Below are 57,671 nucleotides of genomic sequence, written 5' to 3'. Positions count from 1 at the left end.
GGCAACGCAGAGCGCCTTCGCCCCGGTAACCGGCTACTTCGCCAGCAATGCCAGCAGCGCGACCAAGAGCGACAAGCCGGTCCTGGAGACCGCGCAGAGCATCAGCGTGGTGACGGCCGAGCAGATCGCCGACCGCAAGGTCAATCGGATCGAGGACGCGGTCGCCTACACCGCCGGCGTGCGCGTCGGCGGCTCCGGGCTGGACCCGCGTTTCGACACCATCGCCGTGCGCGGCTTCGCCACCACCGAAAGCGCCGACTTCCTCGATGGCCTGCGCCAGGCGGGCAGCGGCTGGCTGGCGCTGCCGTCCCTCGAGGCCTACAGCCTGGAGCGCATCGAAGTGCTCAAGGGGCCGGCGTCGGTGCTGTACGGGCAGATCAGTCCGGGCGGCATGGTCAACCGGGTGAGCAAGCGCCCCAGCCTGCTGGCCAGGAACCAGGTGGAAATCCAGGCCGGCAATTACGATCATCGCCAGGGCCAGTTCGACGTGGGCGGCAAGCTGGACGAGGCCGGCGACGTGCTGTGGCGCACCGTCGGCATCTATCGCGATGCCCACTATTCCATCGAGCAGATGGATAACGACACGCGCCTGCTCGCGCCGTCGCTAAGCTGGCAGATCGACCCCGACACCAGCCTGACCCTGCTGGCCCAGTATCAGGAACGCCAGACCGCTGGTTCGCCGATGCTCTACCAGGACGGCGGACACCTCACCGACATCTGGCAGGGCGACGAGTACTTCGACAAACTGGAACAGCGCAAGTGGAGCTTCGGCTACGAGTTCGAGCACGCGTTCAACGACACCTTCAGCCTGCAGCAGAACCTGCGTTACGGCCAGTTGGACACCACCAACCAGTACCTGGACGTGGGGGCCGTCACCGATGGCATCCTGGCGCGCACGACCGCTGGCAGCTACGAAGACATGTCGTCACTGACCACCGATACCCGCCTGGTCAGTCGCTTCGCCACGGGAGCGCTGCAGCACACCCTGGTCAGCGGGGTGGACTACGCCTGGGTCGACACCGAGCTGCTGTACGCCACTGGAGAGGCGTCTTCCCTCGACCTCTCAGCGCCGGACTATCACCAGCGCATCCAGCGCCCCGGCAATGTCCTGGTCGACCGCGATGGCCTGGAACATCGTGCAGGCCTGTACCTGCAGGACCAGATCGAGCTCGACCGCTGGCGCCTGTCCGCCGGCCTGCGCCGCGACTGGGTGCACGTGCGCTACAACGGCAATCAGTGGGGCATCGACACCAATACCAAGACCAGCGACTCGGCCACCACCGGGCAGGTCGGCGCGCTGTACCTGTTCGACAATGGCCTGGCGCCCTATGCCAGCTACGCCACCTCGTTCCTGCCGCAGAGTGGCAACAGCTTCGGTGGCGGCCGCTTCGAGCCGACCGAGGGCGAGCAGTACGAAATCGGCCTCAAGTACCAGCCGCCAGGCAGCAGCACGATGCTCACCGCCTCGCTCTACCACCTGACGCAAACCCATGTGCAGACCCGCGATCCGGTCAACAGCGGGTTCTTCGTGCAGACCGGCGAGCAGGTTTCCCGTGGCCTGGAACTGGAAGCCGTGTCCGACCTGAGTGACAGCCTGCGCATGACCGCCAGCTACAGCTTCAACGACGCCGAGGTCAGCAAGGACAGCGACTACCAGGGCAAGGTGCCGAAGAACACGCCTCGCCACCTGGCGTCGCTGTGGCTGGACTACCGCCTGCCCTTCGGCCTGGGCTTGTCCGGCGGTGCGCGCTACACCGGCAGCAACTACCGCGACGGCGACAACACGCTGAAGAACCAGGGCTACACCTTGATCGACGCTGGTGTGCGCTATGACTTCGGTGGTGGTCTGGACGGCGTGCGCCTGGCCGTGAATGCACGCAACCTCACCGACAAGCGCTACGTCACCTGCCAGGACTCCTTCTGCTATCGCGGCGAGGCCCGCAGCCTGGTCACCAGCCTGAGCTACAACTGGTGATCGCCGTGGGCTGGCTACGCGCGCTGGGCATGCTGGGCGCCCTGCTGCTGGGCGACCTTTCGGTCGTCCAGGCCGAACCGGTGACGCTGGACGGTACCGAGCAGTGGACGGTGCACAGCGCCGAGGGCCGCGAGTACCGCATCATGGTCAGCCTGCCGGAGGGCGATGTGCCCTATACCGGCGGCTATCCGGTGATCTATCTGCTCGACGGCAACGCCTACTTCCCGGCCTTCCACGCGGCCAAGCGCGCGCAGAATCGCTGGCGCGGTTCGGTCCTGGTGGCCATCGGCTACCCGAGCGATACGCCGCTGGACTTCGAGCGCCGGGCGTTCGACCTGTCGCCGCCGCAGCCCGAGGAGCGCAACACGCCGCCGCAGGGTGGGCAGGATCTGTTCCTGGATTTCATCGAAAAGCGCCTGATGCCCAGGGTAACCGAGCGTTTCAAGGTCGATCAGGATCAGCGCAGCCTGGTCGGGCACTCCTTCGGCGGCATGTTCGGCATCTACGCGCTGTTCACCCGGCCGGCGCTGTTCCAGCATGTGGTGGCGATCAGCCCGAGCCTGTGGTGGCGCGACCGCTACCTGATGGAGCACGAGCGCGCCTTCACCAGGCAGGCCCATGCCGGGCAGCTCGACCTGACCCACCGCAGCCTGACGATGTGGGTCGGCGATCGTGAGATGCCGCAGGAAATCCAGGATGTGCGTTCCCTGCAGATTCGTCTGGAGAACCTGTCGCAATACGGGCTGCGCAGCGACTTCCAGATCCAGGCGGGCGAGGATCACATGTCGGTGCCGTTCCGGGTTGCCAACCCTGTGCTGGATGAATTGCTCAGTACCCGGCGGTTCTGAACGCCTGGGCCTGCCGCGAGCCTTGCTGCGATCGCTGGTCAAAAGTTGAACGGCACGTCCATGGCCTTATCTCGCAAGGGCTGTAGAGAGATATCCACAGGATTCGCGGTTTCTTATCCAGAGTGCCTGTGAATAAGCTCCTATGAGTCGGCGAATTTCTGAACAAATTCCGCCGAACCGCGCGATACGGGCGCTTCGGGCAGTGGTCACCAGGTTATCCACAGGATGCTGCACACTTATTGTGGAAAGTCGCCCGGCATCAGCCGGGCGATGGGTGGGTCAGCCCCGGTGATGGCTCGCGGCAAGGCCGTAGACCGGTGTCGGCAGGCCTTCGAAGCGGGCTTTCAACTGCAGCGCCAGGTACAGCGAGTAGTGCCGTGACTGGTGCAGGTTGCCGCCATGGAACCAGAGGTTGGCCTGTTGCGTCGGCTTCCACATGTTGCGCAGCTCGCCCTCGTAGGGGCCCGGGTCCTTGGTGGTGCCGGAGCCCAGGCCCCAGCAGCGCCCGACCTTGTCGGCGACTTCCTGGGAAATCAGCTTGGCCGCCCAGCCGTTCATCGAGCCGTAGCCGGTGGCATAGACGATCAGGTCGGCCGGCAGGCGGCTGCCGTCGTTGAGCAGCACGGCCTCTTCCTCGATGCGCTCGACGCCGAGCCCCGGTGCGCTCTTGAGCCTGATGGTGCCATTGGCGATCAGCTCCGAGGCGCCGACGTCGATGTAGTAGCCCGAGCCGCGGCGCACGTACTTCATGAACAGGCCGGACTCGTCGTCGCCGAAATCGAGCATGAAACCGGCTTTTTCCAGGCGCCCATAGAAGTCCTTGTCGCGCTCCTTGATCGCCTCGAATGCCGGTCTATGGAAGCTCGGCATGACCTTGTAGGGGATCGAGGCGAACAGCATGTCCGCCTTGTCCGTGGTCAGGCCGCTGTCCAGGGCATCCTCCGAATAGAGGCCGCCGAAGACCAGATCCATCAGGCTGTCGGAACGCACGATATGGGTGCTGGAGCGTTGCACCATGGTCACCTCGGCGCCGTTCTCGACCAGGTCGGCGCAGATGTCGTGGGCCGAGTTGTTGGCGCCGATCACCACCGCGCGTTTGCCGCGCCAGGCGTCGCCGCCGGGATGGCGACTGGAGTGGTGCTGCTGGCCCTTGAAGGTATCGGCGCCGGGATAGCGGGGCACATTGGGCACGCCGGACATGCCCGTGGCGAGGATCAGCTGGGTGGGCCGCAGCACCAGCCGTTCGCCGTCGCGCTGCACCTCGACCGTCCATTTGCCGGCCTGCTCGTCGAAGCGGGCGTTGATGCATTCGCTACGCGGCCAGTAGTTGAGCTCCATGACCCTGGTATACATCTCCAGCCAGTCGCCGATCTGATCCTTGGGGGTGAAGATCGGCCAGTGATCGGGGAAGGGCAGGTAGGGCATGTGGTCGTACCAGACCGGGTCGTGCAGGCACAGTGACTTGTAGCGCCCGCGCCACTGGTCGCCGGGACGCTCGGCCTTGTCGACGATCAGGGTGGGCACGCCGAGGCGCTTGAGCCGTGCGGCCAGGCCCAGGCCGCCCTGGCCGCCGCCGACGATCAGGCAGTAGGGCTGGGTGGTGATGCCGAGCGCGGCTTCTTCGTCGTGGCGGCGCTCCAGCCAGTTGCGTTTGTCGGCGTGGCCGTGGCCATGGGTGGCGCCCAGCGGACGCCGCCGCCCGCTGGGTTCTTCGAAGCCCTTGAGTTCGCGCATGGCGGTCAGCAAGGTCCAGCACAGGCCATCCTTCAGGCGCACGTAACCCTTGCCCCGCGCCGTCTGCGTTTCCAGGCTGATCCAGCCTTCGAGGACGCCGTTTTCCAGGCTCGCTTCACCTTCCAGTCGCCACTGCCCGGGACGGGTCTGGTCGAGGCGCGTTTCCAGCATGTCGCGGATGGCCGGCTTGCCTTCCAGGGTCACCAGGTTCCAACTGAGCAGCAGCAGATCACGCCAGTAGCATTCCTCGGCGAACAGCTCGAGGGTGCCGTTCAGGTCAGCCTGGGCGAGACGCTCGCCCAGACGTTCGACCCAGGCCGCGAGCTGGGCGGTCGGTGTTTGCAGCATGGCAGGGGGGCTTTCGAGGACGATGTTCATGGGGCTTCTCCCGATCTTGTTGTTTTGGTCGCGTCCTGCCCGGAGCAAGGGTCGGGCCACCTTGGCCTGAGCCGCGTCGCAGAGCGGTTGCGGCGGGAATCGGCAGGCGCTCGCCCGGCTCACTGTCACGAATCCGGTGGAGACGGCATGACAAAGTGTCACGCAGCGGGAAGATGAACTGGCGCCGGCATTTTCATCTAAGCTGCGGACAGACCCGCCCTTATTCGCAGCGGAGAACAACAACAATGACGTCCGCCTTGATCAGCGCCCATGCGCAACAGGTGTTGCAAGCCGTGCACGCCACATCGGGCTCGGCCGCCGACCCGGCCATCACGCGCTCATGGCGCCGTTGCCTGGATCAGCACCAGCTCGACCCGGCCAGCCGCCGTGCTCCCAATGTGGTCGAACAGCCACGCCTGCAGGATCACCGCGCGCCACTGGAACACATCATCGGCGTGGCGCGCTGGCAGATGAGCAGTCTGCACCGGCAGCTCGGCCGTGACGGCCATGTGGTGCTGCTGACCGATGCCTGCGGCGTGGTCATCGACAGTGTCTTCAACGAAGCCGAACGGGTGGCGTTCCAGCGCTCCGGACTCTGGCTCGGCGCGGTCTGGAGCGAGGACTGCGAAGGCACCAATGGTGTGGGCACCTGCCTGGTCGAACGCCAGCACGTGACCATCCGCCGCGACGAGCATTTCCGTGGCAAGCACGCCGGACTGACCTGTTCGGCCAGCCCGATCTTCGACCCGAGCGGCGAGCTGCTGGCCGTGCTCAATCTGTCCTCGGCGCGGGAACAACACAGCCTGCAGCAGCACTTCCAGGCCATGGCCCTGACCAACCTGTCGGCCAAGCTGATCGAGAACTGTTTTTTCCTGCAGCACGATCCGCACAGGTACTTGCTGCGCTTGCATCCCGAAGCGAGTTTCGTCGGCCTGCTGGGCGAAGGGCTGCTCAGTTTCGATGAGAGTGGCCGCGTCTGTTCGGCCAATCAGGCGGCGCTGGATCTGCTTGGCCTGGGCCGCGAGCAACTGGTCGGGCAATCCCTGGCGGCGCTGCTGGAGACGCCCCTCGAACAGGTCGTCTTGCAGGCGGGTCCGCAGTCAGGTCTCTGCTGGCCACTGCGCCTGGCGGACGGCCGGCTGTTCCATGGGCAGTTGAGGGCACCGGTGCGTAGCGCACCTCTGGCCATCCCGGAAGTAGCCAAGACCATCGATGAGCGCGTGTGCCTGGAAGACCCGCGCCTGCGACGTGGCTTCGCCCGCGCGCTGCGTGTGCTGGAGCGGGATGTGCCGGTATTTCTCCATGGCGAGACCGGAACCGGCAAGGAAGCCTTCGCCGCGGCGTTGCACCGCGCCAGTTCGCGGGCGAACCGGCCGTTCGTGGCGATCAACTGCGCGGCCATTCCCGAGGCGCTGATCGAAAGCGAACTGTTCGGCTACCGAGGCGGCAGCTTCACCGGCGCGCGCAAGGACGGCATGGTCGGCAAGCTGGAGCAGGCCCACGGCGGCATCCTTTTCCTCGACGAGATCGGCGACATGCCGCTGGCCTTGCAGACGCGCTTGCTGCGCGTGCTGGAAGAGCGCCAGGTGGTGCCGCTGGGCGCTGCGACGCCGCGTGCGCTGGACGTGCGCCTGATCAGTGCCAGCCACCAGGATTTGCTGGGTGGCGTGGCCGAAGGGCGCTTGCGCGAGGATCTGTACTACCGCCTCGGCGGCTTCACCGTGCAACTGCCGCCGCTGCGCGAGCGCGCCGACAAAGGCAGGTTGCTCGATCTGCTGCTGCACGAAGAGGCGAGACAAGCGCCCGTGCGCATGGAGCCTGGTGCGCGTGAAGCGCTGCTGGCGTATTCCTGGCCGGGCAACGTGCGGCAGTTGCGCACCTCGCTGCGTACGTTGCTCGCCTTGTGTGGCGACGATCCCGTCACCCTGAGTGATGTGGTGGAACTGCTGCCGGTCGATACCACGGCCATCGTGGCATCCGCCGACCCGCTCGGCCTGTGCGAACGCCAGGCGCTGCTGGCGCTGGTCGAAGCCGAGCACTGGCACATCGGCAGGGTGGCGCAGCGTCTGGGCATCAGCCGCAATACGCTGTACCGCAAGCTGCGTCATCACGGCATCGCACGGCACGGTTGAGCCGGACTTGCTGGTGCTGCGTGCCTCGGTGATAGCGGCTAAAAACTGCACGATTCCCTGAAAGGCTCGTCCTGTCTGCTTTCCGGGTATTTATCCACAGCATTGCCCTGAATTTATCCAGCGGCGCTGTGCATAACGACGTTGCCCCCAGTACGATTTCCGAACAACTATCTGTAACCCACTGATTCTGGGCGCTTCGCAATAAGGTCACCAGGATATCCACAGGATGATCCCCTGTGACTGTGGAAAATCCATCAGCCCTGTATGCAGGGGGATTTGCCCGCCTCGCACGCCCTGCCCAAGGGAACGGTCATCCAACCGTCACGAACATGCCCTAGCGTTCCTGCGCATCAGAAAAAGCAGGAATACCGTGATGCATGATGAACGACCGACCGACCTCGAACGCCTGAGCCTTTCCCGTCGCCGCTTTATCGGAGCTGGTGCCCTGACCGGCGCGGCGTTGTTTCTCGGCGGCGGATTGCTGGGACGCAGCGCCCTGGCCGACGCCGTGAGCGCCGCCAATGCCGGCCCCCTGATGGGCTTCGCCAATATCGCGGCGTCCGGCGCCGACACCATCAGCCTGCCGCCCGGCTATTCCTTCCGCACCCTGATCAGTTGGGGCCAACCGCTGCATGCGGGCGGCCCGGCGTTCAAGGGCGATGGCGGCAACAGCGCCGCCGAGCAACTGCAGCAGTTCGGCGACAACACCGATGGCATGAGTTTCTTCCCCTGGCCGGGCGATGACGATCGGGCGCTGATGGCGATCAACAACGAGTACGTCAACTACCGTTACCTGCTGGCCCACGGTGGCCTGCCGAAATCCCTCGAGGATGTGCGCAAGGCGCAGAACGCCGTAGGCGTGACGGTGCTCGAGGTACGCCGCGCGGACGGTGCCTGGCAGTTCGTCCAGGGCTCGCCGTACAACCGGCGCGTGCATGGCAACCTGCCGATCGAGGTGAGTGGGCCGGCCCGCGGCCACGACCTGCTGAAGACGGCGGCCGACCCGCTCGGGATCGAGGTGCTCGGCACCTTCCAGAACTGCTCCAGCGGGCAGACGCCGTGGGGCACCTACCTGACCTGCGAAGAGAATTTCAGCGACTGCTTCGGCAGCACGGATGCCGCGCTGCCGTTCAGCGCGGATCAGCGGCGCTTCAGCGTGGTCCATACCAGCGTCGACAACGACTGGCACCGTTTCGACCCGCGCTTCGATCTGGCCAGGACACCCAACGAACTGCATCGCCACGGCTGGATCGTCGAGATCGACCCCTTCGATCCCCAGTCCAAGCCGATCAAGCGCACCGCCCTGGGCCGTTTCAAGCACGAGAACGCGGCGCTGACCACCACCCGCGACGGCCGCGTGGTGGTCTACATGGGCGACGACGAGCGCGGCGAATTCATCTACAAGTTCATCACCCGAGAGCGCCTGAATCGCGAGGACGCCAGGGCCAATCGGCATATCCTCGATCACGGCACCCTGTACGTGGCGCGTTTCGATGAGGGTGACGGCGATGTCGACCATCCGAAAGGCCGTGGCCGCTGGATCGAATTGACTGCCGGCAAGAACGGCCTGACCGCCGAGCACGGTTTCGCCAGCCAGGCCGAGGTGGTGATCCGCGCCCGCCAGGCCGGTACTCGAGTGGGTGCCACGCGCATGGATCGCCCGGAATGGATCAGCGTCAGCCCCCAGGATGGCCAGGTCTACTGCACCCTGACCAACAACAGCAAACGCGGCGAGGACGGTCAGCCGGTGGGCGGTCCCAACCCCCGGGCCAACAACCTGTACGGGCAGATCCTGCGCTGGCGCGAGCACGCCGATGACGGCGCTGCCGAAACCTTCGAGTGGGATCTGTTCGTGGTCGCCGGCAACCCGGTGGCGCATGCCGGAACCCCGCAGGCGGGCAGTCACGCGATCAACCCCGACAACATGTTCAACAGCCCGGACGGCATCGGCTTCGACGGCGGCGGACGCCTGTGGATCCAGACCGACGGCAAGTACAGCAACACGGGCGACTATGCCGGCATGGGCAACAACCAGATGCTCTGCGCCGACCCGCGCAGCGGCGAGATCCGCCGCTTCATGGTCGGGCCGGTGGGTTGCGAGGTGACCGGCCTGGCCTTTTCGCCGGACTACACCACGATGTTCATCGGTATCCAGCATCCGGGCGAGGAGGGCGGTTCATCCTTCCCCGATCACCGAGCCGGGGTACATCCCCGGTCTTCGGTGATGGCGATCAGCCGTGACGACGGCGGGATCATCGGAGCCTGATCCGACCCAGGGGCGGGGCCACCCTGGGAGGCCACTGATCGAGGTTGCCAGGCACTGACGCCTCTTGCCGGGATCACAGGCTCAGGGTCGTTTCGCCACGGATGACGATATTGCCGTCGCGCTCGGGCAGGCTCGGGATACTGATGTTGAACAAGCGCAGGGTTGGCACTATGGCCCGCTGGTTGTTCGCGCCCTCGCGGTTGTACAGGCGCTGCAGGCACACGTGCAGCACATGGTACGGCGCCAGGGGATCACGATCATCGAGAGCGATATGGCCGTAGGAGGGATGGCCGCTCTGGGCCGGCAGCCTGACCCAGGCATAGCCTGCCTGGTTCTGATCCGGTGCCGGGCAATCGCCGCCGCGCCAGTTCGACGGCAGCCAGCTGCGTTCGACGGTGCGGGTGATCTCGCGGCTGAGCACCTGGGCATAACTGCTGCTGGCCGGGTCCACCTGCAGCGTGGCGCGGGCGGCATCGGCACTGACCTGCTTGAAGGTCAGCATCAGCAGCATGGGAATGCTGTAGGCGATGATTGCGTAGATCACGACGAAAAACACCCCGAACAACACGGCGAACTCGATGGCGACGGCGCCTTGCTGTCCGTTACGCGGGGAAGGGTTCATGTCATGCCTCACTGCACCAGCCGGGGGATGCCGCAACTGATGCTGTGCACGTTGATTTCACTTTTGCCGAGCTCCAGGCCCAGGCTGGCGAGCAGCGTGCTGACTGCGGAACCAACCGAATCGAGCAGGGGTTTCAGCAGCGAAAGAATCGGATCGAGGATCTTCATCAGCAGAGGCTGGCTGTCATCGCCCAGGCCCAGAAGCCCCAGGGTCAAGGTATTCACCAGGTTGCCCACCAGATCGAACACGCCGCCCACGATGCTGCCGACCAGCCCGCTCTGTGCCTTGCTCTGCAGGGAGCTGATCAGCGTATTGCGGCAGGCTGTCCGGTTGCTGGCGCAATTGGCCGGGGCGTTGCCGTACCACTCGTTGGGCATGGTGGTGTCCGCCAGGCAGACCAGTACGCAGGCACCCGGTCTTTTCCAGTTCAGGCCATCGTTCGTCATCTGCTCGCGAATGGCGCTCCTGCTGTAGTTCAGGGTCGTCAGGTAGCGGTCCGCGATCTGGGTCGCCTGGGCCTGGTTGAAGCCTGCCGAGCCATCCGATCTTTGCGGAATGCCGAGTTTGATGAGGTTGAGGACTTGCTGCAGCAGCTCCGTCAGCGAGCTGCCGAGCGCCAGGTTGTTGATGCCGGTTTCCTCGGATTCCTGCTCGGCCAGCGTCACCACATCGCGTACCGGGTTGGCGCCAGTGCCGAGAAGGGGAATGGCGGCCCTGCCTCTGACCAGGTCGATATTGAGCAGCCTGACCAGGCTTTCATCCTGCAGGCTTGCTTCCGTGCAGCTGGTTCGGGTCGACCACAAGGTGTCGCTGGGCATGGAGCCGATGCAGATGTTGCCGATGCGCGACTCCACGTCGATGGTGGCTTGCGGCGCTGCCCGGGAGCAGTCGATCTCGCTCAGCTCGCCCCTGGCGTTGACCAGATCGATGATGAGCGGAAGCTTTACCGACGTGCCGAGAAAATTCAGCAGGCTTCCCAGCACGGGCAGGTTGCTGGTGTCCGTATTCACCTGCAGTCGCACCTGCGCATTGTAGGCCGTGGTGCCTACCGGGCCGATGCCGATGGACGGGGGCTCCACGATACCCATGGCTAGGGTGAGGGTGCCGTTCAGCAGGTTCAGTTGATCGACCAGCAGGCCGCGCCCCTGGGCCGCTGTGAGTAACCCCGTGGACAGAACATCGCCCAGGTTGACCCTGGCATCCAGTGCCGAGCCCAGGGGTTGGTCCGGCCCGGTCACGAGCTGGAGTAGGCCGGGTCGATCGGCCGTGGCCAGCAGATTGACCCTGGCGCTCTCCAGTTGGGTACCGATCAGGCTGTTGCCCAGCGCGGCCACCTCGGCTGCCAGCGTCTGGTCGTGGCTGATCAGTTCGGCTGAAACCTCGATAAGGTCCTGCAGGCCAAGCAGGCCGATCCGGGTGTCTACCAGTTGCACCAGGCCTTCGGCTGACAGGGCCTTCAACTGATTGATGGACAGATCCACACCCAGCGCCTGTAGCAAGCCTGATGGCGTGATTTGAGCGTTGGCCAGACCCGACGAGTCAAGGAGGGTCAGTGTGTTGACGTTCACCCCTACGACCTCCAGCAGCTTTGGTACGAGGCCGTTCGCGTTGAGGCCGAGCAATTGCGCGCCCACCGAAAAAACCGCCAGCGGGTCGCTGTCCTTCTCTGCCACGGCCACAGCCTGCAGGCGCACCGTGGCATTGCCGGGAAAGCCGAACAGGCTGGCGGTGCGCACGATGATGCTGGCCGGTACCCGGTTGCTGGTGATCACTTCTACAGCCCGTCCGCTGCCGGCATCCGGGGTGTTGATGCGTAATCCGTCGAGAATGCTGATGCTGACGCAGGATGCGCTGAGGGACTGCAGATCGCTGGATGGAAAGCCATAGGAAGCGGCGTTTTCCTGAGCGTAGAGCCGGGCGTTGGCGGTATCCAGCGAGCAGTTGCCCTGCTCGAGGCGGGAAATGGCTTCCAGCGCGGCGGTATCGGCGATTCGCTGCAGGTTGCGCTGTTCCAGATACAGGCGGCCGCTATCCACCACCAGGGCGAGGAAGAGGATGGCCATCACCAGGGTGGCGGCGCTGATGATGCTGAACACGCCGCGTTGGCGATGCAGGACACCTGAATGGTTCATGCTCACGTCCCCGTGGGTGCCGCGTTGTACAGGCGGATTTTCGCTTCGCCCCTTATTTCGCTGGGTAACTGCGGGACTTCCCAGCCCAGGATCGAGAACGGCGGCATGATGGCGCGCGGATTGGCATGGCGGACGCAGACACTCCAGACGGCGCCGGTTTTCAGATAGCCGTCATACCCGGCACAGGTCTGTGTCCAGGCCTCCGGTAGCCAGGCATTGCGAACGCTCTGCTGCACCCGTTGCTGGTGCAGCACGAGCTGCTCGGGCGTGGGCGCGCGGGTATGCGGCGAGCGGACGGCATCCCGCAGGGCCTCGGTGGCGAGCTCCTGGTAGGTGGCGCTCAGCAGGAAGGGGATGCTGTAGCCCACCAGGCCATAGAAAATCATGAACAGAATGATGAAGGCGATCGAGAACTCGATTGCAACGGCACCGCGCTGTGTACGTCCTGAGCGCATTTCTGCAATGTGAGGCACTGGATATTCCCTGATCCCTGTCGTTGAACCTGCAACCGGACGCTGCCGGTGGCACATCGGACTTGTTCGCTCACCCTGCGTTGTACCTATCGAAGCGGCAGATACGCTGCCGATCAGCGTTTTCCCTTTTACTCAGCTCGCTCGAGGATGAACTTTCGCCGTGCTGGAACTTAGGCAGGGACGTCGTTTCAAAACATCACGCGATAATGGTTTGAACCGATGTAACGATCAAGCCAGCCATTATCTAATAGCAGGTCGATAGGAGGCTTTCCATAATACTTTGTAATTAATGCCTCTGTCGGTGGCGTACAGAAGGTTTCCGGTTGTTTCCATTCAGTGTGTCCCTTGATGTTCACGTCACGAGCACTGTGCCCGCGGCCTAGGCCGGGCCTTTGGCCGGCTGAGCACCAAGCCCAATCACTGATAGCGAATATTTTGTTATAGGCTTTTCATTCTACTGATCGTTAACAGCGGAAATCCAGGGCAGTAAACGCTGGGGTATGGATCAATAGGCTTTTGGCAGTGGAGTACGGTTGAATAAGTAACCATGGTCAAAGGCCAACTGCATGGCAGGGGTCCACTTGCGCTGTAATAGAATTAATTGTTTTGTTATATAAAACCTATACCGGCAGTAGTAGTAATAATTCGAGAATTGTTGTCGTGCCACCGTGCACCTTTAATGACCTCCACAGTCAAGGTTCCCCCTTTCAGGAACCCTGTTTCCACTGGGCCCCATCGGCTAGGACGGTCATATGAAAACGCATTCGATCTCGCACGCTTGCACGGCTTTGGCGCTGATTCTCTCTCTTACCCTTGTTGCCGGTTGCAGTGGTACCACCAAGAAGTACTACGTCAGCGACAGCAGCAGTAGCGCCCCCGGTACACCGGGTGAACCGGGCAATCCGGGAGAACCGGGTACGCCAGGAGAGCCAGGTACGCCAGGAGAGCCCGGTACGCCAGGAGAGCCGGGCAATCCGGGGGAACCCGGTACGCCAGGAGGGCCAGGGACCCCGGGAGAGCCCGGCACCCCGGGCGTATCCGGCGGTAACGGTGTCATCGAGAACGTTCAGGAAGTGGTTGATAATGTGGTCGATGGCTCGGTGCTCAATCCTGTGGCAGAGCTTGTGGATAACCTCGTCAGCCCCGATACCGGCCTGCTTTCGCCTGTTACCGGTATTGTCGACGACCTGACAGGCGAGGGTGGCGCCCTGTCGCCAGTGGGCAATCTGGTGGGCGGTCTGGTCGGGACCGATGGTGCGCTGAGTCCGGTGGTCGATGTGCTGAACAACACGCTGGTCGGCGGTACCGTGGGTACCGGCAGCGTGACCCATGTGCAGGGTAGCGTCGCTCAGTTGACGGGTACCGAAGGCGGTCTGGCCCCTGTCGGGGAGCTGGTCGATACCCTGGCCAATCCAGGTACCGGCCTGTTGTCGCCGGTCACCGGCGTGGTCGATGGATTGACCGGCGAGGGCGGTACGCTGCAGCCGGTTGGTGACCTCACCGGCGCCTTGCTGGGGCAGAACGGTGCCCTGAGCCCGGTTGTCGGTACGCTCAATTCGGCAGTGGACGGGCTGGGCCTGTCGCCGGTGACCGACGGTGTCGGTGGCCTGGTCGCAGGCGTGAACGGCACGCTTGACGGCCTCGGTGGCACACTGGCCTCCGGCACCACTGGCACGGGCACGGTGACCGATGTGCAGGGTGTGGTGGGTGGTCTGGTCAGCAACACGGCGCTGTCGCCGGTGAGCGACCTGACCAATGGTCTGATCGATCCGGCCAGCGGTGCCCTGACGCCGCTTACCACTCTGGTCGAAGGTGTGACCGGAAACGGCGGCGCTCTGCAGCCTGTCGGAGGACTGGTCAACGGCCTCGTCGGTGAACAGGGCGCCTTGACCCCCGTGGTCGGCACCGTCAATGGTTTGCTTGGCGGCCTGAGCGATCTCAGCGATGGCCTGGGTAATGTGACCGGTGGTCTGGCTGGCGGCGAAGGTGGTTTGACCGGAGGCAGCGCTGGCGGATTGCTCGGCGGTCTGACCGGTGGACTGAGTGGCGGCTCCGGCGAAGGCACAGGTGCCGTGACCGATGTGCAGGGTACGGTCGGTACGCTGGTAAACAATACCGCGCTGTCGCCGGTAGGCGGTCTGGTCAATGGGCTGGTCGATCCTGCGAGCGGGGCACTGTCGCCGATCACCGGGCAAGTGGAAAGCCTGACCTCGCCTTCGGGGGCGCTGGCGCCGGTTGGCGGGCTGGTCAACGGCCTGGCGGGCGAGAACGGTGCGCTGGCCCCGGTCGTCGGCACGGTGAATGGTCTGGTGGGCGGGCTTACCGGAGGGCTGAGCGGCGGTTCGGCCGATGGTTTGCTGGGTGGCGCCGTCGGTGGCGAGGGCGGTTTGCTCGGCGGGGGCTCGGGTGGTGGCCTGCTGGGCGGTCTGCTCGGTGGCGGTTCCAGCGCCTCCGGGCAGTAATGACTGGCTGCTGCTCTCGGCCCCTCTACGGCGCCGTTCCAGCGGCCAGGGAATTCTTTGACTACACTCTTTTTCGAGTGCACAAGCGTCGCCCTGCCCGGGCGACGCTTCATTATTGGAAGCTGTTCAATCGGTGCATCCGTGCATCGCGTCTTGAGGATCTCAGGGAGGGTACTCATGCGCTTTCGTGACCTGCTGTTGCCAGGGTTGGCCTGTTTGCCCTGGTCAAGTGCCATGGCTGACAGCCCACAGTTCCTCAATTCCAACGACATAGAAAACGCCCTGCCAACCCCCGATCTGCCGCCGGAAAGCTATAGACCCCAGGCGCCGGCCACCCAGTTGCCGCAGCCGCGCCAGCAGCAACTGCCGATCGACAGTCGCCTGCTCCTGAACAACGTGCTTATCGAGGGTGGCAGCGTATACCCCTTCGAGGAAGTCGCGGCGTTGTTCAGCCCGATGATCGGGCGAGAGGTGAGTCTGCGCGAGTTGCTGGCGGCCGCCGACAGCATCAGCCAGCGCTACAAGGCGGATGGCTACGCGCTTTCCTACGCCTTCCTGCCTGCTCAGGATCTGACCCAGGGCCAGGTGCGCGTCGTGCTGGTGGAGGGCTACGTGCAGAATCATGAAATGCGAGGCGATATCGGCAATGCCAAAGGCTATATCGACAAGCTCGCGGCGAAGCTTCTGCAGGAGCGACCGCTGACCAGCCGATCATTCCAGCGCTACACCACGTTGATGGCGCAGATTCCCGGGGTGAGTGTGCGTGCCAGTGTGCCGCCGCCGACCACGACCGATGGCGCCGTGACCCTGGTGACCGAAGCCACCCGCAAACCCTTCACGGCTTCCGTGGCGATGGACTATGACAGCAAGGACGAATTGCAGGCCGTGGTATCGGTTGCCAGTAATTCGCAGACCTCGCTGGGGGAGCAGGTGATCGTCAGTGCCCTGGTGCCGCCGGGCGAGGATCGCGAGCGCTATGTCAGGCTGGATTACAGCCAGTTCGTCAGCAATGAAGGCACCCGCCTGCAGGCATTCGTTTCACGCTACCAGAGCGACCCCAAGGACCTGCTCGAAATCGGCGGCGCCACGACCGAATCGCAGCGGGAGAACCAGCGCATGTCGCTGGGCGTGAGCCATCCGTTCATCGCTTCCCCCACGCAGATCCTGACCGGCGCCGCACGCCTGTATTCCGTGGACGACGAGCGTCAGTTCACCCGGCTTTCGCCACTGCCGGTACGCAAACGGGCCCTGGAGATCGACAGCAAGGTGCGGGCGCTGGCCCTGGAGGGCGAATGGAAAACCGCGGATGCCACTCGGCTGCGCATTCTCAGTGGCGGTCTGTACCGGGGCATAGATGCGCTTGGCGCCAAGAGCGAGGTACGGGTTCTGGGCCAATCCGGGGGCAGCTTCCATGATCTCGACTTCACGCGCCTGCGCTTGTCCGGTGTGCAGAGCGACATCTTCGCCGAGAACTGGCAAGGCGTGATCTCCGGGGCCTTTTTCTGGAGTGGCGATTCCTTGCCGGAAAGCGAGCAGGCGATCTTTGGTGACCGCAACTTCGGGCGTGGCTACCCCAGCGATCAGGCCTATGGCGACAAGGGCTGGGGTCTGGCCTACGAACTGAACCGCAGCTTTCGGCGTGACGGCCAATGGCTACGCCTGATCCAGCCGTATGCCGCAGTGGACGCAGCCCGTGCCTGGTTCAATCGTGGCGGCTCGTCATCCGAGCTGTCGTCGGTCGCCCTGGGCATTCGTCTGGGTGACCGCCGCTTCTACAGCCTTTCCCTGGAAGTGGCGCGCCCCTTGGGCGAACGGGCCCTGGACAGCGATGGGCGTGATTCGCGCTTTGGCATGAGTTTCAGCTACAAGCTCTAGTGTCGCGTCGACCCTGAAATGTCGGACTCCGTGGATACCGTCTTGCCCCTGGCCAGCAAGAGCGCGTTTGGAATCAGGGTTCGCCTGTAGGCGCGTCGACCCCGGCGCGAGGCGCTGGCGGCCATGCGGTAAAAACGCGCTATGGCCACGATTCGCCGCGAGGGCGCGGCTCCCACTAATGCGGCCATGCTGCACGCTGATTGCTGAATCCGGTGTAGATAGCGCGCGACCGACATTTGAGCTGTGTCGCGACACTGGAGCCCACTGCCATGTCGAGCCCCAGCAAGAGCATAGCGACAGTCTCTGACTGTGGGCGATCGCGATACTTTCGGCAATGTGCGAAAGCGATATGGCCGTCGTTTCGAGAGCGGATGCCCGTGCTCGTATGCAGCCATGACCAGGCAGACGGCGGCACGGCCAGGGCTGGTCTTCGGCTGTCAGGCCTTGGTTGTGACTGCCTGGGAGAGGGGAAAGCGCTGGTTGAGCACCTCGAGCAGGCGCTCCTGATAGATGGGTTTGGGCAGGAAGTCGATCACCTGCAACGGCAGCAGGCCGATGACGTCGTTCATGTCCGCATGGCCGGACATGACGATAATCGGTAATGACACGTGCGATGGGGCATTGCGCAGGTTCTGGATCAGGCGCAGCCCGCTTTCGTCCGGCATGCGCAGATCGGTGATGACCAGTGCAATGGCGGGCCACGTCGACAGGCAGAGCATCGCGGTCTCGACATTATTGGCGCAATGACACCGAAAACCTTCACCCTCGAGTAACTCACCGAGTTCTTCGAGGGATTCGGCTTCATCATCGACCAGTAAGATATGTTGGCGCATATATTACCTGCGGTGCATATGAAAGTTAGCCTTCGCCGCCACCACCGAGAGCGCCAGTCAATGAGTCCGAAATGGATTCGAAAACGGCACTGATATCATTTCCCAGGGCTGTCGCCGCGCCCACGATAACAACGCCAATCAGGGCGGCGATAATGGAATATTCAATGGCGGATGCGCCATCCTCGCGAGTCAGGAAATCACGGATTCGTTCGCGAAGCATAATGAGCTTGATCATGACGGTACTTCCTCTGTAGCCGGACAGGCAGGGCCTGTAGGTAGGGCTTGCCGTTGAAGTGTAGGTAAGGGTTGAGGAAGTTCGCAAATTTACCTTGGTATTATATAGAAAGTGTTAGTCAGTATTATAGGTGTCGCACTATATATAATGTGCAATACGTGAGTCGGGTATTGCCGTTGTTGCAGAGGGATGCTTTGTTTACTATGTGTCGACGAAGTGGTGCTATTTTATTGAATAGGGTGACTAAAGTCGTACGTGGTTTCAATGGGAATGAAGTTTTAATTAGAGTTCGGGTGATCGCTTCGTCAGGCCGGTGGGTGTTTTTACTGGCTTATCCACCTGCAATGCCTTTGCCGACGATTGCAGTTCTATGGCTACAAGGAGCGTGCTGTCATGAATAGCCGATTGACGTTGGTTCTGGCCGGGTTTCTTCTGGTTGGCGCCGTGGTCACCGGATACTGGGGCCTGACCTTGAGCCGCGACCCGGTCGCTCGTTCCACTGCGCCGGCGGACGTCGAGGCATCATCGCTGGCGAGGCTGCCCGCAGAAGCCAGGGAAAGGGTGCATCGAGAGGTCGACGAGCAGCGACGCACGGCCGTCGTCGTGCTGGCTCGCGACGTCAAACCCTTGGTGCCCATCACCAATGAGGATCTGGCCATAGAGCGGCTGCGCATCGCCCCTCCTGACAGCTTCGCCAGTCCCGATGCCTTGATCGGCCGCACCCTCTGGCGCGAGACGCCGGCGGGTACCGTGCTGAATCAGGCGGCCCTGGATATGGGCGGACCGCTGGCCAGAATGATCCGCTCGGAGGAGCGCGCCATCGCGGTGGCTGTGGATGAAGTCATTGGCGGCGGCGGTCACCTGCGGCCCGGTGATTACGTCGATGTACTGCTGCACCTGCGCCAGGACGAGCTCACTCGCGAGCATAACGCGCAGGTGCTGATTCCGGCCTTGCGTATCCTGAGCGTGGGCGATGAGCTGGGCGTGACCAATCAGGGCGAGGCGGCGCAGCCCCATGCGGCAGCGGATGAAGACAAGCGCCGCCGCCGTGTCGCCGCCACCACCGCCGTACTGGCCGTACCGGAGCCCCTGCTGACCCGCTTCATGCTGGCGACCCAGGTTGGCAACCTGCGTCTGGCCGTACGCAGCCTCGAGGAAAGGCTGCTGGCCGGCTATTACGCCGGCGACGCCGTGAAAATGGACATCGCCGAAGCCCAGCGGCAACTGTTCCGGTTCGAGAGGCTGGCATCGCGCGGCGCGGCTCGCCCGCAGCCTGGACTGGCACAACCCGTGCCGGCGGGTATTCAGGTGTACCGCGGTAACGATGTGACTCGGCAAACCCCCTGAACGGCAAGGATGCGCAAGCCATGAACAATGCTCAACGTAGTTCGCGCCTGGCGGTTTGCCTGATCGCGGCCATGGCGATACTGCCCGCTCCGGTGTATGCCTCGTGCGCCGGTCTGGAGCCGGTACCGGCGGTGATGGAGCTGACCCAGGGCATGCAGCGGGAATTGCGCTTTCCGGTGCCGATCGTGCGCCTGGCCGTGGGCGATCCGGAGGTGGCCGATGTCAGCCTCCATACCCCGGACAGCTTTCTGCTGCTGGGCAGGAAGGGCGGCGCCACCACGCTGATGGTCTGGACGCGTTGCGATCGTGAGCCGCGGCAGAGCATGGTGTTCGTGCAGGGCGCCGCCACCGCCGCGGTGGCCGCTGCGCTGGTGCCCCACGACTATGACGCGGTACCGAGCCAGGTACAGACCGACATTCGTTTTGTCGAGGTCAATCGCAGCAAGCTCAAGGAAGTGGGTATCAACATCTTTGGTACGGCCTCGAACAATTTTCTCTTCGGTTCACCGGGTACCGCCCCCGGCAATGTGCCGGTTGGTGGCGTCGGTGGTGTCGGCCCGGGGGCCGATTTTCCATTGCCTGGCACCGGCTTCAATATTGTCTGGGGCGGCGGCAGCAGCAAGTTTCTGGGCGGTTTGAATGCGCTGGAGAACAGCGGTTTTGCCTACACCCTGGCGCGTCCGAGTCTGGTTGCCCTGAACGGCCAGAGCGCCAGTTTCCTGGCCGGTGGCGAGTTTCCGGTACCGGTACCGAGCAGTGGCAGCGACTCGATTTCCATCGAGTACAAGGAATTCGGCGTGCGCCTGACCCTGACCCCGACGGTCGTCGGCCGTAACCGGATAAGCCTCAAGGTGGCGCCGGAGGTCAGCGAGCTGGACTTCACCGCGGGCATCACCATTGCCGGCACGCAGGTGCCTTCGCTCAATGTGCGCCGCACCGATACCAGCGTGTCGCTGGCCGATGGCGAGAGCTTCGTCATCAGCGGATTGATCAGTGCACGCAGCACGTCGTCTGTGGATAAGCTCCCCGGGTTGGGGGACATCCCGGTGCTTGGCGCGTTTTTCCGCTCTTCGCGCATCGACCGCGAAGAGCGCGAGTTGCTGATGGTCGTCACGCCGCGCCTGGTGCAGCCGATGGCCGCCAATGCGCAGTTGCCGGATCTTCCAGGTGAGCGTTTGCGGACCTACGATCCGAACGCATTCCGCCTGTTGTTCCTCGAAAACGGGGATTTCGACCGGGCCGATGGCCTGTCGCGCTAGGGAGTTGGCATGGAGCAGATCTATCTGGCGCAGACCCGCCGCAAGCAGGATCTCGACTGGCTGCAGGCCGCCCTCGCCCCCCAGGGTCAGGTGCTCAATGTGGGCGAGACGCTGGACGAAGTGCTCGGCCTGATGGACATGACCGGCAGCGCCCTGGTGTTCGTCGGGCTCAATCGGGACAACCAGGCCGCTCAGTGTGCGCTGATCGAGGCCCTGCTCGACGTGCGCCCGATGCTGGTGGTGGTGGCGCTCGGCGATGGTCTGGACAACCAGCTGGTGCTCAATGCCATGCGTGCCGGTGCCCGCGACTTCATCGCCTATGGCGCCAGAAGCAGTGAAGTGCTGGGCTTGGTACGGCGCCTGGTACAGCGCTTGCCGCCGCTGCCGCCATCACGCGATCAGGGTGATCTGACGCTGCTCTACGGTACCCAGCCCGATGCCGACGCCGCCTTGCTGGCCGGGCATCTGGCACTGCAGATCCAGGCGCGCGGCCAGCGCACGCTGCTTATCGACCTGGGCGTGCCACGGGGAGAAAGCCTGGAAATCTTCGCGTTGGAGGCGTCGTTCTTCTTCGGTGATGCGCTGCGCAATATCCGGCGCCTTGACTCGAACCTGCTCGAAAGCGCCTTCACCCGCCACCCCGAAGGGCTGCGCCTATTGGCCCATGGCCCTGAAGACGATGCGCTCGAGCGTTTCAGCATCGGTGAGCTGTTCCTGCTGATGGGCAGCCTGCGCCAGTATTTCCAGCATGTCGTGGTCAACCTGTGCGGGCAGCCCGACAGCGACGGGCTGCGCTCCTTCATCGCCCAGGCCCAATGCGTCCTGTGGTGCGTCGATCAGAGCGTGCCCAATTGTCGGCGCAACCTGGCCCTGCTGACGTCCTGGCGCAGCATTGGCGTGAAACTGGATCATGCGCGTTTGCTGGTCGATCGCTACCAGCCCTCCGTTTCGCCCAGCCTGCAGGAGTTGGGGCGCACCTTCGAAATGCCCCTCGAAGGCAGCCTGGCCCTGAGCCCGGTAACCCGGCTCAAGGCCAAGAACCAGGCGCGCTCGCTGTACCAGTCGGCGCCGCGCGACCCACTGACCCAGGGGCTGCTGAATCTCGCCGAGCAACAGATCAAGCACAAGTGCCAACCGCCGCCGCCCTGGTGGCGACGCGCACTGAGGGCCGGCTCATGATCATCGGACCGTTCGGTGGCGACGGAGCAGGGTTGACCGTCAACGAGTTGAAGCCGGTGCTGCATCGCTACCTGATCGATGCCCTCGAGGAGAAGGGCGAGAACCTGCTGGAAGGCACGCGCAACACCCTGGCGCAGTTCGTCGTCGAGCGCGTCGGCGAGTATGTCAGCCGCCGCCAGATTGCGATCTCCCGTTACGAGGTGGATCGCCTGGCGGAAGAGCTGGTGGATGAACTGACCGGCTTCGGCCCGTTGGAGATCCTGCTCAAGGATGCCGGGGTGAGCGAAATCCTGGTCAACGGCCCGCACCGGGTGTTCGTCGAGCGCGACGGCGTGCTGCAACCGAGCGATTTGCGCTTCATCGATGACCAGCATGTGTTACGGGTCATCCAGCGCATTCTCGCCCCGGTCGGCAGAAGGCTCGACGAGTCTTCGCCCATGGTCGATGCGCGCATGCCCGATGGCAGCCGCATCAACGCGGTGATTCCGCCGGTGGCCCTGGACGGCCCCTGCCTGTCGGTACGCAAGTTCCGCAAGGACATGCTGCGCAGTGTCGACCTGCTGGCCGGCAATTCGCTGGATCAGGCCATTCTGAGCTGTGTCGAGCAGATGGTCGGACGGCGCTGCAACATCATGGTCAGCGGCGGTACCGGTACCGGCAAGACCACCATGCTGAACATGCTGAGCCAGATGATCGATCCCCGCGAACGCATCGTCACCATCGAGGACACTGCCGAGCTGGTGCTCCATCACGATCACGTGGTGCGCCTGGAAACCCGCCCACCGAATGCCGAAGGGCACGGCGAGGTGGCGGCGCGCGAACTGGTACGCAACGCCCTGCGCATGCGCCCGGACCGCATCGTGCTCGGCGAGATCCGCGGCGCCGAGGTGCTCGATGTGCTGACCGCGATGAATACCGGGCACGACGGTTCCATGAGTACGGTGCATGCCAACAGCGCCCAGGATGCCTTGTTGCGTCTGGAGACCCTGGTCGGCTTGTCCGGGGTACAGGTCGCCGAACGGACCCTGCGACAGATGATCTGCGCCGCTCTGGACGTGGTGATCCAGTTGACCCGGCTGCCGGATGGCCGGCGCTGCGTGAGTGAAGTGGTCGAAGTGGTGGGGCTGCGCGATGACCAGTACGTGACCAACACCCTGTTCCGTTTCGACCGCCGCGGTACCGGCACTTTCCGCCGTGAAGCGGCGAATGTGGCCGGGGACAAGCTGCGTCGGGACGTATGACGGGCTGTCGATCCGTTCGACAGCCAAGGAGAGGGAGCATGAACGCGCCGCTGTTGCTGGGATTGATCTGCCTGAGCCTGTTTGTCCTGGGCCTGCTGCTGCTGCACAAGAGCCGTGAACAGGCGGCTTCCGAGCGGATCATGCAGCGTCTGCTGGTGAATCAGCCGGAGTCCCTGCGTACCCGGACGCTCGGCCATGTGGACAAGCTGTTCCTGCGGGCGGGTTTCAGCAGCGTGCCGCAGCAGAAATTCGGCCTGTGGCTGGGCATCTGGTTGTTCGGCGCGGTGCTGGGACTGCTGTTCGCCCATTGGCTCGGTCTGCTGATCATGCTGTTGCTGCCACCGATCGTCGGTCGCCTGTTCATCGCCTTGCGTTATCGGCGTCGCGTGCTGCGCATGATCGAGCAGTTGCCGCCCTTTCTGGACCATGTCATCCGCAGCCTGAAATCGGGCCGCGCGCTGGGCGATGCGCTGCTGCTGGCCATGGATAGCGCGCCCGATCCATTGCGTGACGCCTTGGCCCGCCCTCGGCGGAACATGCAGCGGGGCATGAGTCTTGGCGATGCGCTGCAGGATTTCGCCGATCTGTACGAGCGTGCGGAATTCCAGGTTCTGGCGCTCGGGGTACGGGTCAATCAGCGTTATGGCGGCAATACCAGCGAGTTGCTGAACAACCTGATCCGCTTGATTCGTGAGCGCGAGCAGAGTGCGCGCAAGTTGCGCGCCATGACCGGCGAAACGCGCATCAGTGCCTATGTCATGGGCGGCTTGCCGCTGGCGCTGGCCTGCTACATTTTCCTGACCAATCCGCAGTTCATGCTGGGCATGTGGCAGGAGACCAGCGGGCGGGTGATCCTGCTGCTGGCGTTCGTGCTGCAGGCCCTCGGCAGCTTCGCCCTCTGGCGCATGTTGAGGAGCATCTGATGGCCGGCATGCTTCTGCTCAGCGCCTCCCTGCAACTGCTGACGGCACTGTTGTTCTTCTATCTGGCCCTGGGCGATATCCGTGCCCGGCGCCAGTTCAGCCAGCGGCTCGGCACGGATTCGCGGGTTTCCAGCTCGAGTATGTTGCGCGGGATCGGCGGCAGCTCGCTTGGCCGGCGCACCTTGAGCATGGACGGTGAAACCCTGTTGCTGCTCAACCGCCTGGGTTGGCGCAAGCGCAGCCAGCAGTCGCTGTTCTCGGCCATTCAACTGGGCACGCCGCTGCTATTGCTGCTTCTGGTGCTGATCATCCAGGCCTTGCTGCATGAGGCGCCGAACCCGGCGTGGCTGGCGCCCGCCTTTGCCCTGGGCATCGGTTACCTGATTCCCAAGCGCGTACTGGCGAAGGCGGCGAAGAGCCGCCAGGAGCAGCTTGCCCAGGAAGTGACGACCTTCATTCCATTGCTGCGCATTCTCTTCGACGTCGGCATGACCGTGGAGCAGGCCTTGCGGGTATTGAGCAAGGAGTCGCAGAAGATATTGCCGCAGATGACCGGCGAGCTGCGCCAGGTTCTGCTGCGTGTGGATGCGGGTCTGGAACTGGGGCGCGAGTTGCGCGATCTGGCCGCGCTGCTCGAGGTGGACGAGATCACCGATTGCTTCGTGATCCTCGAACAGCTGATCACCCAGGGCGGTGGCGCGATGGCATCGCTGCTGTCGCTCAAGGAGCTGATCGACGACCGGCGTCTCACCGCTATCGAAGAACGGGTTTCCAAACTGTCGGGCAAGATGTCCGTCGCCATGATGGTGTTCTTGTTCCCGGCCTTGTTGATCGTGCTGGCGGGGCCGGGATTCATCGCCATCATCGGGGCACTGGGGGGTATGAGATGAAGCGTTTGACAACCTTGCTGGGAGTGCTCGGCCTGTTGGGCGGTTGTGCGGGTTCCGGGGGGAGTTCGCCCTGGCTCATCGACAGGGGTGACGCCGCGCCACGGGCCTGTGCGCCCCTGTCCCAGGATCAGGAACTGGCGCTCAATCTGGCCCAGGAAACCGCGGACGAGGGGCGCCTGCATGCGGCACTGGCCAATCTGGAGCGGCTGCCGAACAGCTTGCCCGAAGCGCGCCTGCGCAAGGCGCGCATCCTGCGCTCACTGAACCGCCCGGAAGCGAAGGACTTGTATGCCAGCCTGGTCGATACCTGCCTGAAAGCGCAGGGCGAGCATGGGCTCGGCCAGCTCGCCAGTGCCGAGAAGCGTTACGACGAGGCGCTCAAGCACCTGCGTCTGGCGGTCAGTCTGGCGCCCACCAGCGATACGATGCGCAATGACCTGGGCGTGGTGTACATGAATCTGGGGCGCCTGGAAGAGGCCCGTTTCGAGTTGCTCACCTCGCAGGAGTTGAATCAGGCCGAAAAACGGCCGGCACTCAACCTGCTGACGCTGCTGATCTACCAAGACAATCTGAAGCAGGCCAGCGCGCTGGTGACGCGCATGGGCTTTAGCGCCAACCAGTTCCGCGCGGCCGAGTTGCGTGCGCAGGCCTTGCGCCGTGAGCTGGGCGGCAAGGAGGGAGCGCCCATGGCAGTAGCCCCGGTTGTGCCGGCAGTGGCCAATCCCGCGGTCGCGCCTGCGTCCAGTCGGCCCGTACAGCCTGCGACCCCGGGTGCGGCAACGGGGGTGGCCAGCCAGCCTGCCATGACCGGCATCCCGGCTGCTCCGCTATCGAATAGGGCGACGGCGACCCCTGTCAGCGTGCAAGCGGTGCAGATGGTGCCCGGCCGCCTGGTCGTGCCGGATGACGGCGGAGTGGTACGGGTCGAGCCCGCCAGCAGTGGCCGGGGCGAGGCGATCGTACCGATCAGTGGTTATTAGGACAGATCAACTGATGGTCGAACGGTTTCTCGTAACGTGATGGACTCGCTGGCGAGTCCATGCATAGGATGGATCGGGCCGCGCTAGCGTAGGAGCCGCGACCCCGCGGCGAATGGTGGCCATACCGCGGGCTCTGCGGGATGGCCGCCATCGCGTCGCGCCGAGGTCGACGCTCCTACACGGTCGGCGGTTTGCCGCGCTAGCGTAACCCGATGGACTCGCTGACATCGAACGGCATGGGAAGGTCTTGGGGCGGGACGCTATCTACGTCCGACATTTCATGATTGACACGACACCAGGGCCAAGCCGCCTTCGTTGGGAGGCAGGAGAGCATGATGAGCATGAAAAGATGGAGCTGTGCGTTACTGGCGTGTCTGCCGCTGCTGGCTGTGGCGGCTACCGAGGAGCGTGGTGACGGGTTGGTCGGTGCCGAGACCGAGACCCAGACAGCCTATTGGCTGCGTGTTCAGCGTGAGGGGTTGAAGGCCTCTCCCTACGTACAGACGTCCACGCCGGCCGAGCGCGAACTGTCCTTGCAGCGCTGGCTGGAAAGCCATAGCCACCCCATTCCGGAGTTCTTCGATCAGGAGGCCGGTGGAGAGCTGAGCAGGTAATCGCCAGCGGACGGATGATCCAACCAGGCGCCCGTTCTTGTTCAGCCATTCAATTTAAATAGAGGGCGACGAGAGCGGTCGGAATAACCTTATAAATGAAACCGGCGCGCACGAAAAATGCGCGCCGGCTTAGCTTAATTGTTACTGAAGGTTCACGCGTGGGTGGGGTAGGAAAGTGCCAATTGGGTGCGGTTGTGAACACGCGTTAGTCTCAGTATCTGCGAGACATAAAGTTTTACCGTATTTTCGGTAATTCCCAATTCGCAGGATATTTGATAGTTGGTCATCCCTTTGGCGATTAGTTGAGTGACCGCCAACTGGCGTCGCGACAATTTGTCGAAGGGTTCGGGGATGCTGGCGGCATTGGGAGAGGAGGACAGGCACGCGTCGTTTTGGGCGGGTAGCGGTACGGCTGCCTTGTTGGGCGCGTCGCTGTGGATTTCGTGCAGGGATGCTGCCAGGTCCTGAATGCGCCGCTTGATCTGCTGCTCCCTGACCTGTTGCTCCAGACGTTCCTGCAGGCGGGTGACGCCTTCCTGCAGTTCGTCCAGGTTCAGCGGTTTCTGATAGTAGTCGGAAACCCCGGCCCGCAAGGCCTGGATGATTTCCTGCTTGTCCGCGCTACCGGTGAAGATGGCGAATTCGTAGAGGCGGCCTGGGCGGGCCAGGCGGTTGAACTCGCCGACCAGCTGCAGGCCGGTCAGCCCGGGCATATGCATGTCGCTGAGAACGATGCCGATGGCCTCGTCCTGCTGGAAGGCTCGTAACGCATCCTCGGTCGTGTGACAGCCCGTGACGCGATAACCACTGTGCTCGAAGAACTCTTTTAGTTCTTCGACAATGAGCGGCTCATCGTCAACTATCAATATCCACGGAGGAGTAATGCTGTCCATGCGTTGTTGCTACCTTGATGGCTTACAGGCGCAGGATAGCTATCCACTAAGTTATAGTCAAAGGTGTAGTGGTAAAAAGTTTTATTAAAAAGTTATAGTAATTTAGTGCTATATGGTGGGCATGATTTATTTCCATTATGCTGCGGCAAAGCCCCGTTCTTGACGCGCTATTCGGTTGTCAGCCACAGACTGCTTATCGCCAGACCAAACAGCAGAAAAGGTGCATAAGGGTGCTGTTCAAGTGTTGGCATTCGCAGGTATTCGAAGCGTTTTGGAATTAGAAAAAGGATACTGGGTTGAGTTCGTATCAAGGCCACCCAGGTGCACATGGCCAACGCGGCACCGATGACGCTGAACAGCACATGAGCGGCATCGCTGGCGGCAGCCAGTGCCAGTAGCAGCTTGACGTCGGCAGCGCCCATCCGCCGGCTCAGGTAGCCGGGTAGCGATAGCAGGCAGGCGACTGCCAGCGCGACCACGGCAGCGGCAGGCCTGGCCCCGGTCAGTGTCGTGCCGAACCAGAGCAGATGAAGCAATGCGGCGGCCAGGCCGCCGAGCGTCAGCAGGTTGGCGATCTTGCGTTGTTCGGCGTCCTGTACCGCGCAGGCGGCGAGCCAGCACAGCAAGAGGAGGTATTCCATAGAGACGGTTACTTGAGCGGGTTGGAGAGTACGGGCAGGTCAGGGAAATCGTCCGGCCCGATCATGCGGCAGCCTTCGGGTTTGCCTGCGACGTTGTTGAACCATGGTAGGTGAGCGGGCGATGCATGTCTTCAGAGATTGGTTCAGGCGCGAGCCCGATGAGCAGCCGGCGTTGCAGACGCTGCCGAACGGGCCTGGCAATGCCCCTTGCCTGAATCTGTTCATCGATACGCAAGGCCGGGTGCTCGCCGCTTCCGGCAACCTGTCGCGACGCCTGCCCGTGCAGCCGACCACGCAAAGGGTCGACCTCAAGGCCCTGTTGCATGGCCAGAGCCGTTACCTGGTGGAGGATCTGGCCGCTTTCGTGCAGCAGATCCTCGACCTGTCTTTCGTCACGCTCGATGGCGCTGTCATGCACACCCGTGGCTGGCTGCGGGCCGAGGACGGCGGCTGGTCGCTGCAGGCCTACGAGGTCGGTGATTTCCTCGCCCGCCTGCAGGCCTGCGAACAGCGTCTGCAGGTATTTTCGCAGGTCAGCGCGCTGGCTCAGGTCATACGCAACGCCGAACATGTGGATTTCCCCCGCCACGCCCCCGCCTGGTTGGCGGACCTGGCCGAGGCGTTGCGCGCGCCCAGCGTCGCCCTGGCCTTACCCGATCCGCTGCGTGGCGGCTGGCGGATCGCTGCCCAGTACCGGGACGGCGAGGCGCCGGCGTTCTGGCGGGACGGGCAGCCTCTGCCCCGTGAGTTGCAGGATTACCCTGGCGAGCAGCCCGTGCAGTGGTTGCGTGGCGACGTCGACGGGCCGGAATGGCATGCCGGGGGATCGGTATGGCTGCTGCCTTATCGGGATCACCAGGGGGTTCGCGCCTGGCTGCTCTGTTCACCCTACGTCGCTCATCGGTGCAGGCCGGAGCTGAACACCAGGGACTGGCTGGATCTGTTCGCCCAGGTGGCCGCGCCGTTGTTGCAGCGTGTCGAGGAGCAGGAGCGCAAGGCCCACAGCGAGCGCTTCGACATCATCCAGCACCTGCTGGGCACCGGCTGGTGGGAATACCTGCCGCGTAGCGGCGCGTTCCTGCTGGCAGCCAATCTGGTGCAACGCTTCGGTCTCGATCCGCTGGCGCCGGTGACCCTGGCCGACTGGCTGGAATTGCTCAGCCCGGCCGATCGCGACGAGTTCCGGGTCCGTCTGGCCGAGGCCGAGACGGCGGGCAAGCCCTTCGAGCAGGTCGTCCGGCTGCGCGATGCCGGGCAGGGGCTGTGCTGGTTCCGCATCCATACCCGCATCCTCAACGCCAACGGGCAACGGCGGGTCGTCGGCGCGGTACTGGATATCAACGACATGAAGCTCAAGGAAGTCGAGGCCGATGCCGCCACGGCCAGGCTGAAGAACCTGGTGGCCAGCGCACCGGCGCTGATCTACATACATCGCTACGAGGAAGGCGCCTTCCTGCCGGTGTTCTGCAGTGACAGCACCAGCGCCCTGCTGGGCTGGACGCTGGACGATTTCATCGGCCGGGCGCTGGCCGACTTCATCCATCCCGACGATCGCGATCTCTATTTCGACCGCACCCGCACCCTGCTGGTCGAGGGCGCGGCCCGTTGTCGCTACCGGCTGATCGACCGCGACGGCCAGTACCACTGGTTGCAGGACGAGGCCAAGCTGCTCAGGGACGAGCGCGGCTTGCCCGTGGAGGCGGTCGGCCTGTGCCTGGACGTCACCGAGGCGGCGCAGGCGGCGGAGCGGGTGCGGGCGAGCGAGGAGCGCTACCGGATTCTGGTCGAGGATTCCCCGGCGATCATCTGCCGTTACCGGCCGGATCTGACCCTGACCTTCGCCAACCGGCCGCTGGCGCAATACCTGGGCCTCGCTCAGGAGAAGCTGCAGGGCATGAGCCTGGCGTCCTATCTGTCCGACCAGGAACGCGCCCAGTTCCTCGAGCGTCATCGCCAGCTGACGCCCCAGCAGCCCATGGGCACGGCGCTGGTGCGCATGGACCTGCCGGGGCGCGAACACATCTGGTGGGTGCTGTCCGAGCGCGGCGTCTTCGATGAGCAGGGCACCCTGCTCGAAGTGCAGGCGGTGGGGCGCGATGACACGGAACTGCACAAGGCCCGGCAGATGCTCAACCAAAGCGCCAAGATGGCCGTGCTGGGCGAGATGGCCACCGGCCTGGCCCATGAACTCAACCAGCCGCTGCATGTCATGCGCATTGCCCTGGGCAACACCCTCAAGGGGGTGGAAAACGGTTCGGCCAGCCCTGACTACCTGAAGAGCAAGCTCGGGCGCATCGAGCAGCAGATCGTCCGTGCGGCGAAGATCGTCAATCACATGCGCATCTTCGGCCGGCGTTCGGAGATCGAGGGCGAGCTGTTCCATCCCGATGAGGCCATCGAGGGTGCGCTGTCCCTGATCCGCGAAGGCGAACTGAGCAGGGACATCGAACTGCAGGTGAGCCTGTGCTGCACGGCGCAGGTGAGGGGCCATGCCGACCAGCTCGAACAGGTCGTCATCAACCTGCTGGTCAATGCCAAGGACGCGTTGCTCAGCGCCAGGGAAAAGGATGCCGAGCTGAAACCGCGCATCCTGGTGCAGAGCGAACAGCGCGACGGCCTGGTGATCGTCCGTATTCTGGACAACGCCGGCGGTATCGATCCGCTGCTGCTCGACCGGGTGTTCGATCCCTTCTTCACCACCAAGCCGGTGGGCAAGGGCACGGGCCTGGGGCTGTCCGTCAGCTATGGGCTGGTCAACCAGATGGGCGGCAAGCTGAGTGTCGCCAATCAGGAGCGCGGGGCCTGCTTCCGTATCGAGTTGCCCGCTGTCGAGGGTTGACCCACGGTGCCGTGGCGCGTCGCACACGTGGCATGATGGCGGCCTTGTCGGTGTCCTGCGGGGGCGATCATGACGGCGCTGGTGACGGTTCTACTGGCCTACTGCGAGGGTGTCCTGCGCGGCGATCCCGAGGTGCTGCAACGGCTGCGCGACAGCGGCTTCGACTGCGCCGAGGGTAGCTGGTACTTCTCCCTGCCGGCGCTGCATGCCTTGCTCTGCAGCCAGCTCGAGGCGCGGGACGAGCCGGGTTACCCGGCCTTTCTCAAACAGCTGTACGCCAGCGACCTCAACCAGCGCCTGGCGCGCCAGGGCGCACGGATCGGCATCGCCGCCAACCATGGCAAGGTCAGCGAGAGCCTGTATCGTCTGCAGCGCCTGCCCTGAACAGGTGGCGGTGCTGCTCGTGGTAGAGCGCCGAGTCGGCGAAGCGTTCGGCACCGAGCACGCGGCCGACCAGGATCAGCGCGGTGCGGCGAAAGCCTTTCAGGCGAACCTTCTCTTCGATATCGGCCAGGGTGCCGAGTACCCAGTCCTGATCCGGCCAGCTGGCGCGATGCACCACCGCGATCGGGCAGTCGGCGCCATAGTGCGGCTGCAGCTCGGTGACGATCCGCGCCAGATGCTGGACGCCAAGGTGGATGGCCAGCGTGGCGCGGTGCCGGGCCAGGTCGTGCAACTGCTCGCCCGCGGGCATCGGCGACTTGCTGGCGTAGCGGGTGAGGATCACCGTCTGGGAAACATCCGGCAGCGTCAACTCGCTTTCCAGCAGCGCGGCGCAGGCTGCCGTAGCGGTGACCCCGGGGATGATCTCGAAGGGAATGCCCTGGGCGCGCAGGTGACGAATCTGCTCACCGATGGCGCCGTACAGCGAGGGGTCACCCGAATGTACGCGTGCCACGTCCTCGCCACGTTCGTGGGCGGCGCGCAGCAGGGCGACGATTTCATCGAGGTGCAATTCGGCGGTGTTCACCACCAGGCTGGCCTGATGGCCGTCGAGCAGCGCTTCCGGTACCAGGGAGCCGGCATAGAGGATCACCGGGCACGAACGAATCAGACGCTGGCCCTTCACGGTAATCAGTTCGGGGTCGCCGGGTCCGGCGCCGATGAAATAGACGGTCATGGGAGTCCTGGGTTGCAAGCGGCAAGTGGTGAACAGGGTTGAAGACTGGCCTGCGGCTGTAGGAGCCGCGACCTCGCGGCGAATGGCTTGAACGACGCCGTTTCGCGGCGAGGCTGCAATTTTCTCGCGCCGAGGTCGACGCTCCTACACCGGCGGCGTTTCTAGCGCCCGATGTCTGCGATGGCCAGCGTGGCGGCGGCGCTCTTGCGCTTGGTTATCCACAGGCGAGCGGTTCGATTGCTCAAGCGTTCGGCCAGGGCCAGGGCGCTGGCCTCGGCAACGCTCGGGCTACCGGTGACATGCAGGGCGATAGCCGATGTCTGGCTCAGGCGTTCATGGTAACCCGTCAGCACATCGGCGGGCAGGAAGCTGATGGGCAGGCCCAGATGCTCGGCCAACTGCAGCAACCCAGGCTCGTCCACCTTGCGGTCGCTGCTGGCCAGGGCCGTCAGCTCGGCAGTGCTCGAGCCATGCTCGGCCAGCGTACTGTCGAGCAAGGCCAGCAGCTCGCTCAGCGAGCAATCGCGCCGGCAACCCAGGCCGGCGACAAGGGTAGGGCGCTCGCTCATGCGTCCTGGCGGTTGCGGCCGTAGAACCAGGCGGCGGCCAGGCCGAGGGCGGCCCAGAACACCGCGTTGGTCAGCAGCGAGGCGAGGATGAACTCGTGCTCCAGGGCCGCTGGCGCCAGGCTCTCGTGCACCTCGGGCTGGGGCGCGCCGATCAGGTGCGGTACCGCCAGGATCACCAGGCCGAGGATGCGCAGCACCCAGTTGCTGCCGAAGGCCAGCAAGGCCAGGCCGGCGGCGGTCGAGGCCGCGGTGCCGACCCACCAGTACTGGCGCAGCAGCAGGTCGGCGGCAGCGCTGCCCGGCAGTTCCGGCGGCAGGCCGGCGGAAGGCGCCAGGGAGAAGGTGGCGAAACCGGCCAGCCCCCAGAGCAGGCCCTGCCAGGTCTGGCCGGGTGCGCGCAGGGTGAACAGGCCGGCGAGCATCAGGGCGAAGCCCACCGCCACCACCAGGTTGCTCAGGCCGGTGGACAGCAGGCGCTGCCAGCCATCCTCGGGCGCCCAGGCTTCGCCGTCATGGCTGTGGCCGGCAGCGGCTCCGTGGTCATGAGCCACGGCTTCGGCGCCGTGGCCGTGCCCGGGCGCTTGCGCGACCGGCTCGGCGCTTTCGAAGGTTTCCGCATGGAGGATCAGCGGAGTGACCCACAGGCTCTGCAGCAGGGTCAGGACGATGGCGGCGAAGAGGCCGGCGAAGCCTGCGGTCCGGGCGATGCGCTTGATCATGTCGATCTCCTCAGTGGCACGGGAACGCGGCGCTGTGACGGGTATCGTGAGCGGCATTGTGCACGGCCTCGATATGCGAGAAGCCGGCGAAGAAGATCAGCGCGGCGCCGAGCAGGCAACTGCCCATGGCCAGGAGCAGGCGCTGTGACAGGGGAAGTGGAACCGAAGCGGACAGGGTGCTGGTGGACATGGGCATGGCCTTCTGCAAGACAGGGGAAACACGGCAGAAGGACACAGCGAGAGAGCAGGCCAGGCGGCCCGATATCCGGCGTGTGCCCGCCCACCGCGGGTTGCCAAACGATTACTTCAGGCCGGTCTCCGGGCTGGCGATGACTGTCTGTCGACAGTGCGGATCGGCCTTCCCATGCCGGTTGGCACAGTGGCTCGAACGATCCTGGCATTCGCTTACCGTTGCGGGGGCAGCGCCGGACTCGCACCGGCTTCCCGTTTCACCTTGCGCACGGCGGCGCAAGACACCTGAAACAGCCTTGCTAGGACAGCATGAAGCGCTGCGAGCGTCAACCGTGGCGATTGACCTGCCCCCGGGCACTGCGTAGCCTTTGCCGCTTCGAGGTTCTCCGGCGCCCAGGCGGCGGAGCTAAGAGGGAACACGGTGATGCCGTGGCTGCCCCCGCAACTGTGAACGGTCATCGGCCCTTCTTGCATGCCACTGCGCGCCGCGCGGGAAGGCGAAGGGCTGGCGCGATGCGCGGACCGTAAGCCAGGAGACCTGCCTCGACGACGCTTTCGACAACCGGGCGGGGTGATCCGGTGGTGCCTGTGCGACGGCCTCGGCTGGCGCCTGCCATCGTATTGCCCGCTCGCCGTTCCTCCAGACGCAGCAGGGCCACCCATGAAAACGCTCGCCAAACTTCCCGTCACCATCGTCACCGGCTTCCTTGGCGCCGGCAAGACCACGCTGCTGCGGCACATGCTGGAAAACGCCGGCGGGCGGCGCATCGCGGTGATCGTCAACGAGTTCGGCGAGCTGGGTATCGATGGTGAAATCCTCAAGCAGTGCTCCATCGGCTGCACCGAGGAAGAGGCTAACGGCCGCGTTTTCGAACTGGCCAACGGCTGCCTGTGCTGCACCGTGCAGGAAGAGTTCTTCCCGGTGATGCGCGAGCTGGTGGCGCGGCGTGGCGACCTCGACCATATCCTCATCGAAACCAGCGGCCTGGCCCTGCCCAAGCCGCTGGTGCAGGCCTTCAACTGGCCGGAAATCCGCACCGCCTGCACCGTCGACGCGGTGATCACCGTGGTCGACAGCCCGGCGGTGGCCGCCGGCACCTTCGCCGCGTTCCCCGATCAGGTCGATGCCCAGCGCAAGCTCGACCCCAATCTCGATCACGAATCGCCCCTGCACGAGCTTTTCGCCGACCAACTGGCGAGCGCCGACCTGGTGATCCTCAACAAGGCCGACCTGCTCGATGCCGACGCCCTGGCGGTGGTGCGCGCCGAGGTGGCCGAGGAACTGCCGGCGGCGGTCAAGGTGATCGAGGCTCACGGCGGCTCGCTGCCGCTGAACGTGCTGCTGGGCCTGAACAGCGAGACCGAGCTGCACATCGACGGGCGCAAGACCCACCACGACGACGAGGAGGACGACCACGATCACGACGAGTTCGACTCGTTCCCGGTCGAACTGCCGGAGGCGGACGAAGCGCGCCTGCTGGCGGCGCTGAAAGACGCCGTGGCGCGGCATGGCATCCTGCGCATCAAGGGTTTCGCGGCGCTCCCCGGCAAGCCCATGCGCCTGCTGCTGCAGGGCGTCGGCCAGCGTTTCGACAGGCACTTCGACCGCGCCTGGAAGGCCGACGAGGCCCGGGTCAGCCGGCTGATCGTGATCGGCCAGCAGCTCGATCATGGCGCTATCGCTGCTGAGTTGAGGGCGGCGCTCGAATGAAGCTGCAAGCTGCAAGCCCCAAGCCACAAGTAAAAGCCAGAAGCCTGGCTGCGGGTTGCTCCTGCTTGCAGCTTGTAGCTTGCGGCTTGCGGCTCGTGTAAATGCACCTCCTACGCACCCAGCCCGGCCAGCAACTGCCGGCCGACAGCATCGCCGACCTCGGCCAGACGCCTGCCGAGCTGGTGGTGTTGTGCACCGGCGATTCGCACCTGTCGCTGCTGGCCGAGGTCGCCCGCCATCTGCCCGAAGACTACCCCAGTCTGCGCCTGGCCAGCCCGGCGCAACTGGGCAACCACGCCTCGGTGGATTTCTATGTCGAGCAGGTGCTGCAGCACGCCAAGGTGATCCTGATCTCCGTGCATGGCGGTGTCAGCTACTGGCGCTACGGCATCGAGCGTCTGGTGGAGTTGGCCGGGCGCGGCAAGACGCTGATCCTGGTGCCGGGCGACGACAGCCCCGATCCCGAGCTGAGCGGCCTGGGTAACGTCGCCGCCGAGGACGCCGAGCGCCTCTGGCAGTACCTGCGCCAGGGTGGTGTGGACAACGCCAGGCAGTTCTTCCACTGCATCGCCAGCCGCTACCTGGGGCGCGACTACCCCTGGGAGGCGCCGCGCGCACTGCCCCGGGTCGGCCTCTATCACCCGCACAAGAGTGATGTGCGCCTGGATGATTGGCGTTCCGAGTGGCAGCCCGATGCGCCGGTGGCGGCGCTGCTGTTCTACCGCACCCATGTGCAGGCGGCCAACACCGCCTTCGTCGACAGCTTCTGCCAGCGCCTGCAGGCCCAGGGCCTCAACCCGCTGCCCATTGCCGTGGCCAGCCTCAAGGAGGCTGCCTGCCTGCAACAGGTGGAGGACTGGCTGGACGAAGCCAGCGTGAGCGTGCTCCTCAACACCACCGGTTTCGCCCAGTCCAATCCGGAGTCACCCCAGGCGCGGCCGTTCCGTCGCGACGTGCCGGTGTTGCAGGCGCTCTGCGCCCTGGATAGCGAGGAGCAGTGGCAAGGTAACGCCCAGGGCCTTGGATCGCGCGACCTGGCCATGCACATCGCCCTGCCGGAGCTGGATGGCCGGCTGATCACCCGACCCATCAGCTTCAAGGGCCTGGCCTGGCGCAGCGAGCGTAGCCAGAGCGACGTGGTCTGCTACCGCGCGCACCTGCCCGGCATGGATTTCGTCGCCGAACTGGCGCGGCGCTGGTGCGAGCTGCAACGCACGCCCGCAGCGGACAAACGTGTCGCCCTGGTGCTGGCCAACTACCCGACCCGCGACGGTCGCATCGGCAATGGCGTCGGCCTGGACACCCCGGCGGCCGCGCTGAATATCCTCCAGGCTCTGCAACAGCAGGGTTATCCGGTCGATGCGTTGCCGGACAGCGGCACCGCGCTGATTCACCAACTGCTCGGTGGCGTGACCAACGATCTCGACAACCTCGACCTGCGCCCCTGCGCCCAGAGTCTGGCGCTGGACGACTATCGGCGCTTCTTCGCGGTGCTGCCCGAGGCCAACCGCCAGGCCGTGCTGGAGCGCTGGGGCGCTCCCGAGAATGATCCGATGTACCGCAGTGGCCGGCTGATGATTGCCGGTCTGCGCTTCGGCCTGACCTTCGTCGGCATCCAGCCGGCACGGGGTTATCAGGTCGATGCGGCAGCGGTCTACCACGACCCGGATCTGGTGCCGCCTCACGGTTACCTGGCGTTCTATTTCTGGATGCGCCAGGTGTTCGCCGCCCAGGCGGTGATCCACGTTGGCAAGCACGGCAACCTGGAATGGCTGCCGGGCAAGAGCGTCGGCCTTTCCGAAAGCTGCTGGCCGACTTTGATCCTCGGTGCGCTGCCGAATATCTACCCCTTCATCGTCAACGATCCCGGCGAGGGCGCCCAGGCCAAACGCCGTACCCAGGCGGTGATCATCGACCACCTGATGCCGCCGCTGACCCGCGCCGAGAGCTATGGCCCCCTGCGTGATCTGGAGCGGCTGGCCGACGAGTACTACGACGCCAGCCAGCTCGACCTGCGCCGCGCCGCCGAGCTGCGCGGCGAGATCCTGGTCAAGGTGCGTGAAGCCAGCCTGGATCGCGAACTGGGCCTGCAGCTCAACGACGATCCGGCCAGCTGGCTGCCGCAACTCGACGCCTACCTCTGTGATCTCAAGGAATCGCAGATCCGCGATGGCCTGCATGTGTTCGGCGAATCACCGGCCGGTACGCTGCGCCGCGACACCCTGCTGGCGCTGCTGCGCATTCCCCGCGGTGACGGCCAGGGTGGCAACGCCAGCCTGCTGCGTGCGCTGGCCCATGACCTGCAGCTCGACTTCGACCCCCTCGATTGCGACATGGCCGCGCCGTGGACGGGCCCACGCCCTGACATTCTGACTGGCCTAAGCGATGAGCCCTGGCGCAGTTTCGGCGACACCCGTGAGCGTCTTGAGCTGCTCGGATTACGGCTGATCGAAGGAGCGGACTTGCCATTCGCCGGATCGGCCAGCGCTGCCGTGCTGCGCAGTCTGGCTGAGCGCATCGCGCCGCTGCTGGACGCCTGTGGCGATGCCGAGATGCACGGCCTGCTCGATGCGCTCGATGGTCGCTTCGTGCCATCCGGCCCCAGCGGCGCGCCGAGTCGTGGTCGTCTAGACGTGCTGCCCACCGGGCGCAATTTCTATTCCGTGGACGTGCGCAACCTGCCCACGCCGACCGCCTGGCGCCTTGGCGTGCAGGCCGCCGACCGCCTGCTGGAACGGCACCTGCAGGACGAAGGCGACCACCTGCGCCAGCTCGGCCTGTCGGTGTGGGGCACCGCGACCATGCGCACCGGCGGCGACGATATCGCCCAGGCCATGGCCCTGCTCGGCGTGCGCCCGGTGTGGCAGGCCGGCAGCCAGCGGGTCGAGCGTTTCGAGGTACTGCCCCTGGAGCAGCTCGGTCGCCCGCGGGTGGACGTGACCCTGCGTGTCTCCGGGTTCTTCCGCGATGCCTTCGCCAACCTGATCCGCCTGTTCGATGACGCCGTGCAGGCGGTCGCCGAGCTGGACGAACCGGAGGACATGAACCCGCTGTCCGCGCGCGTCTGGCAGGAAGCCCTGGCGCTGCAGGACGGCGGGCTGGACGAGCTCGAGGCGCGGCGCCAGGCCGGCTGGCGCATCTTCGGCGCCAAGCCCGGCGCCTATGGCGCGGGGGTGCAGAACGCCATCGAGGAACGCCTGTGGCACAGTCGCGCGGACCTGGCCGAGGTGTACCTGAATTGGGGCGGCTATGCCTACGGCAAAGGCAGCGAAGGCACGCCGGCGCGGGCGCAGTTCGCCGAACGCCTGGAGCACCTGCAGGCGGTGCTGCACAACCAGGACAACCGCGAGCACGATATCCTCGATTCCAACGACTACTACCAGTTCCAGGGCGGCATGCTGGCGGCGGTGGAAACCCTGCGCGGCGCCAGGGTGGCCAGCTACTTTGGTGACAACAGCCAGCCGGACACCCCGCGCATCCGCACCCTCAAGCAGGAGCTGGCCCGCGTGGTGCGCGCCCGCGCGGCCAATCCGAAGTGGATCGAGGGCATGAAGCGTCACGGCTACAAGGGCGCCTTCGAGCTGGCCGCGACAATCGACTACCTGTTCGCCTTCGACGCCACCAGCGAGCTGGTCGACGACCACCAGTACGCCCTGCTTACCGACGCCTACCTGCTGGATCGGGATACCCGCGACTTTATCCAGCAGCACAACCCCGGCGCTCTGCAGGACATCATCGAGCGCCTGCTCGAAGCCCAGCAGCGCGGCCTCTGGCAGGAGCCGGGCGAGTACCGCGAGGCCCTGGAGAACCTGCTGATCGAGGGCGAGGAAAGCTGAGGTCTGTTAGCGCGTTGGCCGGAGGAAGGCGGGAGCAGACGCTCACCCCGTAGGGTGGATGATGCTCTTTTCATCCACCATTGCGATCGCTAGGTTGGTGGACGGATGAAGCGCCGTCCACCCTACGTCATGAAGCCCACCAAATCGAACGTCCGCTCTCGCCTTGAAGCTGCCTTCAGCGCTTTTTCGGCTTTTACAAGTCCCCTCGGTTGCCCTGACCTGACCCTGGGTTTAGTCTACCTGTTCATTTCCAGAGGAGTTTCGTCCAATGCGCCAGTGATGCCGTCGTGTCCGCACGACCTGTGATTCGCCGCTGCGGCCCCGTGCCGCGCGTATTCACGGCATTGCCTGGAGCTTTCCATGACGAACTCGTCCTTTATCGCGCTCGATCGCGTGTCCTTCCAATTCGCCAATGGCCACCTGCTGTTCGATGAGCTGAGCGAAACCTTCGATGCGCGGCATACCGGCCTGGTGGGTCGCAACGGCGTCGGCAAGAGTGTGCTCGGACGGCTGCTGGCCGGGCAGTTGCAGCCGACCTCGGGACGCCTGATCCGCCAGGGACGGGTGCGTTACCTGCCGCAGGAGATCGTCTTGCCGGACCAGGCCCGGGTGGTCGATCTGGCCGGCTTCGCCGCACCTTACGACGCCCTGGCGCGGGTCATGGGCGGGCGCCTGCGCGACGACGATGTCGAGACGCTCGACGGGCGTTGGGATATCGCCGAGCGCCTGAGCGCCGCGCTGCACGAGGACGGCCTCGGTCATCTTTCGCTGGAGACGCCCGCCGCCACCCTCAGCGGCGGCGAGCGTACCCGGGTCGCCCTGCTCGGCGCCTTGCTGGCGGAGACCGATCTGCTGATCCTCGACGAGCCCAGCAATCATCTGGACAGCGCCAGTCGCCAGCGGCTCTACCAGCGTCTACGGCAGTGGCCGGGCGGTCTGCTGGTGATCAGCCACGACCGCCAACTGCTCGAGGGCATGGTGCGTATCGTCGAATTGTCGACGTCCGGGTTGCGCGGCTATGGCGGCAACTACAGCTTCTATCGGGCCTGCCGGCTGGATGAACGACAGGCGGCGCAGCAGGTTCTGCAGCATGCCCGCGGCGAGCGCAAGCGTGGCGAGCGGGAACTGCAGGTGCAGCAGCAACGCCAGCAGCGGCGTACGGCCAGTGGCACGCGTAGCGCCCGGGACAGCAACCAGGCGAAGATCCTGCTGGATCGGCAGAAGGGCCGTAGCGAGACCAGCGCCGGGCGCGTGCGCCAGCGTCTGGACGACACGCAGAAGCGGCTGGACGCCGCGGTGGGCGAGGCGGCCGCGCAGGTGGACGAGAACGTGCCCGTCGACCTGTACGGCAGCGGCGTGACCCTGGCCGAGGCTAAACGGGTGCTGGCCCTGCGGGGCGTTCGCGCGCCTTTCTCGACCGCCCGCTTGCCGGATATCGAGCTGTTCGGCCCGCGCCGTCTGGTTATCGGCGGGCCCAATGGCTGCGGCAAGTCGACCCTGCTGGCGCTGATCGCCGGCCGCCTGGCGCCGGCTGCCGGCGTGTGTCGGGTCGAGGTGCCGCTGGCCTACCTCGATCAGCGACTGTCTTGCCTGCAGGGTGCGGAGTCGGCGTTGGATCATCTGCGTCGCGTCAATCCCGGATTGAGCGAAGCGATGGCCCGTACCCGGCTGGTGCACCTCGGGATGGTGGCGCACAAGGCCTTGCTGCCTTGCGCACGGCTCAGTGGTGGCGAGCGCCTGAAGCTGGCGCTCGCCGGGGTGATCGACGGCGAACCGGCAGCGCCCTTGCTGCTGCTCGACGAGCCCGACAACCATATCGATCTCGACTCGCTGCTGGCCGTCGAAGGCCTGCTGCGCCAGTACCGCGGGGCGCTGGTCGTGGTGTCCCATGACGCCGCCTTTATCGAGGCGCTGGCAGCGACCGATCGGCTGCAGTGGACGGCGCAGGGCTGGCAGTACCATCGGCTTTTGTAGCCCGTGGTTGAGCGCAGCGATACCTGGGGAAGGGTGCCCTGGGTATCGCTGCGCTCAACCCAGGCTACGGAATCGCGCCTGCAGTGAACGATGTTCCGCAATTTTGTCAGGGTGCACCCATCGGCTTTGTAGCCCGCGGTGGAGCGCAGCGATACCCGGGAACGGGTGCCTTGGGTATCGCTGCGCTCAACGCCAGGCTACGGAATCGCGCCTGCAGTGAACGATGTTCCGCAATTTTGTCAGGGTGCACCCATCGGCTTTGTAGCCCGCGGTTGAGCGCAGCGATACCCGGGAACGGGTGCCCTGGGTATCGCTGCGCTCAACACCAGGCTACGGAATCGCGCCTGCAGTGAACGATGTTCCGCAATTTTGTCAGGGTGCACCCATCGGCTTTGTAGCCCGCGGTTGAGCGCAGCGATACCCGGGGGAAGGGTGCCCCTGGGTATCGCTGCGCTCAACGCCAGGCTACGGGGCTGCGCTAGACCAGGTGGCGCATGCGTACCGCGGCGTCGATCAGCATGCGTTCGGTGCCGGCCCAGCCGAGGCAGGCGTCGGTGATCGAGACGCCGTAGCGCAGTTCGCCGCCGAGGCTCTGGGCGCCGTCGAGCAGGTGGCTTTCGATCATCACCGCCCGCAACGCACCGTTGCCAGCCAGGCGCTGCTCGAGCACGCTGCGCAGCACCTCGGGCTGGCGCAGCGGGTTCTTGCCGCTGTTGGCGTGGCTGCAATCGACCATGATCCGCGGGGCGATGCCCTGGCGTTCCAGCTCGGCGCGCGCCGTGGCGACGCTGGCGGCGTCGTAGTTCGGGGCGCCGTGGCCGCCGCGCAGCACCAGGTGGGTGTCCGGGTTGCCCTGAGTCTGCACCAGGGCCGGGCGGCCATGGCCATCGACGCCGAAGTGCTGGTGCGCGTGGGCCGCCGAGCGCATGGCGTCGCAGGCGATGCCGAGGCTGCCGTCGGTGCCGTTCTTGAAGCCGACCGGCATGTCCAGGCCACTGACCAGCTCACGGTGCACCTGGGATTCGCTGGTGCGCGCGCCGATGGCGGCCCAGCCGAGCAGGTCGTCGAAGTAGCCAGCCACCAGCGGCTGCAGAATCTCGCTGGCCAGCGGCAGGCCCAGCTCCAGCATGCGCAGCATCAGTTGCCGCGAGCGGCGCAGGCCTTCGGCCATATCGCCACTGCCATCGAGCGCCGGGTCGTAGACCAGGCCTTTCCAGCCCACCGTGGTGCGCGGTTTTTCGACGTAGGCGCGCATCACCAGCAGCAGGCGATCACCCACCCGTTGGCTCAGGGCTGCCAGGCGCTCGGCGTATTCGAGTACGGCGGCGTCGTCGTGCAGGGAGCAGGGGCCGACCACCACCAGCAATCGCGGGTCGTGACCATCGAGAATGGCGCGGATGGAGTGGCGCTGTTGCTGCACCTGGCGGGCGAGGGTGGCAGAGAGTGGCAGTTCTTCGCGCAACTGGCTGGCACTGGGCAGCGGCGAGGTCTGGCGGCGGGTCTTTGTTGCGACCAGGTGCAGATCGGCGGATTTGGCGGTGGAGCGGGAATTGGCGGCTACGGACATGCTGGTTTCCTCGGTCGGCGCGGACGTTACCGCGCGCGGCGCACTATCTGGGGCGATGGGATGTTCGATTGAGTGGATGAGCGGCGCGGCTGTCGGTAAATCGCCAGTCGTAGCGGTAAGAGGCGGGGTAGCGGGTGTATGCGTTCATGCTGCGATCCTCGGTGTGCTGGCCGTTTTCGGCCGGAAAAAACAAAACCCCCGGTCGGGTGGCCGACCGGGGGTTTCGAGAAACTGTCTGGTGGCGACCCTGGGTTGCTAGGGCGCCTGTGGGGTATCAGGCGCGCCTGTGGCTAAACCAATACCCATAAAAATAGTAAGCCGCCGCCGTCACGGATGCCTGGGCACGCGCGATCACGATGCAGGCTGCATCGAGGCGGGTGCTGTTCAGGATCAGGGATGGGGACATGCGAGGCTCCGTTGAATGGGCTCGACGTTAATTCATCGCGGTGGTCGATTGCAAGCCCTGGAACCGATTCACGATCTGCTGCATGCCGTTTGTAGACGTTTCATGTACGGCTGCAAAAAGGCGATAGCGGCCGGTCGTAGGATGGGTGCAACCCATCGGCAATTGATGGGTTTCACCCATCCTACAGGCTGCCTAGCTTCTAGCTTGCGGCTTGCAGCTCAATGGCTGCTATCGCCTTATCGCGTTTCATCGGTCAACGCTTGGCTCTGGCTGGCCAGGTACTCAGGTCTCCTGCCTGCCGATCCACTTGCCCACCTGGGGCGCCTGGTAGCCGTCGATCGCCGCCAGCAGTGCGTCGATATCCTGCTCGACGATCAGCATCTCGCGGTGCGGCGCCTTGACGAAGGCCTGGTCGACCATGTGATCGAGAAACGCGGCCAGGCGGTCGTAGTAGCCGTTGACGTTGAGCAGGGCGCAGGGCTTCTGGTGGTGCCCCAACTGTGCCCAGGTCCACACCTCGAACAGTTCCTCCAGGGTGCCGACGCCGCCGGGCAGGGCGATGAAGCCGTCGGACAGCTCGGCCATCAGCGCCTTGCGCTGGTGCATGGAGTCGACGATGCGCAGGTCGTCGAGGCCGGTATGGGCCACTTCCTTCTCCCACAGCGAGCGCGGGATCACGCCGATCACTTCGCCGCCCGCCTCGAGCGCCGCGTTGGCCACGGCGCCCATCAGGCCGACCGAGGCGCCGCCATAGACCAGGCCGATACCGGCCTTGGCGAGGGCCTGGCCGAGGCGGGTGGCGGCCTCGAAGTAGACGGGGTCACGGCCCGCGTTGGAGCCGCAGAAAATACACAGTCGCACGGATGTTCTCCCTGTTCATGGCGATCACGCCGGAGGATCGCGGCCGCCGACCATAGCAGAATGACGCTGTCGATTTCGATGGCCTTGGGTATGCGCTGGCGGGCTGTTCTACAATGGCGCCTTTGCCGTCTGCCGGATGTCGCCATGACCGATGCCCCTCATTTCCCCCTCGCCGCCGTGGTCGCCGCCGACGCGCTGAAACTGGCGCTGTGCCTGGTGGCGGTCGATCCGGCGATTGGCGGCGTGCTGATCGAGGGGCCGCGGGGCATGGCCAAGTCGACCCTGGCCCGGGGCCTGGCCGAGCTGCTGCACACTGGCCAGTTCGTCACCCTGCCGCTGGGCGCCAGCGAGGAACGTATCGTCGGCACCCTGGATCTGGATGCCGCCCTGGGCCAAGGCCGGGCGAGCTTTTCCCCGGGGTTGCTGAGCAGGGCCGATGGCGGCGTGCTCTACGTCGACGAGGTCAACCTGCTGCCCGACCATCTGGTCGACCTGCTGCTCGATGCGGCGGCCAGCGGCGTCAACCATGTCGAGCGCGACGGTATCTCCCACCGCCACAGCGCCCGCTTCATCCTGATCGGCACCATGAACGCCGAGGAAGGCGAGCTGCGCCCGCAACTGCTCGACCGCTTCGGCCTGAACCTGGCCCTCGATGGCCAGCCGCCACCCGCGCAGCGGGCCGAGATCGTCCGGCGCCGGCTGGCGTTCGATGCCGACCCGCAGGCCTTTCTCGCCCACTGGGCCGAGGCGCAGAACGCCCTGGCCCAGCGTTGCCGGAGCGCCCGGGATCAGCTGCCGCGCATCGCCCTCGACGATCAGGCGCTGCAGGCCATTACCCAGCGCTGCTTCGAGGCCGGGGTCGACGGCCTGCGCGCCGACCTGGTCTGGCTGCGCGCCGCCCGTGCCCACGCCGCCTGGCGTGGCGCGCCGCGCATCAGTGAGGAGGACATCGAGGCGGTGGCCGATTTCGTCCTGCGTCATCGACGGCGCCAGGCTCCAGCCGCGCCGCCAGCGCAGTCCCCCCACAGCCCGCCGCCACAGCCGGCCAGCGAGCCGCCATCCGCTGGCGAGGGCCAGTGGGGCGAGCTGCCGGCTCAGCGCCAGGCCACTGGCGAACGGCGCGAACCGCCCCGCTGGCCAAAAAAGCCCTGAGCATCCGCCCGCCCGCCACCGCGGGGCTGGATGCGCGGCCCACACCGGGCAAACAGGCTGGCGGACGCAGCGGCGCGCGCCGCCCCGCCGAGGACGGCCGCATCGACTGGCTCGGCACCCTGTTGCGCGGGCGTCCGACCAGTCGCCGTGACCTGCTGCACCAAGCGCGCCACCGTGCACCGGGCGAGCTGTGGCTGGTGGTCATCGACGCATCGGCGTCCACCCGCCGGCATGGCGCGCTGGGCCAGGCCAAGGGCCTGCTCGGCGCGCTGTTCGAGCGGGCGTACCGGCAGCGTGCGCGCCTTGCCGTGGTCGACGCGCAAGGCGCCCAGCCGCACTGGCACTGGCAGGGACAGAAGGCCTCGGGCGCACTGCGGGCCTGGCTGGAGGCACTGGGCGCGTGCGGCGGCACGCCGCTGGTGCCGGCGCTGCAACAGGCCCATGACTGGCTGCTGCGCCGCCAGCGCCTGAAGCCGGCCGAGCAGCAGCGCCTGCTGGTGCTCACCGACGGCCGCCTGCGCGACTGGCCAAGGCTGGCGCCCAGCCCGTGTCCGGCCCTGCTGGTGGATATCGAATGCGCGCCGATCCGCCTTGGTCGAGCGCGGCAGATGGCCAGCGAGCTTGGCGCCGAGTACCGGCATATCGAGGCCCTGGCGCTCTCTTGAGCTCTGACTCTCCATGACGGGGTCGTTGCTCCGGACATTGTTTCTTCGGGGGTATCAAGAGCCGAAAAACGCGTTTGCTTTGTCAAGCTTTGCGCTATCAGGCATAACAACGCGTCATGTCGTTGGGCGGGTTAAGCCCGTTCCGTTGAAGACACTTGAAAGAGATGCGCCCCAGTAGCGTGTCGCCTTGTAGCGCCAACAACACGTGATTCAAGCCGCCTGCTTCACCCAAGCGGGACGTTAGCCTTCACAGGGGAATTCGTGGACAACATTAGAATTGGGCTGGTCGGTGAGTTCGATGACACTGTGCTTGCGCATCGTGGCATTGCGCTTTCATTGCAAGCCACCGGGAAATTGCTGGGGTTGTCCGTCGCGTTTGAGTGGCTTCCCACTGACCGGATTGTCGGTATCGAGTCCGTGTCTGGATTCGATGGCATCTGGTGCGTCCCCGCCACGCCTTACCGCAGCATGGACGGCGCACTTCTTGCCATCCGTTACGCCAGGGAAGCGCGGGTTCCCTTCCTTGGTACATGTGGTGGATTTCAGCACGCCATCATCGAGTACGCCCGCAACGTTCTCTGTTGGGTCGATGCCGACCACGCAGAGTCGTCTCCTGACAGCGCATGTCCAGTCATCTCCCCGCTCGCTTGCTCGCTCGTCGAAACCACTGAGAAAGTAAATATTTTCAACCACAGTGGCCTCGCCGAGATTTACGGAGCCACGGAGATATTCGAGGGTTATCGTTGCCGCTACGGATTGAACCCAGCGTTCAGGCAAGCTCTCCTCTCAGGCTCGTTGCGTGGCGCCGCCGATGACGCGACTGGCGAGATACGGGCGGTAGAACTCAGTGATCATCCTTTTTTCTTTGCAACCCTCTTCCAGCCAGAACGTGCTGTGCTGAAGGGCGAGCTGTCGCCCTTGGTCAGGGCGTTTGTCCAAGCCTGCGTGGTGTGAGTTCTAAGCGTTCATTCAAGTCGACGCTGACTTGCAGCGCGGCTTGACGCAAGTGTTGGCGCCCATAGGCCGAGAGGAATCCCCTGTGCACGCAAACACCTAGCCCGGCTGATAGTCCAGCGAGCGCTTCGACGATTCCGGCAGCGCCATGCCGCCGACCAGGGCGAGCAAGGCGATGGCGATCAGGTAGAAGGCCGGCGACATGCGGTTGCCGGTCAGCTCGATCAGCCAGGTGGCGACCAGCGGCGCGGTGCCGCCGAATACCGTGTAGGCCAGGTTATAGGTGAAGGCCGAGGCGGTGTAGCGCACCCGTGTGGGGAACTGCTCGGAGAGCAGCACGGCGGTGACCACGCCGCAGGTCACCGCCCCCACCGCCAGGAGCATGGCGCCCAGCGCCGAGGCCAGCAGGGTGCCCGAGGCGGCCAGGGTGAACGCCGGGTACACCGCGACGATCAGCGCCACCCCGGCGGTGAGGATGGTGCGGCGCCGGCCCACGCGATCCGAATAGCGGCCAATGAAGGGGCAGAGCAGGGCGGCGAACAGCAGCGCCGCCAGGCTGGCCAGCAACGCGGTCGGGCGGGTCGCGCCGCCGACCACCTGCATGTAAGTGGTGAGGTAGGTGGTGAACATGTAGAACGACAGCGCCGTGGCGGAGATGAACGCCGACAGGCAGAGGATGGTGGCACCATGCTTGCGCAGGGTTTCCGTGAGTGGCGAATGTTCCGGATGCTCCTGGGCGGCCAGGGCCTGGAAGGCCGGCGACTCGTCCAGGCGCAGGCGCATGTACAGGCCGATCAGGCCCAGGGGCGCGGCGATCAGAAAGGGTACGCGCCAGCCCCAGGCCTGCATCTGCGCCTCATCGAGCAACAGGCCGAGGGCGAAGACGATGCCCGCCGCGCAGGCGAAGGCCATGAAGGTCGACACCGGCACGAAGCTGCCATAGCGCGCCTTCTGCTCGGTGGGCGCGTGCTCCATGACGAAGGCGCAGGCGCCGGCGTATTCGCCGCCGGCGGAGAAGCCTTGCAGGCAGCGCGCCAGGGCCAGCAGCAGGGGCGCGACCAGGCCGATGCTGGCGTAGGTCGGCAGCAGGCCGATCAGGGTGGTGGCGCCGGCCATCAGCAGCACGGTGATCGACAGCACCCGCTTGCGGCCGATGCGGTCGCCGAGAATGCCGAAGACGATTCCGCCCAGGGGCCGCAGGGCGAAGGACACGGCGAAGACGGCGAAGGTCTGCAGCAGCGCCAGGGTCGGATCGCCCTGGGGAAAGAACAGTGCGGCGATGGTCACCGCGAGAAAACCATAGACGGCGAAATCGAACCATTCGACGAAATTGCCGATGGCCGAGGCGGCGATGACCTTGCGCAGAATCCCCGGATCGACCTGTGCCTGTTGCTGTGTATAGGTGATCGCGCTCATGTCCGCCCCCGCTGGCTATCTGGTTACGGACACGTCTGGCACGGGCCTTGGTGTCCACCTGCGGATAACCTACGCGGCTGCTCGGGTATACCGGCCTTCGCTTGCGACCTGTGGATAGTCGAGAACGACAGGGGAAGGGCGCGCGACCGCTGCAACGGCCCTGCAACCGGGTTTTGGGTTCGGCCTGCCTTACCGCGCCGGATAGCTGCGCGGCGTATACACCCACTCGCCGCCATCGCCCCTGGGAAAGCGGCGGGTGGTGCTGGAACCGATGATCACCAGGGTGCGCATATCGACCATCTCCGGCGTCAGCTCGCCCAGGCTGAGCACGCGCAGGGCTTCGGCGGGGCGGCCGATATCGCGGCCGAGCACCACCACGGTGTCGGTTGCGCGATGCTGGCGGACGATCTCCAGGGCGCGGCCGAGCTGCCAGGGGCGTGCCCTGGAGATGGGGTTGTAGAAGGCCATGGCCAGGTCCGCGGCGCCGGCATGCTCCAGGCGCTTTTCGATCACCGCCCAGGGCTTGAGGTTGTCGGACAGGGAGAGCAGGCAGAAGTCGTGACCCAGCGGTGCGCCGGCCTTGGCCGCGGTGGCCAGGGCGGCGGAGACGCCGGGGAGGACCTCCAGCTCGACGGCGTGCCATTCGGCCGGCGCATCGCTCGCCTGCAGGGCCTCCAGCACGGCGGCGGCCATGGCGAATACGCCGGGGTCGCCGGAGGAGATCAGCACCACGCGCCGGCCGCTGGCGGCCAGTTCGAAGGCGTGACGGGCGCGCTGCAACTCTTCGCGGTTGTCGCTGCAATGGCGCACCTGGTCGTCACGCAGCGGCCCGGCCATGGTCACGTAGGTTTCGTAGCCGAGCAGGTCTTCGGCGGCGTCCAGCGCCTGGCGCACGGCCGGCGTCATGTGCTCGGCGGCGCCGGGGCCGAGGCCGACCACGCTCAGGCGGCCGCGCGGACGACCGATGCGGGCGGCCTGTGCCGGGGAGTCGGCGAGCCGCAGCTCGATGCCCGGGGCACGCTGGTGAAGGGGCGGCAATGGCTGATCCGCGCTGACGAAACGCAATGGCACGCCAAGCGCGCGGGCTACCCGCTGCAAGTCGGCATCGGCCATGGCGGCGGGCGGCGCCAGCAGCGCGGCCAAGGCCTGTGGCGCCAGGCCGGCCGCCGCCATGGCCTGAGCCACCCGCTGTTCGAGCGCGTCGAACGGGCGGTCGACGCAGGCCAGCAGCAGGCGTGGGTGGATCAGCAGCTCGTCGCGCTGCGGCGCGCGCCGTTCGGCGCTGATCAGCAGGCGCCGGCCGGCCGGTTCGGCCAGCGGCAGGCGCGCGTCGGCCAGCCAGGGCGCATCGCCTTCGATACGCAGCGACTCGCCACCGAGCAGGTCGGCGACGAAGCGTTTGCCCTGCTCGATATCGGCCAGGGCGTAACCGGCGGGTGGCTCGAGCAGGCAGGTGCCGAAGCGCAGCTCGCCGCTGGTGGTGATGGCTGCCGTCACCCCCAGGTGTGCGGCGATCTCCCGGGCCAGGCGATTGACCCCGCCCAGGCCGCCGAGCAGCGGCACCACGGCGCTGCCGTCTTCGGCCACGGCCAGCACCGGCGGCTCGGCGCCCTTGCTGGCGAGCAGCGGGGCCAGACTGCGGATGACGATGCCGGCGGCACACAGGGCGATGATCGGGGTGCCGGCACGGTACAGCTCGCGCAGGGTGTCGGCGAAATCATCGTAAGGCCGGTCGCCCTCGGCGCGGCCGCGCAGGCTGTGGATGACCGCCTGTGGATAAAGCGCCTGGATACGCCGGGCGGTGGCCAGTGCAGAGGGGCCGAGGATGACGAGGGCGGGTGAAGAAGTCATTGAAATTTCATTGTCCGTGGCGGGCGCGAGAGGGCTGTATGCATGCAGGCGGGAAGGGGCTTCTGTAGGAGCCGCGCCCCCGCGGCGAATGGAAAGGACAACGCGGAAATGGCGTTGCAGTCACGCTTGATTCGCGCCGAGGGCGACGCTCCTACAAGACCGCCGGCTTCTTTCAACCCCGCCATTTCTCGCCCGGTACCACGATCATCGAGAAATACGGCGAGGCCATGGGCTCGACCTCGTCCAGGGGCACGATGCGCTGGTTGGCCATGGTCGCCCGTTCCACATAGTGCGCGCGCTCATGCAGGCCGAGCTCCAGCAGAACCCGGCGCACCTTGTCGAAGTTGCGCCCCAGTTTCATCACCACCGCCGCCTCGGCGTCGCGCAGGCGCTGGCGCAGTTCGTCCTCGGGCAATACGCCGGAGAGCACCGACAGGCTCTGATTGCGGTACACCAGCGGGGCGCCGAGCACCGCGGCGCTGCCGAGCATCGAGCAGACGCCGGGAATCACCTGGGCCTGGTAGCGCCCGGCCAGGCGGTCGTGCAGGTACATGTAGGAGCCGTAGAAGAACGGGTCGCCCTCGCAGATCACCGCCACGTCGCGGCCGGCGTCGAGGTGCTCGGCGACCTGGCTGGCGCAGGTGTCGTAGAAATCGCTGATCACGGCTTCGTAGGACAGCGGCGGCTCGAGCTTTTCGGTGGTCACCGGGTACACCAGCGGCAGACGCTGCTGGCTGTCCTGCAGGTGCGCCTCGATGATGCCGAAGGCATTGCCGCCCTGGCCGACGCTGGCCTTGGCCTTGGCCACGAAATAGCCGACCACCGGCGCCGCCTTGAGCAGGCGCAGGGCCTTGAGGGTGATCAGTTCGGGATCGCCGGGGCCCACGCCCAGGCCGAGCAGGCGGCCCTTGCCGGTCATCATTCGACCTCCGTGGCCAGGGCGTTGACCGCGGCGGCGGCCATGGCGCTGCCACCGCGACGCCCCTGGACGATGACATAGGGCACGCCATGCTCGGCATGGCTGCTGGCGAGCAGATCCTTGGATTCGGCGGCGCCGACGAAGCCCACCGGGAAGCCGAGGATCAGCGCCGGCCTGGGCGCGCCGGCGGCGAGCATGTCGAGCAGGTAGAACAGCGCCGTGGGCGCATTGCCGATCACCACCACCGCGCCTTGCAGGTGTTCGCGCCAGTGCTCCAGGGCCACCGCCGAGCGGGTATTGCCCAGGCGCCTGGCCAGCTCCGGCACGCCCGCATCGTTGAGGGTGCAGAGTACCGGGTTGTTGGCCGGCAGACGTGCGCGGGTCACCCCTTCGGCAACCATGCGCGCATCGCAGAGGATCGGTGCGCCATTAGCCAGGGCCTGACGCCCGGCCGTGCCGGCACCCGCGGAAAAGCGCAGATCCTGCACCACGTCGACCATGCCGCAGGCGTGGATCACCCGCACCGCGAGCTTCTCCAGATCCGCCGGAATCGCCCGCAGATCGGCTTCGCCACGGATGATGGAAAAGGAATGGCGATAGATCTCCTGACCATCGCGGATGTAGTCGGTCATCGGCTGGAACTCCAGGTATCGGGAAGCGAGGCCAGCAGATCGCCGGCCTCCTCGAGTGACAGATGGCGAGCCAGAGGCTGGCCGAAATCGCTGCTGTCGGCGCGGCGGGCGAACAGGTCGTAGCGACCCTCGGCCACGGCCAGCAGGGTCAGTGGCGCGCGGTGGGCGGCGGCGCAGGAGCGGCTGCAGCCGCTGAGGTGGATGCCCGGTCGTGCGCTGGCGCAAGCCAGTCGCTCGGCCAGTTGGCGGGCGTCGCCCTTGGTGTCGGCCAGGCCCTTGGCGCAGCCGGCCGAGCCGGTACAGGCGATTAGATGCGCCAGCGGATGCTCCGCGGTGCAGATCAGCCCCAGGCGCTGCAAGCCCTGCAGCACGGCCTCGGCGTCGCTGGCGGCGACGTTGGGCAGCAGCACGCTCTGCCAGGGCGTCAGGCGCAGGCTGCCGTCGCCCAGGCGGCGAGCCAGAGCGGCCAGGCCAAGCAGTTGGTCAGCCTCGAGTCGACCCAGTGGCGGAACGCCGCCGACATGCAGTCGGCCAGTCTGGCGCTGAGCGCCGATGCCGATATGAGCCTGGGGCGCAGCAGGGCCACGCCGCCAATCATCCGCTGTCAGCAGCACATCCCCCAGGCGTTCGCCCAGGCGCTGCAGCAGCTCGCTGGGTGAGTGGGTAACGAGCAGATGGCGCATGCGCGTCTGTTCGGGCGTGGCCAGCTCGAGGAACAGGTCGAGCAGGGCGAGCACCAGGTCATGGGCGTGCGCCTCGGGCACCGCTGCCAGGGCCGGGGCATCGTCCGCCGCGACTGGCGGGCAGCCGGCGAGACCGAAGGCGTAAACCGTTCGCCCCTCCAGGTGCATGGCCGAAAGCCAGATGTCGTGGGGGTGTTCGAGCATGGCCAGGCGCTCGCCGCCATCGAGCAGCAGGGCGAACTTGGGCGACAACGCGTGCAGGCGCGGGGTGTTTTCCAGGGTGGCCAGCACCTGCGCGGCCAGCGGCGACACGTCGACCAACGCCGCCGGGTCGAGGCCGGCGGCGGGGCTGACCATCAGGTTGCGCACGTCATCGGCGCCGGCAGACGCCGGGCCGAGGCCGGCCTCCAGCAGCTCGGCGATCAGCGCGTCCTCGGTGCCGGCGCGGATGCCGCGGATCTGCAGGTTGGCCCGATTGGTGGCCTCGATCACCCCGCCGGCATGCCGGTTCGCCGCCTCGGCCAGCCGTTCGGCCTGGGCGGCCTCGAGGCGGCCACAGGCCAGCTTGATCCGGCAGATACCGCCGTCCTTGGCCTGCACGATACGCAGCAACCCCGGACAGGCCGAGGGGCGAAGGGCAGCGGACGGCACGTACAGGGTGTGTTTCAACGGATCACCAACAGTCGGGTCGCATGCACATCCGCTGAAGGATCGGCCTGAGCATCCGGCCACGACCCCACTCAGCGGATCGTGATCGGATTCTGTCACCGGGGCACCCCGCCCGGTGTGGGCACACGCGACTGAATCCGTCGGCAGGTCTCCTGGCTCGCAGGTCATGGCGCATGGCCGGCCTTCCCGGTTGCCCAGTGGCGGTTGGCGATGCGCTCGCTGCATACAGTTGCGGGGGCAGCCACGGCTTGGAATGTTTTACCGTGTTCCCTCTTCGGCCCGCGGATGTCCGCCGGGCACCGACGAAGGCGCTATTATGCCCGCTTTGCCCGCCCGGATGAAAAGCCGCGTGGATCAGCGGCAAGCGACAAGTTTCAAGCGGCAAGCCAGAAGCCGGGTGCTGACCGCTTTGGCTTGTCGCTTGAGGCTTGCAGCTTATGGCTGCTTCTAGGATGAGGAAAAACGGATGACACTCTGGCTGACCGTCGTGGGGATCGGCGAAGACGGCTACCCCGGCCTCGGCAAGGCGGCGCGGCATGCCCTGCTCGAGGCGGGCCAGGTGTTCGGCAGCGAACGCCAGCTGGCCCTGCTGCCGCGCTGCATCAGCGCCACGCGCCTGGCCTGGCCCAGGCCGTTTTCCCTGGCGCCGGTGCTGGCGCAGCGCGGCACGCCGGTCTGCGTGCTGGCCAGCGGTGACCCGATGCTGTTCGGTGTCGGTGCCAGTCTGGCCCGTGAGTTGCCAAGCGAGGAGCTGCATATCCTGCCGGCGCCTTCGTCCTGCTCGCTGGCGGCGGCGCGCCTGGGCTGGCCATTGCAGAACACGACACTGGTGTCGCTGGTCGGCCGGTCGCTGGCGGCGCTGAATGCGCAGGTGCATCCCGGCGCCCGCCTGCTGGTGCTGAGCAGCGATGGCAGCAGCCCGGCAGCCATTGCCGGGTTGCTGCGCGAGCGCGGTTTCGGCCCCAGCCGGCTGAGCATCTTCGAGCACCTGGGTGGTGCGCGGGAGCGGCGCATCGATGGCCAGGCAGACAGCTGGTCGCTGGATCGCGCGGCCGATCTCAACCTGGTGGCGATCGACTGTGTGGCAGGCGAGGGCGCCCGGCGTCTGCCGCTCACGCCTGGCCTGCCGGACGACGCCTATCGCCACGATGGGCAACTGACCAAGCGCGACGTGCGCGCCATCACCCTGGGCCGTCTGGCGCCATTGCCCGGCGAACTGCTCTGGGATGTCGGCGCCGGCTGCGGCTCCATCGGTATCGAATGGATGCGCGCGCACCCGAGCTGCCGGGCCATCGCCATTGAGGCCGACGCGGGGCGCCAGGCGCATATCGCCCACAACCGCGATGCCCTTGGCGTACCGGGCCTGCAACTGGTGGCCGGGCGGGCGCCCGAGGCCCTGGCTGGCCTGGCGGCGCCGGATGCGATCTTCATCGGCGGCGGCGTCACCGCTGCCGGCGTACTGGACAACTGCTGGCGCCAGCTCAAGCCCGGCGGGCGGTTGGTGGCCAATGCCGTGACGCTGCAGAGCGAAGCCGCGCTGATCGCCTTTCGCGGCGAGCACGGCGGCGAGCTGACCCGCATCGAGGTGGCGCGAGCGCAGCCGCTCGGCGGCTTCGATACCTGGCGCGGGGCGCTGCCGATCACCCTGCTACAGGTCAGCAAGCCGGCGGGGACGGCAGCGTGAGCAGGGTCCTTCTGCTCGGCGGCATCGGCGAGGCCCTGGGCATTGCCCGCCGCCTCGGCCCGGCGCATAGCTACAGCCTGGCGGGCCTGGGCAAGGTGCCCGACGACCTGGCCTGCCAGGTGCGCGTCGGCGGCTTCGGCGGCGCCGAGGGTCTGGCCGCCTTTATCCGCCAGCACGGCATCGGCCTGCTGGTCGACGCCACCCATCCCTATGCGGCGCAGATCAGCCATAACGCTGCCCGCGCCGCGCGCCTGGCCGGTATTCCCTGCTGGGCGTTGCGCCGGCCCGGCTGGCAGGCGTCGGCGGCAGACGACTGGCGCGAGGTGGCCGACTGGGCGCAATTGATCGAGGCCTTGCGCCCGTTCCGCCGGCCGCTGTTCACCCTTGGCCGCGAGCCGCTGGAGCATCTGCACGAGATTCCCGGCCACCAGCACTGGACGGTGCGCTGCCTGCAGAGCCTGCCTGGCACGCCGCGCGCCGAGGTGATCGGCGCCCGCGGGCCGTTCAGCCTGGCGGACGAGCGGGCGCTGTTCGAGCGCCTGGCCTGCGATGTGCTGGTGAGCAAGAACAGCGGCAGCGCCGCCACCGAACACAAATTGCAGGTGGCCCGTGAGCGTGGCCTGCCGGTGCTGCTGCTGCAGCGTCCGGCGTTGCCCGCGGCCGACAGGGCGTTCACCGACCCCGAAGCGCTCTGGCAGGCGCTGCTGAGCGATGGAGTTCAAGAGCATTTTCCAGGAGATCTCGACACTCTGTAGCCCGTGGTAGAGCGCAGCGAAACCCGGGGAGCGCTCTCAAGGCGTGCACCGAATCAAGGCCATCCCGGGTATCGCTTCGCTCAACCCAGGCTACGCGCTCGAAGAGCCGAAAACAGCGCTGGAAGGCTGGAGGCTTAGCGAAAAGCAGCCCGAGCACGCAGGAAAACAGAGGTTTCTCGTTCAGCCCTCCAGCCTCCAGCGCTTTTCATCGAGTGTCTTTCACACGATGACGCCATAGCGCGATTGTCCTGACCGTAGTCCACCTCTTGAAGCCTCACCCCTGCAGCGCTGCTAGACTGCCGCCCTTTTTCCGGAGCCTCCCCATGACCACCACGCCATACGCCCAGGTGCTGTTCGCTGGCCCGGATCTGCTGTCGGGATCGTTCGCCGAGCTGTTTCGTGGCCGCCTGATCGAGTTGCGTGGGCAGGATGCGTTGGCGCAGATCGTCGATACTACGGCGGGCTACGATGACCTCTGGCAGTGTGTGCGTGAGGGTAGCGGGACGCTGCTGGTGATCGATCTCGAAGCCCAGAGCGGCAGCCAGCATGTCGACTGGCTGCGCAGCGAACTGGCGGCGCTGACCGATCCTTCACGCGTTTTCGTCACCAGCCTGTTCGGCCAGCTCGATGCCGATGCGGCCGCCGCGGCCTGCGCGCTGATCGAGCGGACGGAGCTGCACCTGGGCTGTGTCGGCGTGCCGGCCCTGCCGGCCAGCCATGCCTGGTCGAAGATCCCCACCCATGCCTACCGCGTGCTGCTGTGCAACGGTCCGCGCTGCACCCGGCGCGGCGCGCTGCCGCTGTGGAAGGCGCTGCGCGAGCGGGTCAAGGCGGCCGGTCGGCTGGAGTGTGAGGGCGGTGTGCATATCACCCGCACCCAGTGCCAGTTCCCCTGCGACCAGGGGCCGACCCTGAGCGTCTATCCGCCCGGCGCCTGGTACCGGGTCCGCAGCGAGGCGGACGTGGTGCGGCTGGTGGACGAGCAACTGATCCAGGGCCGCCCGGTGCCCGAGCTGTCGATCCGGGACGTGACGGACTCACTGCGCTGATAGCCGCGGGCAGCGAACAACTGGTCTACGCTTGATCTGTTCGTCAAAACGGTGGAGGTGTCCGATGCTTGCCTATTTGCCGCCCGTCCTGCGTGACCTGCAACTGCCACTGCGTATACGCCTGTGGGACGGAAATCAGCTTGATCTCGGCCCGCAGCCGCAGGTCACTCTGGTGGTCAGGGACCCGAGCATGCTCTCGCAGCTGGCCCAGCCCAGCCTCGATGCCCTGGGCAGCGCCTATGTCGAGGGGCGCTGCGAGATCGAGGGCGCGATCAACGAAGTGATCGCGCTGGGCGATGCGCTCAGTCAGGCACTGCTGGGCGGGGTCGAGGAAAGCGACGCGAGCTACAGCCGTCACGACAAGGCCAGCGATGCCGCCGACATCAGTTACCACTACGATCTTTCCAACGACTTTTACGCGCTCTGGCTGGATGAGCAGATGGTCTACTCCTGTGCCTATTTCGAGTCGCCCGAGCAGACCCTGGAACAGGCCCAGTTGGCCAAGCTGCGCCATCTGTGCCGCAAGTTGCGCCTGCAGCCCGGCGAGCGCCTGCTGGACGTGGGCTGTGGCTGGGGTGGCCTGGCCCGCCTGGCCGCGCGGGAGTTCGGCGTCGAGGTGTACGGCATCACCCTTAGCCAGGCCCAGCTGCAACTGGCCCGCCAGCGGGTGCACGAGGAGGGGCTGGACGACCGGGTGCGCCTGGAGCTGCAGGACTACCGTGACCTGCCCCAGGACGGCCGCTTCGACAAGGTGGTCAGCGTCGGCATGTTCGAGCACGTCGGCCACGCCAACCTGCCGTTGTACTGCCAGCGCCTGTTCGCGGCGGTGAAGGACGGCGGGCTGGTGATGAACCACGGCATCACCGCCAAGCACAGCGATGGCCGCCCGGTGGGACGCGGCGCTGGCGAATTCATCGGCCGCTACGTGTTTCCCCATGGCGAGCTGCCGCACCTGTCGACCATCACCCGCCACCTCGGCGACGCCGGCCTGGAAGTGGTGGATGTGGAAAACCTGCGCCTGCATTACGCCCGTACCCTGGAGCACTGGAGTGCGCGCCTGGAAGCGCGCCTGCAAGAGGCGACGCGGCTGGTACCGGAGCGGGCGGTGCGCATCTGGCGGCTGTACCTGGCGGGCTGCGCCTATGGCTTCGCCCGTGGCTGGATGAGCCTGCACCAGATACTCGCGCTCAAACCCCGGGCCGACGGCAGCCACGACCTGCCCTGGACGCGCGCTGATCTATACCGCTGAGCGGCGGCAAGCTACAGGCAATGCGCGTTTTGCTGCTGACGGCCATGGCTGCTCCCGGCGCCGGAAAGCTATGCTGTTTCACGCCAAACCGCGTCGCGCCCGCCAATCGCCGCGGGGGCGCGGCTCCTACGCGGCTGTGGCTGTAGATACTCTGTTAGTGGTCAAGCGTTTTTCAGGTGTTCATTGCTGAATAGCTCGGATGAATCGAAAGGCACACCGAGCTTCAGGCAAGCCCAGACGCCAGTCAGGTATTTACGCATGACTGCA

Annotated in this window: 45 protein-coding genes, 1 pseudogene and 3 riboswitches (1 of these 49 running past the window's edge); of the genes and pseudogenes, 26 read left to right on the top strand and 20 right to left on the bottom strand. The window is 65.8% G+C overall.

The genetic code is table 11. The features are described from left to right. On the top strand, window positions 1–1,975 hold the 3' portion of the coding sequence (locus DNK34_RS13485; RefSeq protein ID WP_242675338.1) for a TonB-dependent siderophore receptor. Its footprint begins 395 nt before the window's first position; 1,975 of the gene's 2,370 nt are visible here — the last part of the coding sequence; its start codon lies beyond the left edge, outside the window; its stop codon occupies window positions 1,973–1,975. A gap of 5 nt (window positions 1,976–1,980) precedes the next feature. Continuing rightward, window positions 1,981–2,823, top strand: coding sequence for an alpha/beta hydrolase (locus tag DNK34_RS13480; RefSeq protein ID WP_242675180.1), 843 nt, complete (start codon window positions 1,981–1,983; stop codon window positions 2,821–2,823). A 279-nt stretch (window positions 2,824–3,102) separates the two neighbouring features. Here the strand turns inward: DNK34_RS13480 and DNK34_RS13475 are convergent, their stop codons facing one another. Next, window positions 3,103–4,935 carry an NAD(P)/FAD-dependent oxidoreductase gene (locus tag DNK34_RS13475; RefSeq protein WP_131176114.1) on the bottom strand — a complete coding sequence of 611 codons (1,833 nt, stop codon included), beginning with the start codon at window positions 4,933–4,935 and terminating at the stop codon, window positions 3,103–3,105. Between the two features lie 245 nt (window positions 4,936–5,180). Here DNK34_RS13475 and DNK34_RS13470 point away from each other — a divergent pair, with 245 nt between their 5' ends. Together DNK34_RS13470 and DNK34_RS13465 are read left to right on the top strand one after the other, a co-directional pair. Then, the gene (locus tag DNK34_RS13470; protein WP_131176113.1) at window positions 5,181–7,067 is read left to right on the top strand and encodes a sigma-54-dependent Fis family transcriptional regulator; all 1,887 of its coding nucleotides are present in this window, start codon (window positions 5,181–5,183) and stop codon (window positions 7,065–7,067) included. A 373-nt stretch (window positions 7,068–7,440) separates the two neighbouring features. Beyond that, window positions 7,441–9,333, top strand: coding sequence for a PhoX family protein (locus DNK34_RS13465; RefSeq protein ID WP_131176112.1), 1,893 nt, complete (start codon window positions 7,441–7,443; stop codon window positions 9,331–9,333). Window positions 9,334–9,406: 73 nt separating this feature from the next. Here DNK34_RS13465 and DNK34_RS13460 read toward each other — a convergent pair whose 3' ends face one another. Genes DNK34_RS13460 through DNK34_RS13450 form a run of 3 tightly spaced genes read right to left on the bottom strand, consistent with a single transcriptional unit; the run spans window position 9,407 to window position 12,560 of the window. Further along, window positions 9,407–9,955 (bottom strand): TadE family protein, encoded by a 549-nt coding sequence (locus DNK34_RS13460; protein WP_131176111.1) that lies wholly within the window; start codon window positions 9,953–9,955, stop codon window positions 9,407–9,409. Between the two features lie 8 nt (window positions 9,956–9,963). Then, window positions 9,964–12,087, bottom strand: coding sequence for a pilus assembly protein TadG-related protein (locus DNK34_RS13455; RefSeq protein ID WP_131176110.1), 2,124 nt, complete (start codon window positions 12,085–12,087; stop codon window positions 9,964–9,966). Window positions 12,088–12,089: 2 nt separating this feature from the next. After that, complete coding sequence (locus tag DNK34_RS13450; protein ID WP_242675179.1) at window positions 12,090–12,560, bottom strand: TadE/TadG family type IV pilus assembly protein; 471 nt, start codon at window positions 12,558–12,560, stop codon at window positions 12,090–12,092. Window positions 12,561–13,312: 752 nt separating this feature from the next. On the opposite strand from DNK34_RS13450, the gene DNK34_RS13440 reads away from it, so the two are divergent. Both DNK34_RS13440 and DNK34_RS13435 read left to right on the top strand, forming a co-directional pair. Next, window positions 13,313–15,022: a collagen-like triple helix repeat-containing protein gene (locus tag DNK34_RS13440; protein WP_165497321.1), complete on the top strand. Its 1,710-nt coding sequence runs from the start codon at window positions 13,313–13,315 to the stop codon at window positions 15,020–15,022. 234 nt (window positions 15,023–15,256) lie between these two features. Continuing rightward, window positions 15,257–16,897: a ShlB/FhaC/HecB family hemolysin secretion/activation protein gene (locus DNK34_RS13435; RefSeq protein WP_411269316.1), complete on the top strand. Its 1,641-nt coding sequence runs from the start codon at window positions 15,257–15,259 to the stop codon at window positions 16,895–16,897. Window positions 16,898–17,334: 437 nt separating this feature from the next. Here the strand turns inward: DNK34_RS13435 and DNK34_RS13430 are convergent, their stop codons facing one another. After that, window positions 17,335–17,730, bottom strand: coding sequence for a response regulator (locus tag DNK34_RS13430; RefSeq protein WP_131176106.1), 396 nt, complete (start codon window positions 17,728–17,730; stop codon window positions 17,335–17,337). A 25-nt stretch (window positions 17,731–17,755) separates the two neighbouring features. Beyond that, window positions 17,756–17,965 carry a Flp family type IVb pilin gene (locus DNK34_RS13425; RefSeq protein WP_131176105.1) on the bottom strand — a complete coding sequence of 70 codons (210 nt, stop codon included), beginning with the start codon at window positions 17,963–17,965 and terminating at the stop codon, window positions 17,756–17,758. 393 nt (window positions 17,966–18,358) lie between these two features. Here DNK34_RS13425 and cpaB point away from each other — a divergent pair, with 393 nt between their 5' ends. From cpaB to DNK34_RS13385, 8 genes and pseudogenes are all read left to right on the top strand, one after another. After that, window positions 18,359–19,312, top strand: coding sequence for a Flp pilus assembly protein CpaB (gene cpaB, locus DNK34_RS13420; RefSeq protein WP_131176104.1), 954 nt, complete (start codon window positions 18,359–18,361; stop codon window positions 19,310–19,312). A gap of 20 nt (window positions 19,313–19,332) precedes the next feature. Beyond that, on the top strand, window positions 19,333–20,571 hold the full coding sequence (locus DNK34_RS13415; RefSeq protein ID WP_131176103.1) for a type II and III secretion system protein family protein: 1,239 nt from the start codon (window positions 19,333–19,335) through the stop codon (window positions 20,569–20,571). 9 nt (window positions 20,572–20,580) lie between these two features. Further along, window positions 20,581–21,750 carry a CpaE/TadZ family protein gene (locus DNK34_RS13410; RefSeq protein ID WP_131176102.1) on the top strand — a complete coding sequence of 390 codons (1,170 nt, stop codon included), beginning with the start codon at window positions 20,581–20,583 and terminating at the stop codon, window positions 21,748–21,750. Beyond that, a complete protein-coding gene (locus tag DNK34_RS13405; protein WP_131176101.1) occupies window positions 21,747–22,991 on the top strand; it encodes a TadA family conjugal transfer-associated ATPase in 1,245 nt (414 codons plus the stop codon). The genes DNK34_RS13410 and DNK34_RS13405 overlap by 4 nt, the downstream gene beginning before the upstream one ends. Before the next feature lie 38 nt (window positions 22,992–23,029). Beyond that, window positions 23,030–23,914, top strand: coding sequence for a type II secretion system F family protein (locus DNK34_RS13400; RefSeq protein ID WP_131176100.1), 885 nt, complete (start codon window positions 23,030–23,032; stop codon window positions 23,912–23,914). Beyond that, complete coding sequence (locus DNK34_RS13395; RefSeq protein WP_207401603.1) at window positions 23,914–24,804, top strand: type II secretion system F family protein; 891 nt, start codon at window positions 23,914–23,916, stop codon at window positions 24,802–24,804. Before DNK34_RS13400 ends, DNK34_RS13395 begins: the two co-directional genes overlap by 1 nt. Then, window positions 24,801–25,565: pseudogene (locus DNK34_RS13390) on the top strand (tetratricopeptide repeat protein); the annotation flags it as partial. The gene DNK34_RS13395 and the pseudogene DNK34_RS13390, both read left to right, overlap by 4 nt. A gap of 554 nt (window positions 25,566–26,119) precedes the next feature. After that, entirely contained in the window at window positions 26,120–26,398 is a 279-nt protein-coding gene (locus DNK34_RS13385; protein ID WP_242675178.1) for a DUF3613 domain-containing protein, read from the top strand. Window positions 26,399–26,550: 152 nt separating this feature from the next. Here the strand turns inward: DNK34_RS13385 and DNK34_RS13380 are convergent, their stop codons facing one another. Beyond that, a complete protein-coding gene (locus DNK34_RS13380; protein WP_131176098.1) occupies window positions 26,551–27,291 on the bottom strand; it encodes a response regulator transcription factor in 741 nt (246 codons plus the stop codon). A 167-nt stretch (window positions 27,292–27,458) separates the two neighbouring features. Next, complete coding sequence (locus DNK34_RS13375; protein WP_131176097.1) at window positions 27,459–27,932, bottom strand: prepilin peptidase; 474 nt, start codon at window positions 27,930–27,932, stop codon at window positions 27,459–27,461. 121 nt (window positions 27,933–28,053) lie between these two features. On the opposite strand from DNK34_RS13375, the gene DNK34_RS13370 reads away from it, so the two are divergent. Continuing rightward, the gene (locus DNK34_RS13370) at window positions 28,054–30,771 is read left to right on the top strand and encodes a PAS domain-containing sensor histidine kinase (RefSeq protein ID WP_131176096.1); all 2,718 of its coding nucleotides are present in this window, start codon (window positions 28,054–28,056) and stop codon (window positions 30,769–30,771) included. 69 nt (window positions 30,772–30,840) lie between these two features. Next, window positions 30,841–31,155, top strand: a complete 315-nt coding sequence (locus tag DNK34_RS13365; RefSeq protein WP_131176095.1) for a hypothetical protein — start codon at window positions 30,841–30,843, stop codon at window positions 31,153–31,155. Here the strand turns inward: DNK34_RS13365 and cobM are convergent. From cobM to DNK34_RS13345, 4 genes are all read right to left on the bottom strand, one after another. Beyond that, the gene (gene cobM, locus DNK34_RS13360; RefSeq protein WP_131176094.1) at window positions 31,118–31,891 is read right to left on the bottom strand and encodes a precorrin-4 C(11)-methyltransferase; all 774 of its coding nucleotides are present in this window, start codon (window positions 31,889–31,891) and stop codon (window positions 31,118–31,120) included. The two genes, DNK34_RS13365 and cobM, sit on opposite strands and share 38 nt — an antisense overlap. A gap of 161 nt (window positions 31,892–32,052) precedes the next feature. Then, on the bottom strand, window positions 32,053–32,460 hold the full coding sequence (locus tag DNK34_RS13355; RefSeq protein WP_131176093.1) for a cobalamin biosynthesis protein: 408 nt from the start codon (window positions 32,458–32,460) through the stop codon (window positions 32,053–32,055). Then, the gene (locus DNK34_RS13350; protein ID WP_131176092.1) at window positions 32,457–33,179 is read right to left on the bottom strand and encodes a CbtA family protein; all 723 of its coding nucleotides are present in this window, start codon (window positions 33,177–33,179) and stop codon (window positions 32,457–32,459) included. Before DNK34_RS13350 ends, DNK34_RS13355 begins: the two co-directional genes overlap by 4 nt. 10 nt (window positions 33,180–33,189) lie before the next feature. Continuing rightward, on the bottom strand, window positions 33,190–33,375 hold the full coding sequence (locus tag DNK34_RS13345) for a CbtB domain-containing protein (RefSeq protein WP_165496930.1): 186 nt from the start codon (window positions 33,373–33,375) through the stop codon (window positions 33,190–33,192). Between the two features lie 96 nt (window positions 33,376–33,471). After that, window positions 33,472–33,675, bottom strand: a riboswitch (cobalamin riboswitch). Between the two features lie 58 nt (window positions 33,676–33,733). Beyond that, window positions 33,734–33,931, top strand: a riboswitch (cobalamin riboswitch). A 101-nt stretch (window positions 33,932–34,032) separates the two neighbouring features. Here DNK34_RS13345 and cobW point away from each other — a divergent pair. The 3 genes from cobW to DNK34_RS13330 all read left to right on the top strand — a co-directional run bounded on the left by cobW (window position 34,033) and on the right by DNK34_RS13330 (window position 40,892). Continuing rightward, entirely contained in the window at window positions 34,033–35,082 is a 1,050-nt protein-coding gene (gene cobW / locus DNK34_RS13340) for a cobalamin biosynthesis protein CobW (RefSeq protein WP_131176090.1), read from the top strand. 101 nt (window positions 35,083–35,183) lie between these two features. After that, a complete protein-coding gene (cobN, locus tag DNK34_RS13335) occupies window positions 35,184–38,918 on the top strand; it encodes a cobaltochelatase subunit CobN (RefSeq protein ID WP_131176089.1) in 3,735 nt (1,244 codons plus the stop codon). Window positions 38,919–39,278: 360 nt separating this feature from the next. Next, entirely contained in the window at window positions 39,279–40,892 is a 1,614-nt protein-coding gene (locus DNK34_RS13330) for an ATP-binding cassette domain-containing protein (RefSeq protein WP_131176088.1), read from the top strand. 478 nt (window positions 40,893–41,370) lie between these two features. Here DNK34_RS13330 and DNK34_RS13325 read toward each other — a convergent pair whose 3' ends face one another. The 3 genes from DNK34_RS13325 to DNK34_RS13315 form a co-directional block, all read right to left on the bottom strand. Then, window positions 41,371–42,459, bottom strand: coding sequence for a 3-deoxy-7-phosphoheptulonate synthase (locus DNK34_RS13325; RefSeq protein ID WP_131176087.1), 1,089 nt, complete (start codon window positions 42,457–42,459; stop codon window positions 41,371–41,373). A 274-nt stretch (window positions 42,460–42,733) separates the two neighbouring features. Beyond that, window positions 42,734–42,865 carry a hypothetical protein gene (locus DNK34_RS25860; protein ID WP_278248880.1) on the bottom strand — a complete coding sequence of 44 codons (132 nt, stop codon included), beginning with the start codon at window positions 42,863–42,865 and terminating at the stop codon, window positions 42,734–42,736. 282 nt (window positions 42,866–43,147) lie between these two features. After that, window positions 43,148–43,726, bottom strand: coding sequence for an LOG family protein (locus DNK34_RS13315; protein WP_131176085.1), 579 nt, complete (start codon window positions 43,724–43,726; stop codon window positions 43,148–43,150). A 144-nt stretch (window positions 43,727–43,870) separates the two neighbouring features. Between DNK34_RS13315 and DNK34_RS13310 the strand changes: the two genes are divergently transcribed. From DNK34_RS13310 to DNK34_RS13300, 3 genes are all read left to right on the top strand, one after another. Further along, on the top strand, window positions 43,871–44,878 hold the full coding sequence (locus DNK34_RS13310) for a magnesium chelatase ATPase subunit I (protein ID WP_131176084.1): 1,008 nt from the start codon (window positions 43,871–43,873) through the stop codon (window positions 44,876–44,878). Further along, window positions 44,860–45,543, top strand: coding sequence for a vWA domain-containing protein (locus tag DNK34_RS13305; protein WP_411269317.1), 684 nt, complete (start codon window positions 44,860–44,862; stop codon window positions 45,541–45,543). Before DNK34_RS13310 ends, DNK34_RS13305 begins: the two co-directional genes overlap by 19 nt. 261 nt (window positions 45,544–45,804) lie before the next feature. Then, window positions 45,805–46,497, top strand: coding sequence for a CTP synthase C-terminal region-related (seleno)protein (locus tag DNK34_RS13300; protein ID WP_131176083.1), 693 nt, complete (start codon window positions 45,805–45,807; stop codon window positions 46,495–46,497). A 99-nt stretch (window positions 46,498–46,596) separates the two neighbouring features. Here DNK34_RS13300 and DNK34_RS13295 read toward each other — a convergent pair whose 3' ends face one another. From DNK34_RS13295 to cobG, 5 genes are all read right to left on the bottom strand, one after another. Then, window positions 46,597–47,913, bottom strand: a complete 1,317-nt coding sequence (locus DNK34_RS13295) for an MFS transporter (RefSeq protein ID WP_131176082.1) — start codon at window positions 47,911–47,913, stop codon at window positions 46,597–46,599. A 189-nt stretch (window positions 47,914–48,102) separates the two neighbouring features. Then, window positions 48,103–49,764, bottom strand: coding sequence for a precorrin-3B C(17)-methyltransferase (gene cobJ / locus DNK34_RS13290; protein WP_131176081.1), 1,662 nt, complete (start codon window positions 49,762–49,764; stop codon window positions 48,103–48,105). Window positions 49,765–49,936: 172 nt separating this feature from the next. Further along, window positions 49,937–50,686, bottom strand: a complete 750-nt coding sequence (locus tag DNK34_RS13285) for a precorrin-2 C(20)-methyltransferase (protein WP_131176080.1) — start codon at window positions 50,684–50,686, stop codon at window positions 49,937–49,939. Then, window positions 50,683–51,315, bottom strand: coding sequence for a precorrin-8X methylmutase (locus DNK34_RS13280; protein WP_131176079.1), 633 nt, complete (start codon window positions 51,313–51,315; stop codon window positions 50,683–50,685). Before DNK34_RS13280 ends, DNK34_RS13285 begins: the two co-directional genes overlap by 4 nt. Then, window positions 51,312–52,667: a precorrin-3B synthase gene (gene cobG / locus DNK34_RS13275; RefSeq protein WP_131176078.1), complete on the bottom strand. Its 1,356-nt coding sequence runs from the start codon at window positions 52,665–52,667 to the stop codon at window positions 51,312–51,314. Before cobG ends, DNK34_RS13280 begins: the two co-directional genes overlap by 4 nt. 125 nt (window positions 52,668–52,792) lie before the next feature. Continuing rightward, window positions 52,793–52,986, bottom strand: a riboswitch (cobalamin riboswitch). A 147-nt stretch (window positions 52,987–53,133) separates the two neighbouring features. On the opposite strand from cobG, the gene cbiE reads away from it, so the two are divergent. The 4 genes from cbiE (at window position 53,134) to cfaB (ending at window position 57,404) form a co-directional block, all read left to right on the top strand. Then, window positions 53,134–54,351 (top strand): precorrin-6y C5,15-methyltransferase (decarboxylating) subunit CbiE, encoded by a 1,218-nt coding sequence (gene cbiE, locus DNK34_RS13270; protein WP_131176077.1) that lies wholly within the window; start codon window positions 53,134–53,136, stop codon window positions 54,349–54,351. Then, window positions 54,348–55,106 (top strand): cobalt-precorrin-6A reductase, encoded by a 759-nt coding sequence (locus DNK34_RS13265; protein WP_131176076.1) that lies wholly within the window; start codon window positions 54,348–54,350, stop codon window positions 55,104–55,106. Before cbiE ends, DNK34_RS13265 begins: the two co-directional genes overlap by 4 nt. Before the next feature lie 323 nt (window positions 55,107–55,429). Beyond that, entirely contained in the window at window positions 55,430–56,155 is a 726-nt protein-coding gene (locus tag DNK34_RS13260) for a (2Fe-2S) ferredoxin domain-containing protein (RefSeq protein WP_131176075.1), read from the top strand. 64 nt (window positions 56,156–56,219) lie between these two features. Beyond that, window positions 56,220–57,404: a C17 cyclopropane fatty acid synthase CfaB gene (cfaB, locus tag DNK34_RS13255; protein ID WP_131176074.1), complete on the top strand. Its 1,185-nt coding sequence runs from the start codon at window positions 56,220–56,222 to the stop codon at window positions 57,402–57,404. Window positions 57,405–57,671: the final 267 nt, after the last annotated feature.

The organism is Phytopseudomonas dryadis, from assembly GCF_004327355.1.
GTDB classification, from domain to species: Bacteria; Pseudomonadota; Gammaproteobacteria; order Pseudomonadales; family Pseudomonadaceae; genus Aquipseudomonas; species Aquipseudomonas dryadis.
This window is presented reverse-complemented; position numbering and strand designations above follow the sequence as displayed.

Excerpts from the sequence above, each read along its gene's own strand:
- DNK34_RS13415 (WP_131176103.1), top strand. The coding sequence starts at position 19,333 with ATGAACAATGCTCAACGTAGTTCGCGCCTGGCGGTTTGCCTGATCGCG.
- DNK34_RS13395 (WP_207401603.1), top strand. The coding sequence starts at position 23,914 with ATGGCCGGCATGCTTCTGCTCAGCGCCTCCCTGCAACTGCTGACGGCA.
- DNK34_RS13380 (WP_131176098.1), bottom strand. The coding sequence starts at position 27,291 with ATGGACAGCATTACTCCTCCGTGGATATTGATAGTTGACGATGAGCCG.
- DNK34_RS13435 (WP_411269316.1), top strand. The coding sequence starts at position 15,257 with ATGGCTGACAGCCCACAGTTCCTCAATTCCAACGACATAGAAAACGCC.
- DNK34_RS13260 (WP_131176075.1), top strand. The coding sequence starts at position 55,430 with ATGACCACCACGCCATACGCCCAGGTGCTGTTCGCTGGCCCGGATCTG.
- DNK34_RS13370 (WP_131176096.1), top strand. The coding sequence starts at position 28,054 with ATGCATGTCTTCAGAGATTGGTTCAGGCGCGAGCCCGATGAGCAGCCG.
- DNK34_RS13310 (WP_131176084.1), top strand. The coding sequence starts at position 43,871 with ATGACCGATGCCCCTCATTTCCCCCTCGCCGCCGTGGTCGCCGCCGAC.
- DNK34_RS13385 (WP_242675178.1), top strand. The coding sequence starts at position 26,120 with ATGAGCATGAAAAGATGGAGCTGTGCGTTACTGGCGTGTCTGCCGCTG.
- DNK34_RS13470 (WP_131176113.1), top strand. The coding sequence starts at position 5,181 with ATGACGTCCGCCTTGATCAGCGCCCATGCGCAACAGGTGTTGCAAGCC.
- DNK34_RS13280 (WP_131176079.1), bottom strand. The coding sequence starts at position 51,315 with ATGACCGACTACATCCGCGATGGTCAGGAGATCTATCGCCATTCCTTT.
- DNK34_RS13440 (WP_165497321.1), top strand. The coding sequence starts at position 13,313 with ATGAAAACGCATTCGATCTCGCACGCTTGCACGGCTTTGGCGCTGATT.
- cpaB (WP_131176104.1), top strand. The coding sequence starts at position 18,359 with ATGAATAGCCGATTGACGTTGGTTCTGGCCGGGTTTCTTCTGGTTGGC.
- cobJ (WP_131176081.1), bottom strand. The coding sequence starts at position 49,764 with ATGACTTCTTCACCCGCCCTCGTCATCCTCGGCCCCTCTGCACTGGCC.
- DNK34_RS13455 (WP_131176110.1), bottom strand. The coding sequence starts at position 12,087 with ATGAACCATTCAGGTGTCCTGCATCGCCAACGCGGCGTGTTCAGCATC.
- DNK34_RS13405 (WP_131176101.1), top strand. The coding sequence starts at position 21,747 with ATGATCATCGGACCGTTCGGTGGCGACGGAGCAGGGTTGACCGTCAAC.
- DNK34_RS13285 (WP_131176080.1), bottom strand. The coding sequence starts at position 50,686 with ATGATGACCGGCAAGGGCCGCCTGCTCGGCCTGGGCGTGGGCCCCGGC.
- DNK34_RS13295 (WP_131176082.1), bottom strand. The coding sequence starts at position 47,913 with ATGAGCGCGATCACCTATACACAGCAACAGGCACAGGTCGATCCGGGG.
- DNK34_RS13475 (WP_131176114.1), bottom strand. The coding sequence starts at position 4,935 with ATGAACATCGTCCTCGAAAGCCCCCCTGCCATGCTGCAAACACCGACC.
- DNK34_RS13345 (WP_165496930.1), bottom strand. The coding sequence starts at position 33,375 with ATGCCCATGTCCACCAGCACCCTGTCCGCTTCGGTTCCACTTCCCCTG.
- cobM (WP_131176094.1), bottom strand. The coding sequence starts at position 31,891 with ATGACCGTCTATTTCATCGGCGCCGGACCCGGCGACCCCGAACTGATT.
- DNK34_RS13465 (WP_131176112.1), top strand. The coding sequence starts at position 7,441 with ATGCATGATGAACGACCGACCGACCTCGAACGCCTGAGCCTTTCCCGT.
- DNK34_RS13365 (WP_131176095.1), top strand. The coding sequence starts at position 30,841 with ATGACGGCGCTGGTGACGGTTCTACTGGCCTACTGCGAGGGTGTCCTG.
- DNK34_RS13430 (WP_131176106.1), bottom strand. The coding sequence starts at position 17,730 with ATGCGCCAACATATCTTACTGGTCGATGATGAAGCCGAATCCCTCGAA.
- cfaB (WP_131176074.1), top strand. The coding sequence starts at position 56,220 with ATGCTTGCCTATTTGCCGCCCGTCCTGCGTGACCTGCAACTGCCACTG.
- cobN (WP_131176089.1), top strand. The coding sequence starts at position 35,184 with ATGCACCTCCTACGCACCCAGCCCGGCCAGCAACTGCCGGCCGACAGC.
- DNK34_RS13330 (WP_131176088.1), top strand. The coding sequence starts at position 39,279 with ATGACGAACTCGTCCTTTATCGCGCTCGATCGCGTGTCCTTCCAATTC.
- DNK34_RS13325 (WP_131176087.1), bottom strand. The coding sequence starts at position 42,459 with ATGTCCGTAGCCGCCAATTCCCGCTCCACCGCCAAATCCGCCGATCTG.
- DNK34_RS13350 (WP_131176092.1), bottom strand. The coding sequence starts at position 33,179 with ATGATCAAGCGCATCGCCCGGACCGCAGGCTTCGCCGGCCTCTTCGCC.
- DNK34_RS13425 (WP_131176105.1), bottom strand. The coding sequence starts at position 17,965 with ATGATCAAGCTCATTATGCTTCGCGAACGAATCCGTGATTTCCTGACT.
- DNK34_RS13410 (WP_131176102.1), top strand. The coding sequence starts at position 20,581 with ATGGAGCAGATCTATCTGGCGCAGACCCGCCGCAAGCAGGATCTCGAC.
- DNK34_RS13375 (WP_131176097.1), bottom strand. The coding sequence starts at position 27,932 with ATGGAATACCTCCTCTTGCTGTGCTGGCTCGCCGCCTGCGCGGTACAG.
- DNK34_RS13400 (WP_131176100.1), top strand. The coding sequence starts at position 23,030 with ATGAACGCGCCGCTGTTGCTGGGATTGATCTGCCTGAGCCTGTTTGTC.
- cbiE (WP_131176077.1), top strand. The coding sequence starts at position 53,134 with ATGACACTCTGGCTGACCGTCGTGGGGATCGGCGAAGACGGCTACCCC.
- DNK34_RS13460 (WP_131176111.1), bottom strand. The coding sequence starts at position 9,955 with ATGAACCCTTCCCCGCGTAACGGACAGCAAGGCGCCGTCGCCATCGAG.
- DNK34_RS13355 (WP_131176093.1), bottom strand. The coding sequence starts at position 32,460 with ATGAGCGAGCGCCCTACCCTTGTCGCCGGCCTGGGTTGCCGGCGCGAT.
- DNK34_RS25860 (WP_278248880.1), bottom strand. The coding sequence starts at position 42,865 with ATGTCCCCATCCCTGATCCTGAACAGCACCCGCCTCGATGCAGCCTGC.
- cobW (WP_131176090.1), top strand. The coding sequence starts at position 34,033 with ATGAAAACGCTCGCCAAACTTCCCGTCACCATCGTCACCGGCTTCCTT.